This window comes from Streptomyces sp. CA-111067 (genome assembly GCF_050956065.1).
GTDB lineage: Bacteria > Actinomycetota > Actinomycetes > Streptomycetales > Streptomycetaceae > Actinacidiphila.
Map to the genome: position 1 here is coordinate 111,650 of NZ_CP192103.1, position 57,671 is coordinate 169,320.

34 protein-coding genes and 2 pseudogenes (2 of these 36 running past the window's edge) are annotated in these 57,671 nt (G+C 73.7%); 24 read left to right on the forward strand and 12 right to left on the reverse strand.

The window, feature by feature from the left end; translation table 11 throughout:
* A protein-coding gene (locus tag ACQPW6_RS00540) for a hypothetical protein (RefSeq protein WP_433887482.1) crosses the window boundary here: on the forward strand, positions 1-118 show its 3' portion. The gene continues 146 nt to the left of window position 1, outside the view; 118 of the gene's 264 nt are visible here — the last part of the coding sequence; its start codon lies off the left edge, out of view; its stop codon occupies positions 116-118.
* 24 nt (positions 119-142) lie between these two features.
* Positions 143-808, forward strand: coding sequence for an MOSC domain-containing protein (locus ACQPW6_RS00545; RefSeq protein WP_433887483.1), 666 nt, complete (start codon positions 143-145; stop codon positions 806-808).
* Between the two features lie 38 nt (positions 809-846).
* Here the strand turns inward: ACQPW6_RS00545 and ACQPW6_RS00550 are convergent, their stop codons facing one another.
* From ACQPW6_RS00550 to ACQPW6_RS00560, 3 genes are all read right to left on the reverse strand, one after another.
* Positions 847-2,574 carry an ABC transporter ATP-binding protein gene (locus ACQPW6_RS00550; RefSeq protein WP_433887484.1) on the reverse strand — a complete coding sequence of 576 codons (1,728 nt, stop codon included), beginning with the start codon at positions 2,572-2,574 and terminating at the stop codon, positions 847-849.
* Complete coding sequence (locus ACQPW6_RS00555; protein ID WP_433887485.1) at positions 2,571-4,373, reverse strand: ABC transporter ATP-binding protein; 1,803 nt, start codon at positions 4,371-4,373, stop codon at positions 2,571-2,573. Before ACQPW6_RS00555 ends, ACQPW6_RS00550 begins: the two co-directional genes overlap by 4 nt.
* 122 nt (positions 4,374-4,495) lie before the next feature.
* A complete protein-coding gene (locus tag ACQPW6_RS00560; RefSeq protein ID WP_433887486.1) occupies positions 4,496-6,124 on the reverse strand; it encodes a (2,3-dihydroxybenzoyl)adenylate synthase in 1,629 nt (542 codons plus the stop codon).
* A 173-nt stretch (positions 6,125-6,297) separates the two neighbouring features.
* On the opposite strand from ACQPW6_RS00560, the pseudogene ACQPW6_RS00565 reads away from it, so the two are divergent.
* The 4 genes and pseudogenes from ACQPW6_RS00565 to ACQPW6_RS00580 form a co-directional block, all read left to right on the forward strand.
* Positions 6,298-6,507 (forward strand): annotated as a pseudogene (locus ACQPW6_RS00565) (MbtH family protein); the annotation flags it as partial.
* Between the two features lie 137 nt (positions 6,508-6,644).
* The gene (locus ACQPW6_RS00570; protein WP_433887487.1) at positions 6,645-10,649 is read left to right on the forward strand and encodes an amino acid adenylation domain-containing protein; all 4,005 of its coding nucleotides are present in this window, start codon (positions 6,645-6,647) and stop codon (positions 10,647-10,649) included.
* A gap of 88 nt (positions 10,650-10,737) precedes the next feature.
* The gene (locus ACQPW6_RS00575; RefSeq protein WP_433887488.1) at positions 10,738-20,931 is read left to right on the forward strand and encodes an amino acid adenylation domain-containing protein; all 10,194 of its coding nucleotides are present in this window, start codon (positions 10,738-10,740) and stop codon (positions 20,929-20,931) included.
* The gene (locus tag ACQPW6_RS00580) at positions 20,928-24,431 is read left to right on the forward strand and encodes an amino acid adenylation domain-containing protein (protein WP_433887489.1); all 3,504 of its coding nucleotides are present in this window, start codon (positions 20,928-20,930) and stop codon (positions 24,429-24,431) included. The genes ACQPW6_RS00575 and ACQPW6_RS00580 overlap by 4 nt, the downstream gene beginning before the upstream one ends.
* 89 nt (positions 24,432-24,520) lie before the next feature.
* On the opposite strand, the gene ACQPW6_RS00585 is transcribed toward ACQPW6_RS00580, so the two are convergent.
* Both ACQPW6_RS00585 and ACQPW6_RS00590 read right to left on the reverse strand, forming a co-directional pair.
* Complete coding sequence (locus ACQPW6_RS00585; RefSeq protein ID WP_433887490.1) at positions 24,521-25,885, reverse strand: salicylate synthase; 1,365 nt, start codon at positions 25,883-25,885, stop codon at positions 24,521-24,523.
* 57 nt (positions 25,886-25,942) lie between these two features.
* Positions 25,943-26,968, reverse strand: a complete 1,026-nt coding sequence (locus ACQPW6_RS00590; RefSeq protein WP_433887491.1) for an ABC transporter substrate-binding protein — start codon at positions 26,966-26,968, stop codon at positions 25,943-25,945.
* 215 nt (positions 26,969-27,183) lie between these two features.
* Between ACQPW6_RS00590 and ACQPW6_RS00595 the strand changes: the two genes are divergently transcribed.
* The 11 genes from ACQPW6_RS00595 to ACQPW6_RS00645 all read left to right on the forward strand — a co-directional run bounded on the left by ACQPW6_RS00595 (position 27,184) and on the right by ACQPW6_RS00645 (position 39,609).
* The gene (locus ACQPW6_RS00595) at positions 27,184-28,605 is read left to right on the forward strand and encodes a hypothetical protein (protein WP_433887492.1); all 1,422 of its coding nucleotides are present in this window, start codon (positions 27,184-27,186) and stop codon (positions 28,603-28,605) included.
* Positions 28,606-28,652: 47 nt separating this feature from the next.
* The gene (locus tag ACQPW6_RS00600; RefSeq protein WP_433887493.1) at positions 28,653-29,489 is read left to right on the forward strand and encodes a YqcI/YcgG family protein; all 837 of its coding nucleotides are present in this window, start codon (positions 28,653-28,655) and stop codon (positions 29,487-29,489) included.
* Between the two features lie 228 nt (positions 29,490-29,717).
* The gene (locus ACQPW6_RS00605; RefSeq protein ID WP_433887494.1) at positions 29,718-30,773 is read left to right on the forward strand and encodes an iron chelate uptake ABC transporter family permease subunit; all 1,056 of its coding nucleotides are present in this window, start codon (positions 29,718-29,720) and stop codon (positions 30,771-30,773) included.
* The gene (locus ACQPW6_RS00610; RefSeq protein WP_433887495.1) at positions 30,770-31,852 is read left to right on the forward strand and encodes a FecCD family ABC transporter permease; all 1,083 of its coding nucleotides are present in this window, start codon (positions 30,770-30,772) and stop codon (positions 31,850-31,852) included. The genes ACQPW6_RS00605 and ACQPW6_RS00610 overlap by 4 nt, the downstream gene beginning before the upstream one ends.
* A complete protein-coding gene (locus ACQPW6_RS00615; protein WP_433887496.1) occupies positions 31,849-32,733 on the forward strand; it encodes an ABC transporter ATP-binding protein in 885 nt (294 codons plus the stop codon). The genes ACQPW6_RS00610 and ACQPW6_RS00615 overlap by 4 nt, the downstream gene beginning before the upstream one ends.
* On the forward strand, positions 32,730-34,523 hold the full coding sequence (locus ACQPW6_RS00620) for an ABC transporter ATP-binding protein (protein ID WP_433887497.1): 1,794 nt from the start codon (positions 32,730-32,732) through the stop codon (positions 34,521-34,523). Before ACQPW6_RS00615 ends, ACQPW6_RS00620 begins: the two co-directional genes overlap by 4 nt.
* Positions 34,520-36,289, forward strand: coding sequence for an ABC transporter ATP-binding protein (locus ACQPW6_RS00625; protein ID WP_433887498.1), 1,770 nt, complete (start codon positions 34,520-34,522; stop codon positions 36,287-36,289). Before ACQPW6_RS00620 ends, ACQPW6_RS00625 begins: the two co-directional genes overlap by 4 nt.
* Before the next feature lie 52 nt (positions 36,290-36,341).
* Positions 36,342-36,962 (forward strand): L-threonylcarbamoyladenylate synthase, encoded by a 621-nt coding sequence (locus ACQPW6_RS00630; RefSeq protein ID WP_433887499.1) that lies wholly within the window; start codon positions 36,342-36,344, stop codon positions 36,960-36,962.
* A gap of 146 nt (positions 36,963-37,108) precedes the next feature.
* Positions 37,109-37,681, forward strand: coding sequence for a hypothetical protein (locus ACQPW6_RS00635; RefSeq protein ID WP_433887500.1), 573 nt, complete (start codon positions 37,109-37,111; stop codon positions 37,679-37,681).
* A 122-nt stretch (positions 37,682-37,803) separates the two neighbouring features.
* Positions 37,804-38,379 (forward strand): HD domain-containing protein, encoded by a 576-nt coding sequence (locus ACQPW6_RS00640; RefSeq protein WP_433887501.1) that lies wholly within the window; start codon positions 37,804-37,806, stop codon positions 38,377-38,379.
* Between the two features lie 327 nt (positions 38,380-38,706).
* Positions 38,707-39,609 carry a TIGR03619 family F420-dependent LLM class oxidoreductase gene (locus ACQPW6_RS00645; protein WP_433887502.1) on the forward strand — a complete coding sequence of 301 codons (903 nt, stop codon included), beginning with the start codon at positions 38,707-38,709 and terminating at the stop codon, positions 39,607-39,609.
* A gap of 9 nt (positions 39,610-39,618) precedes the next feature.
* Here ACQPW6_RS00645 and ACQPW6_RS00650 read toward each other — a convergent pair whose 3' ends face one another.
* Positions 39,619-40,299 (reverse strand): TetR family transcriptional regulator, encoded by a 681-nt coding sequence (locus ACQPW6_RS00650; protein ID WP_433887503.1) that lies wholly within the window; start codon positions 40,297-40,299, stop codon positions 39,619-39,621.
* Positions 40,300-40,439: 140 nt separating this feature from the next.
* Here ACQPW6_RS00650 and ACQPW6_RS00655 point away from each other — a divergent pair, with 140 nt between their 5' ends.
* The 3 genes from ACQPW6_RS00655 to ACQPW6_RS00665 are packed head-to-tail and all read left to right on the forward strand — an operon-like array spanning position 40,440 to position 43,304.
* Positions 40,440-41,531, forward strand: a complete 1,092-nt coding sequence (locus ACQPW6_RS00655; RefSeq protein WP_433887504.1) for an ABC transporter permease — start codon at positions 40,440-40,442, stop codon at positions 41,529-41,531.
* Positions 41,528-42,427, forward strand: a complete 900-nt coding sequence (locus ACQPW6_RS00660) for an ABC transporter ATP-binding protein (RefSeq protein WP_433887505.1) — start codon at positions 41,528-41,530, stop codon at positions 42,425-42,427. The genes ACQPW6_RS00655 and ACQPW6_RS00660 overlap by 4 nt, the downstream gene beginning before the upstream one ends.
* Position 42,428: 1 nt before the next feature.
* Complete coding sequence (locus tag ACQPW6_RS00665; RefSeq protein ID WP_433887506.1) at positions 42,429-43,304, forward strand: ABC transporter ATP-binding protein; 876 nt, start codon at positions 42,429-42,431, stop codon at positions 43,302-43,304.
* A 100-nt stretch (positions 43,305-43,404) separates the two neighbouring features.
* On the opposite strand, the gene ACQPW6_RS00670 is transcribed toward ACQPW6_RS00665, so the two are convergent.
* Positions 43,405-43,779, reverse strand: coding sequence for a hypothetical protein (locus tag ACQPW6_RS00670; protein ID WP_433894380.1), 375 nt, complete (start codon positions 43,777-43,779; stop codon positions 43,405-43,407).
* A 45-nt stretch (positions 43,780-43,824) separates the two neighbouring features.
* Positions 43,825-44,544: pseudogene (locus tag ACQPW6_RS00675) on the reverse strand (TetR/AcrR family transcriptional regulator); the annotation flags it as partial.
* Between the two features lie 90 nt (positions 44,545-44,634).
* Here ACQPW6_RS00675 and ACQPW6_RS00680 point away from each other — a divergent pair.
* A complete protein-coding gene (locus tag ACQPW6_RS00680; RefSeq protein ID WP_433887507.1) occupies positions 44,635-45,495 on the forward strand; it encodes an SDR family oxidoreductase in 861 nt (286 codons plus the stop codon).
* A 10-nt stretch (positions 45,496-45,505) separates the two neighbouring features.
* Here the strand turns inward: ACQPW6_RS00680 and ACQPW6_RS00685 are convergent, their stop codons facing one another.
* From ACQPW6_RS00685 to ACQPW6_RS00695, 3 genes are all read right to left on the reverse strand, one after another.
* The gene (locus ACQPW6_RS00685; protein WP_433887508.1) at positions 45,506-46,252 is read right to left on the reverse strand and encodes a phosphotransferase; all 747 of its coding nucleotides are present in this window, start codon (positions 46,250-46,252) and stop codon (positions 45,506-45,508) included.
* Between the two features lie 151 nt (positions 46,253-46,403).
* Positions 46,404-47,321 (reverse strand): cobalamin-binding protein, encoded by a 918-nt coding sequence (locus tag ACQPW6_RS00690; RefSeq protein WP_433887509.1) that lies wholly within the window; start codon positions 47,319-47,321, stop codon positions 46,404-46,406.
* A gap of 59 nt (positions 47,322-47,380) precedes the next feature.
* Positions 47,381-48,679, reverse strand: a complete 1,299-nt coding sequence (locus ACQPW6_RS00695) for an ArsB/NhaD family transporter (protein ID WP_433887510.1) — start codon at positions 48,677-48,679, stop codon at positions 47,381-47,383.
* Between the two features lie 223 nt (positions 48,680-48,902).
* Between ACQPW6_RS00695 and ACQPW6_RS00700 the strand changes: the two genes are divergently transcribed.
* Both ACQPW6_RS00700 and ACQPW6_RS00705 read left to right on the forward strand, forming a co-directional pair.
* Entirely contained in the window at positions 48,903-49,613 is a 711-nt protein-coding gene (locus ACQPW6_RS00700; RefSeq protein ID WP_433887511.1) for an N-acyl homoserine lactonase family protein, read from the forward strand.
* A gap of 293 nt (positions 49,614-49,906) precedes the next feature.
* Complete coding sequence (locus ACQPW6_RS00705; protein WP_433887512.1) at positions 49,907-51,799, forward strand: glycogen debranching N-terminal domain-containing protein; 1,893 nt, start codon at positions 49,907-49,909, stop codon at positions 51,797-51,799.
* Between the two features lie 48 nt (positions 51,800-51,847).
* Here the strand turns inward: ACQPW6_RS00705 and ACQPW6_RS00710 are convergent, their stop codons facing one another.
* Positions 51,848-56,011 (reverse strand): beta-galactosidase, encoded by a 4,164-nt coding sequence (locus ACQPW6_RS00710; protein ID WP_433887513.1) that lies wholly within the window; start codon positions 56,009-56,011, stop codon positions 51,848-51,850.
* A gap of 349 nt (positions 56,012-56,360) precedes the next feature.
* Between ACQPW6_RS00710 and ACQPW6_RS00715 the strand changes: the two genes are divergently transcribed.
* On the forward strand, positions 56,361-57,671 hold the 5' portion of the coding sequence (locus ACQPW6_RS00715; RefSeq protein ID WP_433887514.1) for a phosphocholine-specific phospholipase C. It continues 633 nt past the right edge of the window; only the first 1,311 of its 1,944 coding nucleotides appear in the window; its start codon is at positions 56,361-56,363; its stop codon lies off the right edge, out of view.

Below are 57,671 nucleotides of genomic sequence, written 5' to 3' on the forward strand. Positions count from 1 at the left end.
CAGCACCGTGCGCCTCGGGCGTCCAGGAGCCTTCGATGCTCACGCGTTCTTCTTCAACCCGCTGGCGATAGCCCTCGCCGCGCCGAGCCGCTGGGTGGGCGACCGCCTGCGCCGATGAGGTCGGCGCGCTAGCGTTCGGCGGGTGGAGGTTCTGAGTGTGAACGTCGGTGCGGAGCGCGCGGTTGCCTACACGGGGGCGCCGTCCGGGGTCACCGGTATCGACAAGCGGCCGGTGGCGACGGCCGTGCGGGTGGCGGCCCCGGGCGTGGCGGGGGCCGGCGGCGTGGCCGGGGACGCCGTGTGTGATCTGCGCTTCCACGGTGGGGACGACCGGGCGGTCTACGCGTTCGCGCGCGAGGACCTCGACGGCTGGGAACGGGAGCTGGGCCGGCCGCTGGCCAACGGGGTGTTCGGCGAGAACCTCACCACCGCGGGCGTGGACCTCGCGGGTGCCCTGGTCGGGGAGCGGTGGCGGGTCGGGGAGACAGTCGTGCTCGAGGTGACCGGGGGCCGCATCCCGTGCCGTACGTTCGCCGGCTGGCTGGGCGAGACCGGCTGGGTGCGCCGCTTCACCCAGGCCGCGTCGCCCGGCGCGATGCTGCGGGTGATCGAACCGGGCGACATCCGCGCCGGCGACCGGGTCGCGTACGTGCGCAGGCCCGACCACGACGTCACCGTCTCGCGGCTGTTCCGGGCCGTCACCACGCAGCGGGAGCTGCTGCCCGGCGTGCTGGAAGCCGCCGAGTGGATGGAGCGCGAGCAGCTGGAGATCGCCCGGAGCTACTGCGCGAAGCACGACGTCCGCTGACGCGGCCCCATCCGGCTCGGGCGCGGGAAGCCCGCGGCCTAACGGTTCGTCAGCCGCCAGCCGCTGGACCGTTCCCGCGCGTGCCACAGCCGCGCGTAAGGGCCGTCCGCCGCCAGCAGCTCGGCGTGCCGGCCGTGCTCCACGACCCGTCCCCCGTCCAGTACGGCGATGTCGTCGGCGTCGGCGATCGTCGAGAGCCGGTGGGCGATGACCAGCAGGGTGCGCCCTTTGCCCAGTTCGGCGAGCGCCTCGTGGACCGCGGCCTCGTTCTCCACGTCGAGCGCCGAGGTCGCCTCGTCGAGGAGCACGATCGGGGTGTCCTTGAGCAGTGCCCGCGCGATGGCGATCCGCTGCCGCTCGCCGCCCGACAGGAGCCGGCCGCCCTCGCCGACCCGGCTGTGCCAGCCGTCGGGCAGCCGCCGCACGATCGTGTCGACGCGCGCCCGGCCGGCCGCGTCCCGGACCTCGGCCTCGGTGGCGTCGGGCCGGCCGACCCGGATGTTCTCCTCGATCGTGCCGTCGAGGAGGTGGACGTCCTGGAAGACCAGGGCGATGTGGGCGAGCAGTTCGGCGGTCGGCAGCTCGCGCACGTCGGCGCCGCCGACCCGGACGCTGCCGGCGTCGGCGTCGAAGAACCGCGCCACCAGCTTGGTCACGGTGGTCTTGCCGGCGCCCGAGGCGCCGACCAGTGCCGTGGTGCTGCCTGCCGGGACGGTCAGATCGAGGCCGTCGAGTACGGGGTGTTCGGGGTCGTAGCCGAAGCGCACGCCCCGCAGCTCGATCGAGGCGTCCTTCACCGCGCGCGGCGACTCCGGTTCTGGGAGGGGCGGCGTCGAGAGCAGCGCGTCGATCCGGCCGATCGCCGCCCGGACGGCGCGCAGCGAGCTCGCCGCGGCGGCCGTGTCGCCGATGGGGCGCAGGAAGTGGACGCCGACCACGAGGATCGCGATCATCCGGGCCGGGCCCACCTCGTCGTGGGTGACGAGCAGCACGCTGACGACCAGGACGGCGGTGAAGGCCAGCTGGATGGCGAGTTGGCCCAGGTGCAGTCCCGGCAGCGCGCTGACGACACCCCGGCGTGCCGCGCGGCGCTGCGTCTCCAGGGCCTCGGCCAGCATCCGCCGGCCGCCCTGTTCACGTCCGTTGGCGCGCAGCACCGGCTGCGCTCCGGCGAACTCCACCAGCCGCTCGCCGGCTTCGGCCGTCGCCGCGTCCTGCTCCGCCTCGGAGCGGTCGCCGAGCCGGCGGGCCAGGGCGAAGACGAGCAGGACGGGCGGCACGGTCACCAGCGCCGCCAGCCCGACCCGCCAGTCGGCGCAGAGCAGGAAGACGACGATGGTGGTGGGCACGAGGACCGCCCCCAGGAGCCGCTGCGCGAGGGACGGGGCGGCGGCCACGGTGCGCACCCCCGCGCCGAGCAGCCGCTCGACGGAGCCGGTGCGCGCCTGGTCGAACCAGCCGAGCGGCAGCGTGACGAGGTGGGCGCCGATGCGGTCGTACAGGGCGCGGCGCCACAGCGACGACAGGCGCAGCGCGCGCAGGCCCATCAGGTAGCCGGCGATCCAGCCGGCCACCACCGTGCCGCCCAGCGGTATCAGCCAGAGCGCGGCGGTCGAGGTGCGGTGCTCGATCAGGGCCGTCAGGAACGGCACCAGGAGTCCGAAGGCGGCGCCCTCGCTGACCGAGTAGACCGTCGTGGCGGCGAGGTAGCCGAACAGGGCGCGCCGGTGGCCGTTGCCGACGATCCGCAGCAGTTGGGTGATCACCGCGTGCCTCCGCCCTGCGCGGCCCACAGCCGCGCGTAGAGGCCGCCGGCCGCGAGGAGTTCGCCGTGCCGGCCGCGTTCGACGATCCGGCCCTCGTCGAGCACCAGGATCTGGTCGGCGGCGGCGATCGTGTGCAGCCGGTGCGCGATCACCAGCAGCGTCCGGCCGCCGGCGAGCCGGGCCAGCGCGTCCTGCACGGCGTTCTCCGACTCGGGGTCGGCGGACGAGGTGGCCTCGTCGAGTACCAGGATCGGCGTGTCGGCCATGAGGGTGCGCGCGATGCTGACGCGCTGCCCCTCGCCGCCGGACAGCCGGGCGTCCTCGCCGATCACCGTGTCGTAGCCGCGCGGCAGGGCGCTGATCCGCTCGTCGATCGACGCGTCGCGTGCGGCGGCGCGGATCCGCTCCAGCGGCGCGCCGGGATCGGGCAGCGCGATGTTGCCGCGTACCGAGTCGCGCAGCAGCGTGACGTCCTGGAACAGGAAGCCGACGTGCCGGTAGAGGTCGGTGCGGTCCAGGTCGCGGATGTCGACGCCGCCGAGGGTGATCGCTCCGTCGGTGGCGGCGAAGAACCGGGCGACGAGCAGCCCCAGGGTGCTCTTGCCCGCGCCGGACGGGCCGACCAGGGCCGTCACGGTGCCGGGTTCGAGCCGGGCGGAGATCTCGTGCAGCACCTGCCGGTCGGGGGTGTAGCCGAAGCCGACGCGGTGCAGTTCGAGCGGCAGCGCGGCGGTGCCTTCGGCGGGCGCCGGCAGGGATCGCGGTGCGGCCGGGGCGGGTTCGGCGGGCTCGCGCAGGAGGCCGGCCACGCCGGCCGCGGCGCGGTGGGCGCGGCGCCGCTGGTCGCGGGCCGAGTACAGCGGGGTGATCAGCTCGAACAGGCCGGGCGCGAGGAGGGCGTACGCCACGATGTCGAGGGGCGACGTCCAGCCCGCCTCGACGAAGGCGAGCCCGAGCCCCGCGACGAGCAGCAGGATCGTCGTCGGTGACACGCTGGCCCTGGTGAGGCTGCGCTGCCGGACGAAGATCCGCTGCTCCTCGTCCTCGGCGTCGGCGTGCGCGGCAGCGGCGGCGGTGAACCGGCGGGGCGGCGCGGAGCCGAACGCCTTGCTCACGGCGATGCCGCGGACGAGTTCGATGGCGGCGGCCGACAGTTCGGCGTTGGCCTGCGCCTTGCGACGGGCAGGCTCGGACGACCGGTTCGCCATCCGCATCCGGACGCTCTGCGCGGCGAGGATCGCGGCGAACACCGGGAGCGCGAGCTGCCAGTTCGTCCACAGCAGGTAGCCGCCGATGACCACGGGCCCGGTGACGGCCGCGGCTGTCTCGGGTCCGGCGTGTGCCACGGCGTGGTGCAGCGCGGACACGTCGTCCTGGACGGTGGTCTTCACCCGCGCCGAGACGCCGCCGCTGAACCAGCCGAGCGGCAGCACCATGAGGTGGTCGGCGAGCGAGCGGCGCAGCCTTCCGGCGAGTTCGGCGTCGGCGACGTGGCTGAGCAGGCCGGAGGCGACGTGCGCGAGGAGCCTGGCGGCCAGCAGCCCGACGGCGATCCAGGTCATCGTCCACACGCCGGAGCGGTTGCCCGCCAGGAGCCGGCGGCCGATCTCGACGACGGCGACAACGGGGGCCAGCGACAGGGCGGTTGCCGCGGCTTCGAGGGTGGCGGCCGCGGTGACCCGGCCGAGGACCGGGCGGCGCAGCACGCTGAGGTCGGCGGGTGCGGCGACCGGCTGGGGCGTGCGGCGCGGTCTCCACCGGGACGCCCGACGGGGCGGGGCTTGCGTCGGTCGGTCCATCGTCCTCGTCTGTCGTCGCCGGGGGCGGGCGGTGCGGGCCTGGGCTGCGCGGGTGCGGGCGGTGGTGCGTGTCTGGACGGTTGCGGGTCCCGGCCGTGGCGCCGGTCGGGATGCCAGGGGGCTCAGTCCGCGGGCGCGGCGTAGCGTGCCGCCAGCGCCTTCTTGTCGACCTTGCCGATGGCCGTGAGTGGCAGGGTGTCGAGGAGTTCGAGCCGGTCGGGGGTGAGCAGGGTGCCGGCGCCGCGCTCGCGCAGGAACCGCTTGAGGGCGCGCAGGGTCGGCGGGGCGCCGTCCGGTACGACGCAGACGCAGACGCGCTCGCCGAGGGCCTCGTCCGGCACGCCGATGACCGCGACCTGCCGCACTCCGGTGTGCGCGGCCACGTGCTCCTCCAGTTCCGCGGCCGCGATCTTCTCGCCGCCGCGGTTGATCTGGTCCTTGATCCGCCCGGTCACCGTCAGGTGCCCGTCCGGGCCGCGCCGCACCAGGTCGCCGGAGCGGAAGAACCCGTCCGGGGTGAACGAGGCGGCGTTGCGCTCCGGCTCACGGTAGTAGCCGTTGATCGTGTACGGGCCGCGGGTGAGCAGTTCGCCCTGCTCGCCCGGCCCGACGGGCAGGCCGGCGGCATCGACGACGCGGACCTCGTCGTCCGGGGACAGCGGGCGCCCCTGGGTGGTCAGCACCAGTTCCTCGGGATCGTCGAGCCGTGTGTAGTTCAGCAGGCCCTCGGCCATGCCGAAGACCTGCTGGAGCGCGCAGCCGAGCCCGGTGCGTATCCGGGCGGCGTGCTGGGGCGTCAGTACGGCGCCGCCGACCTGGAGCAGCCGCAGGCTGTCGAGCCGGTGCCGGCCGGTGGCGGCCTCGTCCAGCCAGAGCGGGACCATCGACGGCACGGTGGCGGTGACGGTGACGCCTTCCGCCGCGATCAGCGCGAGGCAGTCCTCGGGGCTCGGGGTGGGTGCCAGTACGGCGGTGCCGCCGACCGCGACGGTGCCGAGCAGGCCCGGGCAGGCGAGCGGGAAGTTGTGCGTGACGGGCAGCGCGGCGAGGTAGACGTCGGCGGCGGTCAGGCCGGTGACGGCGGCGCTGGCCCGCGCGTTGTAGTGGTAGTCGTCGTGGGTCCGCGGTATCAGCTTGGGACGGCCGGTGGTGCCGCCGGAGAGCAGGAGCAGCGCGACGCCGCCGGGGTCGGGTTCGTGCGGGGTGGCGGGTTCGTGCGGGGTGGCGGGGGCGGACAGAGCGAGGTCGGCGAGGGACACCGCGGAGCCGTCCCCGTCGTCCACCGTGATGAGGTGCCGGACGCCGGGGCGCCGTCGGCGCAGGTCTTCCGCCAGTTCGCGGTAGTCGAAGCCCGCCGTGCGTCCAGGGCTGACGTAGCCGGCCGCCTCCGACAGCTCGGCGAGCGCGTCGAGTTCGGCGATCCGGTGGCCGGGCGGTATGAGCACCGGGATCACTCCGGCCCTGAAGGCCGCGAAGCACAGCGGGACGAACTCGACGCGGTTGTCGAGCTGCACCAGCAGCCGGTCCCCGGGTTCCAGGCCGAGCTGGGTGAGCCCGCCGGCCAGCCGGTCGGCCCACGCGTCGAGCTCGGCGTAGTCGACGCGCCGGTCGCCGGCGACGAGCGCGGTGTGCCCGGGGCTGTCGGCCGCGCGTTCGCGCAGCAGCGTGCCCAGTGGACGGCCGAGCCAGTGGCCCGCGGAACGGTAGCGCCGCGCTCGGTCCGGTGGCCACGGCGTGAAGCCGTCCGTCATCCGACTCTCCCTCGACTGGTCATGCGTGGACGCCCCCGTGACGGCCGGTCAGAGCCGGATCCGCCGGGTCGTGGGCACCCTTGCCGTGGCCGCGAAAATAAGCTTAGCCTTACCTAACCGCTGCTGATGGTAACGCACCATCGGCTCCGTCGCCGAGTGAGGAGCCCACCGCGATGCCGGAGAACCCCTTCGACGATCCGGACGCCATGTTCGTCGTACTCGTCAACGAGGAGGGCCAGCACTCGCTGTGGCCGACGTTCACCGGCGTACCCGGTGGGTGGACGGTCAGTCACGGCCCAGACGTCCGGGAAGCCTGCCTCGACCATGTGCGGGCGAACTGGCGGGACATGCGGCCGCGCAGCCTCGCCGAGCGCATGGACGGCGAGGCCGCCGGGCGCATGGACGGCGAGGCCGCCGAGCGCATGGGCGGCGAGGGCGCCGGGCGCGTGGACGGCGGTGCCGCATCGCCCTCGGGCGACCAGCCGGGCCGGGAAGCGGCAGCCGGCACCGGGGCCGGCCGATGACGGCAACGAGCACGGGCACCGGAACCGTCTCGGGCGTCCTGCCGCTCTCCCCGCTCCAGGCCGGGCTGTTCTTCCACGCGTCGCACGACGTGGGCGACGTCTACCGCTACCAGCTCGCGCTGGACATCGAAGGACCGCTCGACACCGCGCTGCTGCGCCGGTGCGCCGACACCCTGCTCGTCCGGCACCAGGCGCTGCGCACCGCGTTCGTCGCCGAGGAGACCGACGAGGCCGTCGGCGTCGTGCTCGGCGGGCTGGCCATGCCGTGGCGGGAGCTGGACCTGTCGGCGCTGCCCGCCGCGGAGCAGCCCGAGGAACTGCGGCTGCACGCGGTCGCCGAGCGGGCGCTGCCCTTCGCCCTGGACCGGCCGCCGCTGCTGCGCGTGTCGCTGATCGGGCTCGGCGCGGGGCGCCACCGGCTGCTGCTGACCGCGCATCACCTCGTTCTCGACGGCTGGTCGGTGCCGGTGATGGTTCGCGACCTCTGCGCGCTCTACGCGGCCGGCGGCGCGGCCGAGGCGCTGCCCGCGGCCCGCCCGTTCCGCGACTACCTGGGCTGGCTGGCCGGGCAGGACGAGCAGGGCGGCCGCCGCGCGTGGCGTGACGCGCTCGCCGGGCTGGAGGACGCGTCCCTGCTGCTGCCCGGGACCGCCGTCGCCGACGCGCCGGCCGAACCGGGGCGGGTGCCCGTGCCGTGCCCGGACGAGCTGTCCCGGGGGCTGACCGAGCTGGCCCGCAGCCGGGGCGTCACCGTCAACACAGTGGTGCAGGTGCTGTGGGCGCTGCTGCTCAACACGCTCACCGGCCGGGACGACGTGGTCTTCGGCACGGTCGTCACCGGGCGGCCGCCCGAACTGGCCGGCGTCGGCGGGATGGTGGGGCTGTTCGCCAACACCGTGCCGGTACGGGTGCGGCTGCTGCCCGGCGAACCGCTCGACGTCCTGCTCAGCCGCGTCCACCGGGAGCAGGCCGTGCTGCTCGACGCGCCGCACGTCGGCCTCGGCGAGATCCAGCGCGACGCGGGGATCGCCCCGCTGTTCGACACGCTGGTCGCCTACGAGAGCTATCCCGCCGGTGCGGCCGCCGAACTCCTCGCCGGGACAGGGCTGACGGTCTCCCCCGGTACGGCCTGGGACGCCACGCATTACCCGCTCGTGCTCGTCGTCATACCCGGCGAGCGGCTGACGATCACCGTCAAATACCAGCCGCAGGCGCTGTCACGGGAGCGCGCCGAGGAGATCGCGGAGCGGCTGACGCACCTGGCGCGCGAGGTGGTCGCCGCTCCCGGCCGTCCGGTTGCCGCGCTCGACCCGCTGACCGCGGCAGAGCACGAGGCGCTGGACCGCGGGAACGACACGGACGCGCCCGTCTCCCCGGCCACCGTCGTCGATCTCATCGAGGCCGCCGCGGCCCGCGACCCCGAGGCGGTGGCGGTACGTTTCGCGGGGCGCTCGCTCACCTACGGCGAGCTGGACGCCCGGGCCGACCGGCTCGCGTGGCGACTGCGCGAGCTGGGTGTGGACGGTGAGCGGCGCGTCGGCGTGTGGCTCGACCGCTCCCCCGAACTCGTCGTGACGCTACTCGCGGTACTCAAGGCCGGTGGCGCCTTCGTGCCGCTGGAGACCGGCTGGCCGCGGGCGCGGGTGGACGCGATCCTGGCCGACGCCGAGGTCCGTGTCGTCCGCGCGCCGGCCGGCACCGACGTGCCGGACGGGGTGACGCTGGTTGCGGCGGAGCCGTCCGGGGCGCCCGACCGGGTGGGGCCGCCGCCGCGCCGGCTGGACGGAGACGGCGCCGCCTACGTCATCTACACCTCGGGTTCGACCGGGGCGCCCAAGGGAGCCGTCATCCGGCACCGGTCGATCGCCAACCGGCTGCTGTGGCAGGGCGGCCTGCTCGGCTACGGGCCGGGCGACGCGGCGCTGTTCAAGGCCCCGCTCGGCTTCGACATCTCGATCAACGAGATCCTGCTGCCGCTGGTCACCGGCGCGCGCCTGGTGATCGCCGGGCCCGGCGACGAACGGGACATCGAGGCGCTGCTGTCGCTGATGGCCGAGGAGCGGGTCAGCTTCTGCTACGTCGTGTCCTCGATGCTCGCGGCCATGCTGGAGCTGCCCGGCTTCGCGGCGGCGGCCGGTCCTGCGCTGCGCCATGTGTGGTGCGGCGGGGAGCCGTTGACGCCGGAGCTGTTCGCCCGGTTCCGCGCCGCGACCGGCGCCACGATGTACCACGGGTACGGGCCGGCCGAGACGACGGTCGGCGTCACGCACGAGATCCACCGGCCGGGCGCGGGCCGCGAGGGGCCGACCATCGGGCGGCCCAACCCCAACACCGTCGTCCACCTGCTCGACCCCTTCCTGCGGCCCGTGCCGCCCGGCGTCATCGGCGAGCTGTACGTCGGCGGGCTGCTGCTCGGCCGCGGCTACGTCGGCGATCCGGCGCGGACGGCGGAGCGGTTCGTCGCCGATCCGTTCGCCGCCGACGGCTCCCGGCTCTACCGCACCGGTGATCTCGCGGCGCGGCTGCCGGACGGGCGGCTGCGCTTCGCCGGACGGGCCGACAACCAGGTCAAGATCCGCGGTATGCGGGTCGCGCCGGAGGAGGTCGAGTCCGCGCTCGGCGAGCACCCGGCGGTCTGCCAGGCCGCGGTGGTCGCGCCGCGTGACGCGCGGGGGGACCGGCGGCTGGTCGCGTTCTGCGTGCCGCGCGATCCGGAGGCGGCGGGCGAGACGACGGGCGAAGCCACGGGCGAGAGGGTGGGCGAGGCGTCCACCGATACGGCCGGTGGGGGCGGCGCGCTGGCCGACGACCTGCGGGCGTGGGCGCGCACCCGCCTCGCCGAACACCTGGTGCCCGCCGGGATCGTGATCACCTCGCGGCTGCCGACGCTGCCGTCGGGAAAGGTGGACCGCCGGGCCCTGGCGGACGCGGTGCCCGCGCCGCGCGCCGCCGCGCAACAGCCCCGAACTCCCACGCAGGAGCGGCTGCTCGGGCTGTTCCGCGAAACCCTCGACCGTCCGGACGCCGGTGTGACGGACGACTTCTTCGTGCTAGGCGGCCACTCGCTGCTGGCCACCCGGCTGGTGGTGGCAACCCGCGCCGCCCTCGGCACGCCGCTGGCGGTGCGGGCGCTGTTCGACCACCCGACGGTCGCCGAACTCGCCGCCCACATCGACTCGGGCGACGCCGCCGAGCCGGCCAGGATCGCCGACGGCGTGCTGCTGCCACTGCGCGCGTCCGGCGCTCGGCCCGCGCTCTTCTGCGTACACCCGGTCACCGGCCTGGCCTGGCCCTATGCGGGCCTGCTGCGGCATGTGCAGGACCGTCCGGTCTACGGGCTCCAGGCCGAGAGCCTGGCCGGTGCCTCCGACCTGCCCGCCGATCTCGACGAGATGGCGGCCCGGTACGTCGCCGAGATCCGCGCCCGCCAGCCGTCCGGGCCCTACCACCTGCTCGGCTGGTCGCTCGGCGGCAGCGTCGCGCACCTGATGGCCTGCCAGTTGCTGGACGCCGGACAGGAGGTCGGCAGTCTGACGGTGCTCGACGCCATGCCGGCGCACCGGCTCGACGGGGTCGGCGCCGGTCGCGTTCCCGCGGAGAACCTGGCCAGGCTGCTGGCCGTCAACGGCTATCCGGTCGCCCCGGACCGCGAGATGACGGCACGCCAGGCGTCGGCGCTCGTCGCGGAGCGGGGCGGGCCGCTGGCCGGGTTCGAGGCCGGCGAACTGTGGTCGATCGCGTCGAGCTGGGACCACTCGGCGGGGCTGCGCCGCCTGGAGCCCGCGCCGGTCTACCGGGGCGACCTGCTGCTGATCGAGGCGACCCGGGAGGCCAGACCGCGCGAGCACGCGCCGGCCGCGGTCTGGCGCCCGCACATCGCGGGCCGGGTGCGGACCTGCCCGGTCGCCTCGACGCACTGGCAGCTGACCCGCCCCGAGCCGCTGGCGGTGATCGGCGCGGAGCTGCGCGTCGAACTGCGCCGTGCGGACGCGGGCCGCTGACCTGACAGAACCCGCCAGGCATCCGGTGGCGCGCGCCGCGCGCCGCCGGTGCCCGTGCGCCGCGAGAGGCGGACGGGACACGATCCACGTGAACCCCCAGGAGGGTGAGTCCGGAGTGGACAACGACGAGACGGCCGAGCTCCGGCGGGCACTGCTGCGCCGCCGGCTGGCGGCAGGCGGCCTCGGCCGCCGCCAGGACCGGCACCAGGCACCGGGGGCCGGCGGCGGGCCCGCTCCGCTCAGCGCGGGGCAGCGGCACATGTGGCTGGCGCAGCGCCTCGATCCGACCGGCGCGGCCTACAACGTCTGCCTGGCCGTCACGCTCTCCGGCAAGCTGGACGTACCCGCGCTGCGGCACGCCCTGTGGGCGCTGGTCGTCCGGCACGACCAGCTGCGTACCCGGTACGTCACGGGCGCCGACGAGCTGCCGCGGCAGATCGCCGACCCGCCGCCGGAGCCGGCCGCGCTGCCGCTGCCCGTGACCGACCTGCGGGAGCGGCCCGCGGCGCGGCTGGACGCGGCCCTCGCCCGGCTAGCCGGCCACCGCTTCGACCTGACACGTGACTGGCCGATGCTCACGGCGCTGTGGCGTACCGGCGACGACGAGCACGTGCTCGGCCTGGTGGTGCATCACATCGCGTGGGACGGCGGGAGTTGGCCGGTCATCGCGGCGGAGATCGGTGCCGGGTACGCGGCGGCGGGCCGCACCGACCGTGCCGTGGAGCCTTTGGTGCCGCGGTACGCCGAGGTCGCGGCCGGTCAGGGCCCTCGGGCGTCCGCCGATCTCGACCACTGGGCGGGCCGGCTCGCCGGGCTGCCCGGGCCGCTGCGGCTGCCGGCCGACCGGCCGGGGGACACAGGCGGCCGGCGCCGGTCGGTCGTGCTCCCGGCGGCCGAGACCGGCGCGCTGGTCGAGTTCGCCGCGGGGCGGCGGGTCACGCCGTTCACCCTGCTGCTCGCGGGAGTCGGCGTCCTGCTGCACCGGCACGGCGCCGGCACCGACCTGCCGATCGGCTCGGCCGGCATGAACCGGGACACCGCCGCCGCGCAGGCGCTGGTCGGCAACTTCGGCAACACGCTGGTGCTGCGGCTCGACCTGGCCGGCGATCCGGACTTCGACGAGGTGCTGCGCCGCGCGGACGAGGTGCGCGCGGAGGCGTTCGCGCACCAGGACGCGCCCTACGACCAGGTCGTGGCCCGGCTGCGGCAGACGGAGGGCGCGGCGGCGAACCATCGCGGCGACCTCTTCAACGTCATGCTGCTCTTCCTCACGCAGGATCTGACCGGCCCCAGGCTGCCCGGCCTGCGCGGCGGGTGGCGCACCGTGTACAACGGCACCGCGCAGTTCGACCTGTCCTTCGAGGCGTTCCTGATCGACGGCGAGCTGGAGATCGAGGCGACCTGCGCCGCAGGGCTCTTCTCCGAGGCGCGGATCGACGCGCTGCTCGACGAGCTGCGGGGGCTACTGCGGCAGGCGACGGCCGCCCCGCGAACTCCCGTGTCCCGGCTGTCGGTCGCGGCGCTGCCGACCGGCGCGGAAGCGGAACGGGCGATGACGGCCGCTTCGACCGGCCGGACCGCGCCGGAGGTGGAGGGGCTGGTCCGGGCGACGATGGCGGAGCTGCTCGAGCAGCCGGCCGACGCGATCGACCGCGGCGGCGACTTCTTCGCGCTCGGCGGCAACTCGCTGCTGGCAACCCGGCTGGTCGCGCGCCTGCGCGCCGCGCTCGGCGCGAACATCTCACTGCGGGACGTCCACACCCTGCGCACCCCGGCCGCCCTCGCCGACGCCCTCGGCCCGCGCGGCACGGCACCGGACTGGCGAACGGTCACCCCGTCGGCTGCCTCCCCCGACGGCGATCCGCTCTCGGCCGGGCAGCAGGCGCTGTGGTTCCTCCGGGCGGGCAGCGGGCCGTCGGCCGATTACAACGTGGCGCTGGGCCGCCGGCTGTCCGGCGCGCTCGATCCGGTGGCTTTGCGCGCGGCGCTGGCGGACGTGATCGGTCGGCACGAGCTGCTGCGGGGAATCTTCGAGGAGCGGGAGGGCGTCGTACGGCACCAGGTGCTGACGGTGGCCGAGGCGCTGGGGCGCGGGGCCGATCTGCGCGTGCGGAGTCTTTCGGGCGGTCTGGCGGACGGCCCGGCGGACGGCCGGGTGCACGTCGCGGGAGCCGGTCCGGCGGACGGCCCAGCGCTCGCCTCGGCAGCCAGCCCGGCGGACCCCTCGGCGCACGACGCTGCCGACGGCCCGGCAGGAAGTTCGGCGGGCGGCACTGTGCACGTCCCAGCAGGAAGCCCGGCGGACGGCCTCGCAGGCGATCCTGCGGAACACGCGGCGCCCGGCCCGGCACGTGGTCCGGAGGACGGCCCGGTGTATGGCGTGGCAGGAGGCCCGGCGGCCCGCGCGGCAAGCGATCTGACGGAAGGCCCAGCGCTCGGCTCGGCAGGCGGTCCGACGGATGGCCCGGCGCACGGACCGGCGGGCGACGGCCTGGATGCCGTAATCGAGGCCGAGTTGGGGTATGTCTTTCGGCTGGAGGACGAGCCCGCGCTGCGTGCCACGCTGTTCGCGCGCGGTGACGGCGGCTACGTGCTGCTGCTGGTGCTGCACCACCTGGTGTTCGACGAGTGGTCGGAGTCGGTGCTCTGCGCCGACCTCGCGCTCGCCTATCGGGCGCGGGCCGCCGGGCGGGCGCCCGTCTTCACCGGCCCGCCGGTGCGCTACGCCGACTACGCGCGCTGGCAGCGGCACGCTCTGACGGCGGTGGCGGACGGCGCGGAGATGGCGCGGCAGCGTGCGTTCTGGCGGGAGGCGCTGCGTGATCTGCCGGACGAGATCGCGCTGCCCGCCGACCGGGCCCGGCCGACGGAGCCCGACCAGGCCGGCGAGGCGGTGGCCGTGCCGCTGCCCAGGACCGTGGCGACCGCGCTGCGCGCCCTGGCGGGCCAGCTCGGCGTCGGGCCGTTCGCCGTGTGGCACGCGCTGGTCGCCCTGCTGCTCTCGCGCAACGGCGCCGGTACCGACGTGCCGCTCGGCACCCCCGTCTCGGGGCGCGGCAGCGCCGAACTGGCCGGTGTGATCGGCCTGTTCGTCAATACCGTGGTGCTGCGTGCCGACCTGTCGGGCGAGCCGACGTTCGCCGAGCTGACCCGCCGGCTGGCCGAGGCCGACCTCAGCGCGTTCGACCACCAGGACCTGCCCTTCGAGCGGGTCGTCGAACTCCTCGCCCCGGCCCGCGTGCTCGGCCGCAACCCGCTCTTCCAGACCATGCTGCTCTACAACGACAGGCCGCCGGCCGCGCTGCGGCTGCCCGGCGTCACCGATGAGCCGCTGCCCACCCGGCTGGACGTCGCCAAGTTCGACCTCAGCTTCACCGTCGCCGACGCCGAATCGGCCGACGGGCCGCAGGTGGTGATCCGCTACAGCACCGCGCGGTTCGACCGTGCGACCGCCGAGCGGCTGGGCCGCGAGCTGGGCCGGCTGGCGCAGGAGGCGGCGGCCGACCCCGATCGCGGCCTGTCGCGCATCGAGCACCAGCCCGAGGCGGACCGCCGCCGACTGGTCGAGGAGTGGAACGCCACCGCCGAGCCGGTCAGCGCCGCGAGCCTGCCCGAACTGTTCGCCGCTCAGGCCGCCGCCACCCCGGACGCGGTCGCGGTCGTGTACGGGAAGGAGAAGCTGAGCTACGCCCAACTCGACCTACGAACGAGGCGGTTGGCGGCCGCCCTGACGGCGCGAGGGATCGGACCTGAGGCCCGCGTCGGCGTCCATCTGGAACGTTCGGCCGAGATGGTGGTGGCGCTGCTCGCCGTGCTGCGGGCAGGCGGGGCCTTCGTACCGCTGGAACCGGCCTGGCCGTGGCAGCGGATCGCCGAGGTGGTGCGGACGTCGGCGCCGGCGCTGGTGATCTCCCAGGATCCCCGCGCCTTCGCCGAGCTCGGTGTCGCGGCCGTCCCCTCGACGGAGGGCGCCGAGTCGGAGGACGCGGGACTCCCCCGGCTGCACCCGGACAACCTCGCGTACGTCATGTACACCTCGGGGTCGACCGGCACGCCCAAGGGCGCGATGATCCGGCACGGCGCGATAGCCAACCGGCTGCTGTGGCAGCGCCGGCTGCTCGACTTCGGCCCCGGCGACGCTGCGCTGTTCAAGGCGCCGCTCGGCTTCGACATCTCGGTCAACGAGATCTTCCTGCCGCTGGTCACCGGCGCGACGCTGGTGGTGTGCCCGCCGGGCGACGAGCACGACGCCGAGGCGCTGGCCGGGCTGATCGCCGCGCGCCGCGTCACCTTCGCCTACCTCACGTCCTCGTTGCTCGACGTCATGCTCGGCACCGAGCGCGCGGCGGGGCTGGGCTGCCTGCGGCACGTCTGGTGCGGCGGTGAGGTGCTGACGCCCGCGCTCTTCGCCCGGTTCCGCGCCGCCCTGGATGCCACGCTCTACCACGGCTACGGCCCGGCCGAAGCGACCATCGGGGTGAGCCACGAGATCTACCGGCCGGGGCTGGAGCGCGGCGCCGTCACCATCGGCCGCGCCAATCCGAACACGGTGATCCACCTGCTGGACGCCCAACTGCGCCCGGTACCGGTCGGGTTGCCGGGCGAGATCTACCTCGGCGGCCTCCCGCTGGCACGCGGCTACGTCGGCGAACCCGGCCGTACCGCCGAGCGGTTCGTCGCCGATCCGTTCGCCGCCGACGGCTCGCGCCTCTACCGCACCGGCGACCTGGGCCGCAGGCTCGTGGACGGCACGCTGGAGTTCCTCGGCAGGATCGACAACCAGGTCAAGATCCGCGGGATGCGGGTCGAACCGGAGGAGGTCGAGGCCGCGCTGTCCGGGCATCCCGGGGTGCGGCGCGCCGCGGTGGTCGCGCGTACCGAGGGCGGGACGACCAGGCTCGCCGCCTACCACGTGGCAGGCACCGTGCCCGTGGAGGAGGACGTGCTGCGCGACTGGCTCGCTGAGCGGCTGCCCGCCCACCTGGTGCCCGCGTCGATCACCGCGCTGGAGAGCCTGCCGCTGCTGCCCTCCGGCAAGGTCGACCGTGCCGCGCTGCCCGCGCCCACGCGCGGCGGCACGGTCTCCCGTCCGCCGCGCGACGCGCGCGAGTCACTGCTGAGCGACTTGCTCGCGCGGCTGCTCGGGCTGGACGCGGTCGGCGTGGAGGAGGACTTCTTCCGGCTCGGCGGCGACAGCATTTTGTCGATCCAGCTGGTGTCGGCGGCCCGCGCGGCCGGGCTGCGGCTGACGGTGCGTGACGTGTTCGCCGCGCCGACCGTCGCCGGTCTCGCCGCGCGCGCGGAAGCGGCGCCGGAGGCGGCCTCACCCGGCGCCGTGCCCGAGGAGAAGGGCGCGGATCTTCCGCTGTCGCCGTTGCAGCAGGGCCTGCTCTACCACGCGCTGTCCGGCGATGGCGGCGAGGCGTACATCGCTCAGCTCACGCTGCGGCTCGGCGGCGAACTGGACGCGACGGTGCTGCGTGCGGCCGTCGACAGCCTGCCGCGCCGGCACGAGAGCCTGCGGGCGTCCTTCGTCGACGGGCCGGACGGCGCGCCGGTGCAGCGGCTGGCCGCGGAGGTGGCCGTGCCGTGGCGGGAGGAGGACCTGAGCAGCCTGACGCCCACGGAGCGAGAGGAGCGCTGGGCGGACCTGGTCGAACGGCAGCGCGCCGAGCCGTTCGACACCCGCCGCGCGCCGTTGCTGCGCGCGGTCCTCGCACGGTGCGGTCCGCTGGAGCACCGGCTGCTCCTCACCAACCACCACCTGCTGTTCGACGGCTGGTCGCTGCCGCTGCTGGTGAACGATCTGCTCGCGGGTTACGCCGGTGACCGGCTGCCGCCGCCGGCCGGGCAGTTCTCGGCGCATCTGCGCCGGCTGGCGGGCCTGGACGCGGAGGCCGCCGCTGCCGCCTGGCGGCGCGCGCTGGACGGGCTGCCGGGGCCGACGCGGCTCGCGGGCGAACCGGATCCGGCGCCGTACCAGATCGCCGCCGAGCACCGGCTGCCGCTGGGCCCCGAACTGACCGGCCGGCTGGACGCGTTGGCGCGCGAGCGGGGTGTCACCCTGGGCACGCTGCTGTCCGCCGCCTGGGGCGTCCTGCTCGGCCTGCTGACCGGCGGACCGGACGCGGTGTTCGGCATCACGGTGTCCGGCCGGCCGCCCGAACTGCCTGGCGCCGAGGGGACGGTGGGGCTGTTCATCAACACCGTGCCGGTACGGGTGCGCGCCCAGCCCGGTCTGTCGTTCGCCGAACTGCTCGGGCGGCTGCGGGCGGAGCAGTCTGAACTGCTCGACCACCAGCACCTCGGGCTGGCCGAGATCCAGCGGCAGGCCGGCGGCGCCGAACTCTTCGACACACTGCTGGTGTTCGAGAACTACCCGGCCGACCGGTCCGCCCTGGCCGCGACCGCGCGGCGCGGCGGCCTCGACCTGCTGGGCGTCGACTCGTCGGACGACACCCACTACCCGCTGACCGTGCTGGTCGAGCCGGGCGCCGACCTGACCGTACGACTGCGGCACCGGGGCGCCGCGCTGGGCCGCGACCGGGTCGAGGCGATCGGCGAGCGGCTGCGCGCACTGCTCGGACGGGTCGCGGACCGTCCCGACGCGCCGCTGGCGACGCTCGACCCGCTGCTGCCCGGTGAGTTGCCCGGCACCCGCTCCGGAACGCCCGCGTATCAGGAGGACGTACTCGACGCGATCGACCGGGTCACGGCACGGGCACCGCACGCGACGGCGATCAGTGCTGGTGGCGTGCGGTACGACTACGCCTGGCTGGCCGCCCGCTCGCGGCAGCTGGCGGAGATCCTCGCCGCGCGGGGCGCCGGCCCCGAGCGGCTGGTCGGGATCGCGCTGCCACGCGGGGCGGATCTCGTCGCCGCCGTGCAGGCGGTGCTGCGGTGTAATGCGGCCTTCATGCCGCTCGATCCGGGCCGACCGCCGGCCCAGTTGGGCCGGATGCTTGCCCGGGCGCGGCCGGTGCTGGTGCTGACGACACGGGAGGCGGCGGCCGGACTGCCGCACGGGGACGTGGAGTTGCTGTTCCTGGACGAACTGCCTTACGACGAGCGGGCATTTGAGCAGGCCCCCGCAGGGGTCCGTTCCGCAGTGTTGCCGGGACAGGCCGCCTACGTCCTGAACACCTCCGGCTCGACCGGCGAACCCAAGGGCGCGGTGCTGACCCGGCAGGGGCTCGGCAACCGGCTGGCCTGGATGGCCGACGCGTACGGCATCGGTCCTGCGGACGTGCTGCTGCACAAGACGCCGATCGGCTTCGACGTGTCCGTGTGGGAGCTGCTGCTGCCCTTCACGGTCGGCGCCGCGCTGGTCGTCGCGGAGCCCGGCGGGCACCAGGACCCCGGCTATCTGGGCGAGTTGATCCGCGCGGAGGGTGTGACGACCGTTCACTTCGTCCCGTCGATGCTGCGGGCGTATCTCGACGACGGCGACCCGGCCGGTGCTCCCCCACTGCGCCGGGTGCTGTGCAGCGGCGAGGCGCTGCCGACGGATCTGGCGGCGCGGGCCGCCGCGCTGCTCGGGGCCGAGGTGCACAACCTCTACGGCCCGACCGAGGCGACCATCGACGTCACCGCGGCACCGTACGAGCCCGTGCCGGCCGGTGCGAAGGCCGCGGCGACGGTGCCCATCGGGCGTCCGGTCGCCGGGACCACCGTCCACGTCCTGGACAGCTCGCTGCGGCCCGCGCCGCCCGGTGTGCCGGGCGAGCTGTACCTCGGCGGGGTGCAACTGGCCCGCGGCTACCTGGACGAGCCCGGTCTGACGGCGGCCCACTTCGTCGCCGACCCCTTCGCCGCCGACGGCTCACGGCTCTACCGCACCGGCGACATCGTGCGAACGCTGCCGGGCGGCGCGCTGGAATACCTGGGGCGCGGCGACGACCAGGTCAAGATTCGCGGCGTCCGCGTCGAACCCGCCGAGGCGGAGGCCGCGCTCGCCGCGCTGCCGGAGGTCGGCTCGGCGGCGGTACTGCCGCGGGACGACGGGCCGAACGGCACCTGGCTGGTCGGATACGTGGTCCCGGCGGCGGATACCGGCGCGAGTGCTCCGGACCCGGCCGCGTTGCGCGAGGCGCTCAGCCAGGTGCTTCCGGGGCCGTCGGTGCCCGGCTCCATCGTCGTACTGGACGCGCTGCCGCTGACGTCATCGGGCAAGGTGGACCGGCGCGCGCTGCCGGCTCCGACGCGGGTGCCGGCATCGGCCGGCCGGTCACCTCGCGGGCATCGTGAGACGGTGCTGTGCCGGTTGTTCGCCGAGGTGCTCGGCCTGCCCTCGGCCGGTCCCGACGACAACTTCTTCGCGCTCGGCGGCGACAGCATCATGTCGCTGCGGCTGGTCACCCTGGCCCGAGCCGCAGGGCTGCGCTGCACACCCCGCCAGGTCTTCGAGGCGCCAACTCCCGCTGCGCTGGCCCTCGTAGCCGATGCCCTGCCGGCGCGGGCTCCGGAGGTGAGCGCCACCCCGGCCACCGGCCCGATTCCGCTGACCCCGATCATGCGCCGGCTGCTCGACCGCGGCGGCCCCGTAGCGGGCTTCGCCCAGTCGGTGATCGTACGAACACCGGCGGGGGCGAGGCCCGAATGGCTGACCGGCGCACTGCACGCCCTCGTTCGCACGCACGACATGCTCCGGGCCCGACTGGAGCCGGACCCCGAGGTGACGGACGGCGCGCCGCTGCGCCTGCGGGTCGAGCCGGTGAGCGACGACGGCCAACTGCCGCGCCGTACAAGCGGGTTGCCCGAGTCTGTGGTCCAGCCCGCGGACGACGGCACCCGATCGCCGCGCGGCAGCGCCGGGGCAGCCGGGACGACGGCAGTGGCCCGGCACGCGGACGACAACACCGACGCCGGCAGCCAACTGCCCGACCGCGCACCTCAAGTAACCGCAGCCGACACCCGGCGGATCGCCAACGGCACCGATGCCGATGGCCAACTACCGCCTGGCGTAAACGGGGAAGCAGCGGCCGAACCCCCGCCCGAGGGCAACGACACAGACGGCCAACTGCTCCGCTGCGTCACCGGGATACCCGATCCCGAAGCCGAGGTCCGGCGCGAGGCGGCGCTGCTCGATCCGTACTCGGGACGGATGCTGCGGGCCGTCTGGTGTGACGGTGGAGCAGGGCGGCAAGGGCGGTTGCTGCTCGTGGCGCATCACCTCGTCGTTGACGGGGTGTCCTGGCGGGTGCTTCTGGAGGATCTGGCCGTCGCGTACGAGGACGTGCGCGCGGGGCGGACGGTACGGCTTGACGCCGTCGGCACGTCGTTTCGGGCCTGGGCGCTGGGCGCCGCCGGGTCCGTCGCGAATCCGGCCGGCCGGCTCGCCGTGTGGCGCAAGGTACTGGCCGGGGCGGCGCCGCGGCTCGCCGGGAGGCCGCTCTCGGCCGAGCGCGATGTGCTCGGCGCCACTCGCAAGGCCGTGACCCGTCTGCCGGCCGATCTGACCCGGGAGGCGCTGCTCGTCGCCGGTTCCGGCGGGCCGGGCGCGCGACTCGACACGCAGCGCCTGCTGCTGGCCGCACTGGCCGCGGCGCTGGCCCGTACCGGGATCGAGCCGGAGCCTCTCGTCCGGCTCGAAGGGCACGGTCGCGAGGAGCAGGTGATGCCGGGCGCCGACCTCACCCGTACGGTCGGCTGGTTCACCACGGCCTTCCCCGTCCGGCTCGACACCTGCGGCCTCGACCTGGAGGACGTCTTCGCCGGTGGTCCGGCGGCCGGTGAACTCCTCCGCCGCGTCGGCGAGACGGTCGGCGGGCTGCCCGATCACGGCCTCGATTACGGACTGTTGCGCTACGCGGGCGGCGAGAGCACCGCCGCACTCGCCGAACTGCCGGAACCGCTGATCGGCTTCAACTACCTGGGCCGGTTCACCGGCGGCGACGAGGACTGGTCGCTCGACTCCTCGGCAGGGCCGCTCGGCGGCGCAGGCGATCCGGCCATGCCGGTGGCCCACGTGCTCGACGTCAACGCCGCCGTGGACGCCGAACTCGGCACGGCCCGGCTGCGCGTGTCGTGGACCTATCTGCCCGAACTGCTGCCCGCGCCGGACGTCGAGCGGCTCGCCGACTGCTGGGCCGAGGCGGTACGCGGACTGCTCGCGCACATCCGGCAGGCCGCGGTGGCCCCCGACGAGCCCGCGCCACCGCCGCCGGACCTCGACCTGGTCGCCGTGTCCGACGACCAACTGGCCCGCCTCCAGCGGCGGTTCGCGGCCCCGGCCCCGTCCGCCACCCCACCCGCGACACATGATTCGGAGCCCGCGACATGAGCGAAGCCGGCACCGTCGAGGCCCTGCTCGACGAGGTGCGCGTCCTGCTGACCGACGACGGCGAGGTCCCGGCCCCGTCCGACAACCTCTTCGAGTGGGGGCTCGACTCGATCGGCCTGATGCGGCTCGCCGCGCGCTGGCGCGGGGCCGGTGTCGCCGTGTCCTTCGGCGAGCTCGCGTCCCGGCCCACCCTGGCCGGCTGGCACGACCTGATGCTGGCCGCCGACCCATCGGACGGCGTGCCGTCCGCCGGGCCGGACCCCGGCCGAGAGAGCGCCGGAGACACGGAGGACGCCGAATTCCCGCTCGCCCCGCTCCAGCACGCCTACTGGATCGGCCGCGAGCCGGGCCAGCGTCTCGGCGGCGTCGCGGCCCACCTCTACACCGAGTTCGACGGCTCCGGCGTCTCCCCCGACCGGCTCGCCCGAGCCGTCGAGGAACTGGTCGAACGGCACGCGATGCTGCGGGTCCAGGTCACCGGTGACGGCCGGCAGCGCCTACTGCCCGAGCGCCCGTTCCCGCCGGTGACCGTGACGGACCTCCGGGAGGCGACGGGAGAGGAGGCCGCACGCGAGCTGGAACGGCTGCGGCAGACCCGTTCGCACCAGGCGCTGCCCATCGAGGACGGGCGGGTCTTCGACATCGGAGTCGTCCTGCTGCCGGGCGGACGCACCCGGGTCGCCGTGGACGTGGACATGGTGGCGGCCGACGCCCGCAGTTACCGGCTGCTGCTCGCCGAGCTGGCCCGCTGCTACGTGACCGGTGCCGCGCTGCCCGCGGCGCCTCACTACGGCTACCGGCACTACCTGCGCGACCGGGCCGCCGCCTCGGCGCCGGCCGTCGAGGCCGCCGAGGACTGGTGGCGGCAGCGGCTCGACACACTGCCCGGCGCGCCGGAGCTGCCGACCGACCCGCACGCCACCCGTGTCGAGCGCGTCGGCCGCCGGGCCCGTCAGCTCGGCGCGCGGGAGCGCGACCTGCTGGCCGCCCGGGCCCGCGCGCACGGCGTCACGCTCGCGATGGCCTTCGCCACCGCCTACGCCGAGGTGGTCGGCGCGTGGAGCACGGAGCCCGCGTTCCTGCTCAACGTGCCGGTGTTCGACCGGGAGCCGCTGGACGCGGCGGTGCCGGGGCTGGTCGGGGACTTCACCTCGTCGATCCTGCTGAGCGCCGACGTGTCACGTCCCGAGCCGTTCGCCGAGCGCGCTCGGCGGCTCCAGGCGCAGGCGCACGAGCGCGCCCGGCACACCGCGTTCTCCGGTGTGCACCTGCTGCGCGAGCTGGGCCGCGCGACCGGCTCCCCCGTCGTCGCACCCGTCGTCTTCACCAGCGCGCTCGGCCTGGGTGAGCTGTTCGCGCCCGAGGTGACGGACGCCTTCGGCGAGCCGGTGTGGATGATCTCCCAGGGGCCGCAGGTCGTGCTCGACGCCCAGGTCACAGAGGTGCGCGGCGGGGTCCTGGTGAACTGGGACGTCCGCGAGAACCTGCTGCTGCCCGGCGTGGCCGACGCGATGTTCGCCGCCTTCACCGGGCTGCTGGCCGAGCTGACCGAGAACCCCGCGGCCTGGACGCGTCCCGTCACGGACCTGTTGCCGTCAGAGCAGTTCGGCGCCCGCGGACGTCCCGAGACCGTCGAAAGGGAGGCGGTCAAAGGGCTGCTGCACGGCGGCTTCTTCGCTCACGCCTGGAGTACGCCGGACGCGCCCGCGCTGCTGTGGGGGGCCGACGGGGTGTGGAGCTACGCCGAGTTGGCGGACCGCGCGCTGCGGGTGGCGGGCGCGGTGCGGGCCGCGGGCGCCTCGCCCGGCGACACCGTCGCGGTGAGCCTGCCCAAGGGGCCCGATCAGATCGCGGCCGTGCTGGGCGCGCTGGCCGCGGGGTGCACGTATCTGCCGATCGGCACCGACCAGCCGGACGCCCGGCTGCACCGGATCATGGAGCTGTCCGGCTGCCGGGTCATCGTCACCGACCGGGCGTCCGCCGCCGCGAACGGGGCCACGGCGATCGGCGCCCGTACCGCGCTCGCCCATCCGGAGCCGCTGTCCCGCCCCTGGTCCGGTGGGGACGGCGGCATCCCGCCCGCCTACGTCCTGTTCACCTCGGGCTCGACCGGCGAGCCCAAGGGCGTCGAGATCGACCACCGCGCCGCGCTCAACACGCTCGCCGACCTGACCGCCCGGTACGGCATCGGCGCCGCCGACCGCACGCTCGGCGTGTCGGCGATGGAGTTCGACCTGTCGGTGTTCGACGTCTTCGCGCCGCTGTCCGTGGGCGGCGCCGTCGTGGTGGTCGCTGAGGCGGAGCGGCCTGACGCGCGGGCCTGGGCGGCACTCGTGCGACGGCACCGGGTCACCGTGCTCAACTGCGTGCCGGTGCTGCTCGACATGCTGCTGGTCGCCGCCGAGGGCAGCGGGCCCGCCGAGCCGGGTGACGGGATCGGCGACACGCTGCGGCTGGTGCTGCTCGGCGGTGACTGGGTCGGTGTCGACCTGCCGGGGCGGCTGGCCGCGCGGGTGCCCGGGTGCCGGTTCGTCGGGCTCGGCGGCACCACCGAGACGGCCATCCACTCGACGTTCTACGAGGTGACCGATCCGGCCGCGCTGCCTGCTGCCTGGCGGGCGGTGCCGTACGGCGCTCCACTCGACGGTGTGGCCTGCCGGGTCGTGGACCGGCAGGGCCGGGACCGGCCCGAGTGGGTGGCCGGTGAGCTGTGGATCGGCGGCGCGGGGGTGGCCCGCGGCTACCGGGGCGATCCGGTGCGCACGGCCGACCGGTTCGTGGAGTACGCGGGCCTGCGCTGGTACCGCACCTGTGACATGGCGCGCTATCTGCCGGGCGGGGTGCTGGAGTTCCTCGGCCGGGCCGACCAGCAGGTCAAACTGCGCGGCTACCGGGTCGAGTTGGGCGAGGTGGAGGCGGCGCTCGCCGCGCAGCCCGGGGTCCGGCGCGCGGTCGTGTCGTGCTCGGCCCGGCGGGGCGGCTCGCTGCGTGCGATGGCCGAGGCGGATCCCGGTCTCGACGAGGCCGCGCTGCGCGCCGGTGTCGAGCGGCTGCTGCCCGACTACATGGTGCCCGAACGGGTGGTCGTGCGCGGCGCGTTGCCGCTGAACCGCAACGGCAAGCCGGACCGGGCCGCCGTCGAGGCCGCGCTGTGGGAGGCGGCAGAGCCCGCCGGTCGCGTGGAACCGGACACTGCGCTGGAGACGCTGCTGCTGATGGTCTGGCGGGAGGAGTTGCGCGCGCCCGACCTCGGTGTGGAAGACGAGTTCCTGGGCAGCGGCGGCGACTCGGTGCTCGCCACCCGGATCGTGGCCAGGCTGCGCGATCTGACCCAGAGCGACGGGGTGCGCGTGCAGGCCGTGCTCGACTCCCGTACCGCCGCCGGGATGGCGCGGGCGCTGCTCTCAACTGACCCGGCCTGGGAGGAGATCGCACAACTCGCCCTGGAGATCGCCGCCTTGTCCCCGGAGGAGCTGGCCGACGCGCTCGCCGCGGAGTGAACACGACCGTGGTCCCGCACCCAACAGGTTGCGGGACCACGGACGTTCGGCGGACGCGCGACGGATCAGCCGTCAGCGGCGGGCGGCCCTCAGTCCTCGGCGGGCCGGACGAGATACCGCGCCACGCTGTCGAGCTTCTCGCAGGTCTCGGTGAACTCCCGCTCGGGCCGCGACCCGCTCACCACCCCCGCGCCGGCCCGCAGCCACACCCGGTCACCGACCCCGAAGGCCGTGCGCAGCACGAGCGCGGCGTCGAGCGCCCCCGCGTGGTCGATGCTGAACACCGCCCCGGCGTAGAGGCCGCGCGGGCTCGGCTCGTGGTCGCGGATCATCCGGTACGCGGCCTGCTTCGGCACCCCGGACGCGGTCACCGCGGGGAAGAGCGCGCCGAAGGCCCGCCAGGTGCGGGCCTGCGCCGCGCCGGCGCCCTCGGCCTCCGGCAGCAGCCCCGTCACGGTGGACCCGAGGTGCTGCACGCTGCCGCGTTCCTTGACCGCCATGAACTCCGACACCGCTGTGCTGCCCGGCCGGCAGATCCGGCTGAGCTCCTCGTGCGCGAGCTTGACGGACACCGCGTGCTCGAAGATCTCCTTGGCGTCCGTGGTCAGGTCGTGGCGCAGCCGCTCGTCGTCCCCGGCGTCCCCGGTGCGTGCGCGGGTGCCGGCCAGCGGCTGGGTGCGTACGGTGCCGTCGGCGTCGATCTCCGCGACGGTCTCGGGACTGAAGCCGAACACGCGCAGTTCTGGCGTGTCGATGACGAAGGACCGCGCCGGTGTGTTGTGCCGCCGACCGACCAGGTAGCTGCCGGTGAAGTCCACCGGGCCCGGCACCGGAACCTCGCGGGAGAGCACCACCTTCTGCAGATCGCCCGCCGTGATGGCCCGCAGGCAGTCGGCGACCGCGGCGAGATAGCGCTCGTCGCGGGTGTGGACGGGCACGGGCACGCGGGCGCACTCCGGCTCGGCCGGCTTGTGAGGTGCTGCCAGGAGTGCCGCGACGAGGGCGAGTTCGCCGGGGTCCGCGGCGGTGATCAGAGCCTCGCCGGACCGGAACCGTACCTCGATCCTCGGCACGATGACCCGCAGCAGCGGCTCCGTGCCGGTGGTCGCGGTCCCGGCCAGGGCGTAGGCGAGTTCGAAGGCGGCCCAGCCGTAGCCGGTCCAGCCGGCCAGCGGCAGCTCCGCGAGCAGCGCGGCCAGCGCGCCGAGCGGGTCGCCGTCGGGCTCGACGCGGCGTTCGCCGGCCGGGCCGCGCGAGATGACGGCCCGGCCGGTCGCCGTCACCTCGGCGGCCACGCCGATCGCGACCCGGACCTCCGACTGGTTCTCGTAGAGCACCTGCGTCTTGTCGAGTCCGTGCCGCAGCAGGCCGGCGGCGTGGGCGACCGGATCGCCCGGCAGTGGAACGGTGCGGTGCGGCGGTTTCGCGACGGTGATCGTTGCGTCCGTTTTCATCAGCCTCTCGATCCCTGTTCTGGCTCAGCCGTGGAGGGGCGGGCAGGTGACGTGCTGTCAGGACTTCGCGACCGCGGTGGCCAGCTTGGGCACGGTGGCGTCAAGGCCGAAGGGGATGCTGAGCACCGAGGGGAAAGCGAGCGCGATGGCGGTGGGGAAGTCCAGCGGTATGTAGGAGCCGCGCTCGACCGCCTTCAGCCGCTTGAACAGCGGGTTCGCCTCGAGCTTCTTCTGCGCGGCGGTGGTCTGGTAGGCGAGGATGAGCACGTCCGCGTCGAGCAGGTCGAGGCGTTCCATGCTGATCTCGGACCGGCCGGGCGTGGCGGAGGCGGGCAGTTGGGTGACGGCGGGCGCCAGGGTGAAGCCGAGCTGCCGGAAGAAGGTCGCGCTGGCGTCGGTGGCGCTGCTGGTGGTGAATATCTGGCCGTTGCCCTCGACGGGACCGAAGGTGAAGGTCTTGCCGGCGAACTCCGGGTGCCGCGACTTGACGGTCGCGATCTTCTGCTCGACCTCGGTGACCAGCGCGGCGGCCTTGTCCTTCTTGCCGAGCGCGGCGCCGGCCCGGGTGGCCATCTGCTGCCAGCTGTCCTCGCCGACGCCCTTGAGGTAGCCGAGAGTCGGGGCGATCTTGCCGAGGGTGGCCCAGTCCTTGGCGAGCCCGTAGTCGTCGCTGGCGAGGATGAGGTCGGGGCGCAGCCGGTCGATGGTGGTCAGCGGCAGCCCGTTGACGGTGTCGAAGCCCTTGGCCTGGGAGCTCGCCTTCTGCCAGGGAGCCAGCCCGGTGGGGAAGGTGCTGTTCCTGCCGAACCCGACCAGGTTCGCGCCGAGGGCCAGCGCCAGGTCGGTGTCGCGCAGATACCCGCAGGCCACCACGCGGGCCGGGGCGTTCGCCACCTTGGTCGGCCCGAGCTTGCCGGGGATGGTCACCGGGAAGCCCTGCTTCGGCGCGGCCGTGGCGGCGGTCTTCGCCGAGCTGTTGGAGCAGCCGGCCACCAGGGCGGTCGCCGCACCGGCCGCGGACAGCAGGAAGCCGCGGCGCGGCAGCGCCCGTCCGGGGGGCGTGGTCGGCATGGAGACGTTCACGTGTCGGGCTCCTCGTATGGCGTTCACGGATCTGGCGGGGCATCCAGGTTTCGGCGTAGTTAGATTAGCCTAACCTTACTTTCGAAGGTCAAGAGCCTGAGCCGCCCGATGCGGGGATCAACTCCTGCGCACGGAGCGGCTCTTGTTATTTAACTTAGGTTAGCCTAACCTAAGTGCGTTCGAGCTGAGCCCCCTCCCGAAAGGAAGAACCGGTCGTGAACTCTTCTTTCGCCGACCTGCCATCGCTGCTCGACAGCGACGACCCGGAGTACGCCAACGGGATCGTCAGAGCGTTCGCGGCCAACGACGCCTTCAGGGCCGCGGAGTGGGAGGAGCTGACGACCGAGGAGAACCCGTACCGGCGCCCGGTGCGGCCCGACGACCTCGCGTGGCTCGACTACTCCCGGCCGATGCCGGCCGACCGGGCGCTGCTGCTCTCAGCGCTGCTCGGCCACCGGATGCTGCGCAACGTCTACGACTCCGACCTGCTCTACCTGCCGCCGAAGGGCAACGACGCGGCCACGGCGAGCAGGCAGGCGTTCTACAGCCCGCGCAACCGCACGCTGTCCGCGCTCGCCCAACCCGTACTCGAACGGCACCTGTTCACGCTGCTCGACGAGGTGCGCACGCCGCTCGACGGCAACGGCACCGCCGACGTGGTCGCGCACGCCCGCGCCTATCTCGACCGGCGCCGCGCCGAGCCGGGCCGCGCCGGCGAGGCGGTGTCCGACACCAAGGGCCGCCGCGAGGCCGCCTCGTTCCTGATGGTGCAGCTGAGCGCCTTCGTGCCGGCGGCGCACGCCGCCATCGGACGCGCGGCCGTCGGCGAGTACGGCCTCGCGCATCCGGGCCTGCGCGGACTGCTGCTGGACGCCTATCGCAGCTGGGACGGCGACGCCGAGGACTACCGGGCGATGCTCGCCTCAGCCGGCCTCACCACCGGCGCGGCCGCCTACTGGCAGCTCTACCTGGGCAGTTCGCTGGCCCGCGGCAACCATCTGCTCCACCTGGCGCGCAGCCACGAGAACGCGTTCGCCTTCCTGGGCGCCTGGACCCAGTTCGAGATCGACCGCGCCGTCACCGCGCCGCACTACGCCGCCGCGTTCGAGGACGGGCTCGGCGCCCGCCCCGCCTACCTCGACGGGATCCCCGACCTGACCGGCGACTGGCTGGAGCAGCGCGTCGTGGAACTGCTCGGTCCGCTGGTCGAGCGGTTCGGCACCGGGGTCGTCGGCGAGTTCCACCGCGGCTTCGCCGACGCCGCCTGGCTGGCCGACCTGTGGAACCGCGACCTCGGCGAGCAGGTCACCTGGGCCGACCGCATCGAGGAGTACCAGGACAAGGCGGTGCGGATCGACCGCAAGATCACCGAGGAGAACATCACCGTCGACCTCGACACGTTCGTGGAGACCTGCGACGAGACCTCGACCACCCATGTGCACGACGACCACCGCCTGGTGATGGTCGAGTCCGGCCGGATGCACTTCTGGAACAACGTGACGCACAAGATCACGCTGGAGGAGGGCGAGAAGCTGCTCATCCCCCTCTCCCGGCTGCACGGCTCGACCGTGCTGTCCGGATCGTGCACCTACCACCAGCCGATCATCCCCGAGGAGATGTTCCGCGAGTTCGACTGAGCGCCAGGTCATGCCGCCTGCCATCCCCCACGACAACGGAGTTGATGGTGTCATCAGCCGACGCCGCCGGTGAGAGCGAGCCGTCCCCGGCGGCGCCTCCCGCGGCCTGCCCCAAGGACCGCGCCGACCTCACGCACGCCGCGGACGACGACATACGCCGCCAGACGATCGGCTCGCTGCCCCGGTGGGGAGCCGACCGCGCCCGCGAGCTGCTCGGCACGCTCACCGCGGCCGACGACCCCTTTCCCTGCACCTTCGCCGTCGCCGCCGCCAAGCGCACGACGCTGCGCTTCGGCTTCGTCGACGACCTGGACAACGAGGCGGCCTGGAAGCTGCTGCCCGGCATCCTGTCCGGCTATCTCGGCCAGTACCAGGGGATATCCCGCGAGACCTCGCTCGTGGTGTTCTTCCGCGACGACGGTCCGCCGCGCGGGCTGGACGCCTACCACGAGCGGTTCTGGTCGATACTCCAGTACCTGCACGACGAGGACCAGTCGCCCTGGCCCGAGCAGACGCCCACCGATCCCGAGCACTTCCTGTGGGAGTTCTGCTTCGAGGGCACCGAGATCTTCGTGGTCTGCAACACCCCGGCGCACGACGCCCGCCGCAGCCGGCACAGCCCGGTGTTCGTGATCACCTTCCAACCGCGGTGGGTCTTCGAGGGGCTTGAGCAGGACACCCCGCGGGGCAGCGCGGCGCGCCGCACCATCCGGACCCGGCTGCGCCGCTTCGACGCCGCCGAGCCGGCCGCGGAGCTGGGCTCGTACGGCGATCCGGACAACCGCGAGTGGCGCCAGTACTTCCTGCCGGACGGCGACGGCGAGCCCATGACCGGCTGTCCCTTCCACGCCCGCCGGCCGTCCCGGAGCCCGAACCGGCCGTGATTGCGGCCGACTTCCCCTGTCGCCGCCCACGATAGGTTAGGTTAGCCTGAGCTAACTATCCGTTCGCGGACAGTTGACGTCGCCGCGTGCCCGCCGGCCGGGGACCGCGGCGGCGCACGGCCGACGGCGCACGGGCGGCCGCCACCACGACCGACCGCCGCCAGGACCGACCGCCGCCACGACCGGTGGCCGACCACGACACACGCAGGACGCGACGAGAGGTGACCGGTGCAGGGCACGATCAAGGCCGTGCGCGGCACGCCGGGCCGGAAGTCGTGGTCGTCGCACAGCACCGGCCGGCGTGCCGCCGGACTGGTGCTGGCCGGGCTCACGCTGCTGGTCATCGTGGTGCTCAGCCTCGCGGTCGGCACCAGGGAGATACCTCTGCACGAGGTCTTCGACGCCGTCTTCCACAACACCGACACCGACGACCAGTTGGTCGTCACCAGCCTGCGCGTGCCCCGTACGCTGATCGGCCTGTGCGTCGGCGCCTCGCTCGGCCTGGCGGGCGCCCTGATCCAGGCGCTGACCCGCAACCCGCTGGCCGACCCCGGGCTGCTGGGGGTCAACTCCGGCGCCGCGGCGGCGATCGTCATCGGCATCGCCTGGCTCGGCCTCGACTCGCCCTGGCAGTACGTCTGGCTGGGCGTGGCCGGAGCGGCCCTCGTCTCCTGCGTGGTCTACCTGCTCGGCTCGCGCGGCACCGGCAGAGCCACGCCCGCCCGGCTGGCGCTGGCCGGCATCGCGGTGACGGCGGTGCTGACAGGGCTCGTACAGGCGATCACCCTGCTGTCGCCGGCCGCGTTCGACGCGTTCAGGTTCTGGCAGGTCGGCTCGCTGGACAACCGCGGTACGGGCGTACTGCGCCAGGTGCTGCCGCTGATGGCCGCCGGGACCGTGCTCGGGCTCGCGCTGGTCCGGCCGCTCAACGCGATGGCGCTCGGTGAGGAGGCCGGCCGCGCCCTCGGCGCCCATCCGGCGCGCACCCGGCTGCTCGGCGCGCTGGCGATCACCCTGCTGTGCGGGTCGGCGACCGCGGCCGTCGGACCGATCGTCTTCGTCGGGCTCGCGGTGCCGCACATCGCGCGCGGCATCGTCGGCCCCGACCAGCGGTGGGTGCTGCCGTACTCGCTGGTGCTCGCGCCGACCGTGCTGCTCGCCGCCGACATCGTCGGCCGGGTGGTGGCGCGGCCGGGCGAACTGCAGGCCGGCATGGTGACGGCCTTCCTGGGCGCGCCGGTGCTGATCGCGCTCGTCCGGCGCGGAAAGGTGTCGTCGCTGTGAGCCCCGCGCTGCGCACGTCCACGGCCCCGGTGCGGGTGGACACCGCCTCCCGCCGCCGCGCGGTGCGGCTGTGGGGCGGGCACCTGTCCCGCCGGGTCTCGCCGCGCGCCGCGGCCGTCTGCCTGATGCTGGCGCTGGCCACCGTTGCCGCCGGGCTCGCCACACTGCTGGTGTGGGGAGGGCTGCCGTTCGGCGAGGTGCTGCGCACCCTCCAGGGCCACGGCACGGTCTCCGACGAGTTCATCGTCTACACGGTCGACAGCCCGCGCCTGCTGTGCGCGGTCATGGTCGGCCTGGCGCTGGGCGCGAGCGGCGCGATCTTCCAGAGCGTGTCCAAGAACCCGCTGGGCAGCCCGGACATCATCGGCTTCACCATGGGCTCCTCGGCGGGCGCGGTGTTCGCGATCACCGTGCTGCACGCCGGCTACGCCACGACCTCGCTCGGCGCGCTGGCCGGTGGCTTCGGCAGTGCCGTACTGGTCTACCTGCTGGCCCTGCGCCACGGGGTGCAGGGCCAGCGGCTGGTCATCGTCGGCATCGCGGTGAGCCTCATGCTCGGCTCGGTGGTCAACTACCTGCTCACCCGGTCCACTCTGCAGGGCGCGCAGGAGGCACAGGTCTGGCTCACCGGCAGCCTGTCCGGGCTCGGCTGGGACCAGCTGTATCCGGCGCTCGCCGCCGTCCCGGTGCTGCTGCTCGTCGCGTGTCTGCTCGTCGGGCGGCTCAACCTGCTCGAACTGGGCGACGACACCGCGCGGGGCCTGGGCATGGGGGTGGAACGCAGCCGGCTGGCGCTCCTGGCGCTCGGCGTCGCGCTGGTCGCGGTGGCCACGGCGACGGCGGGGCCGATCAGCTTCGTCGCGCTGACCGCGCCGCAACTGGCCCGGCGGCTGACCGGCGCCCCCGGCGCCGGCGTGTTCCCCGCGGCGCTGATGGGCGCGGTGCTGCTCGTGGTCGGCGACATCGTCGCGCAGCACGCGTTCGGGGTCGACCTGCCGGTCGGCGTCGCCACCGGCGCGCTCGGCGGGCTCTACATGGCGTGGCTGCTGGCCGGCCAGTGGCGGACGGGGCGGGCATGACACGCGCCGGCCACGACATCGGAAGGGACGGCATGGGCGAGGACACACGGCTGGCCGCGAACGGCCTGACACTGCGGTACGAGCAGGAGACCGTGCTCGACGGGCTCGACGTCTCGATACTCGCCGGGTCGTTCACGGTGATCGTCGGAGCGAACGCCTGCGGCAAGTCGACGCTGCTGCGCGGCCTGTCCCGCATGCTGCGCCCGGCCGGCGGCACCGTACTGCTGGACGGCGACGACATCCGCTCGCTGCCCGGCAAGGTGCTGGCGCGCCGCCTCGGGCTGCTGCCGCAGGGCCCGGTGGCACCGGACGGCATCACGGTCTCCGACCTGGTCTCCCGCGGCCGCTATCCGCACCAGCGGCTGCTGCGGCAGTGGTCGGCCGAGGACGAGCGGACGGTGGCGGAGGCGATGGCCGCGACCGGCGTGGACGGCCTGGCGGACCGGCCGGTCGACCGGCTCTCCGGCGGCCAGCGCCAGCGGGTCTGGCTGGCGCTGGCCCTCGCGCAGCAGTCGCCGACGCTCCTGCTGGACGAGCCGACCACCTACCTGGACATCGCGCACGCCGTCGAGGTGCTCGACCTGTGCGCCGACCTGCACGAGCAGCAGGGCCGCACCCTGGTCGCCGTCCTGCACGACCTCAACCACGCCTGCCGGTACGCCACCCACCTCATCGCGATGGCCGCCGGCCGGATCGTCGCGCAGGGCCCGCCGTCGCTGGTCGTCACCGAAGACCTCGTCCAGGAGGTGTTCGGGCTGCCGGTGCGGGTCATCGACGACCCCGAGACGGGACGGCCGCTGATCGTGCCGCGGGCCCGCGACGCCGGGTCGCGCCGGCTGCCCGCCGTGCTGCCCGCGGCCTCGCCCTCGGACGCCGCGTGACCGCCGGGAACGCCGTCGCCCCCGCGCCCCTGGCGGCCGGTGCCCCCGCGCCCGGCGGCACGGCCGCCGAGGATCCGGCCGCCGGCGGCAAACGGATAGTCCGGACGGCGATCCGCGGCCAGGCGCGGAACGTCGTACCTGCCGCGGTCTTCTCGATGATCCATCAGGGCTGCGAGGCCGCGGTGCCGGTGATGATCGGCCTGGTCGTGGACCAGGCGATCAGCAAGCACAGCGCCGCCGGGCTCGGCTGGACGCTGCTGGCACTCGCCGTGCTGTTCGCGGTGCTGACGGTCTCCATGCGGCTCGGCGGCCGGCTGGTGCGCCGGGCCACCCAGGGCGCCGCCCACGAGTTGCGGACCCGGCTGGCCCGCCGGGTGCTCGATCCGCGCGGCATCGACCTGCCCGGGCTGCGGTCCGGCGAGCTGCTGTCCACCGCCACCTCTGACACCCAGCGGGTCGGCATGGTCAACGCGGCGGTGTGGGGCGCGGCCGGCGCGGCCGGCGCGCTGATCGTGGCCGCGGTGCTGCTGCTGCGCGCCTCGCTGCTGCTCGGGCTGCTGGTCATCCTCGGGCTGATCCCTGTGTTCCTGCTGACGACGCTGATCTCCAAGCCGCTGGTGCACCGCAGCTCGGTCGAACAGGCCGCCGCCGCCCGGGCGTCGGGCGTCGCGACCGACCTGGTGCGGGGCCTGCGGGTGCTGGCCGGGATCGGCGCGGAGGCCGCGGCCGCCGCCCGCTACGCCGCGGCCAGCATGGAGTCGCGGACCGCCGCGGTGCGCTCGCTCACGCTGATCGCGGTCAGGACCGGGGTGATCACCGCGCTCAACGGCGGTTTCCTCGCGCTCGTGGCGTGGGTCGGCGGGCGGCTGACCGCGTCGGGGACGATCAGTGTCGGCGACTTCGTCGCCGCGATCGGGCTCACCCAGTTCCTCATCGGGCCGTTCGGCTTCATCGCGAACGTCGGCGCGGGCTGGGCCCGGGCCTCGGCCTCGGCGCGGCGGGTCAGCCACATACTCGACGCGCCCTACGCCGTCGGGGCGGGTACGGCGGAGGCCGCGGCGCAGAGCCCGGACGTGCCGGGTGACGGCGTGCGGCTGGACGTCACCGGGCTGCGGCGCGGCGCGCTGCGCGGACTGGACCTGAGCGCCGGGCCCGGCGAACTGCTCGGGGTCCTCATCGACGAACCGGCCGCCGCCACCGCGCTCGTCGCCTGCCTCGGCCGGGAGGCCGAGCCCGAGGCCGGGGACATCACCTGCGGCGGCGTCCCGCTGGCCGGGCTCGCCCCGACGGCCGCGCGGGCGTCCGTCCTCGTCTCGGGGCACGACGCCGCGCTGTTCAGCGGCACGGTCATCGAGAACGTCACGGCGGGTACCTCCGGCGGGGGGCGGGCCGATTCGGCCGTCGCCCGCGCGGTCGAATGCGCCGACGTCGACTCGATCGCCGCGTCGCTCCCCGAAGGGCTCGACACGCCCGTCACCGAGCGGGGCCGGTCCCTGTCCGGAGGTGAACGGCAACGGGTGCTGTTGGCCAGGGCGCTGGCCGCCGAGCCTCCGGTGCTCGTGCTGCACGACCCGACCACCGCTGTGGACACCGTGACCGAGGCGCGTATCGCCGCCGGCATCCGGACGATGCGGGCCGCACGCACCACCCTGGTCATCACCACCAGCCCGGCGCTGCTGGCCGCCGCCGACCGCGTCGTCGTCGTACGGCACGGCAGAGCCGAACTCGTCGGCACACACGCCGAGTTGCTGGAATCTGACGCGTACTACCGGACGGCGGTGCTGGGATGACCTCGACCGGAACACCCGATGCGGCGCTGCCCATCGCGGGCGCGGCGCGGGCCAGGCGCGCCGCGCTCGATCTGCTGCGGCCGCACCGGGGGCTCGCCGCCACGGCGCTGCTCACCCTGGTGGCGGGTACCGTGCTCGGCCTCGCCGTGCCGTGGCTGCTGGGGCGCATCGTCGACACCGTCACCGGTGACGGAGGCGGCACGATCGGCGGCACCGCGCTGCTGCTGCTCAGCGCGGCCGTCGGCCAGGCGGTGTTCACCAGCGCGGGCACCGGTCTGACGGCCCGGCTGGCGCAGACCGCCGCGGCGGCGCTGCGCGAACGCGTCGTGGAGCGCGCGCTGCGGCTGCCCGCGCGGCGAATCGAGACGACGGGCACCGGCGATCTGGTCTCGCGGGTCACCGGCGACGTCGAGTCGGTCAACGAGGCCGCCACCGGCGTCCTGCCGACGCTCACCGACACCGTCCTCACCCTGGCGCTCACGCTCGCCGCGCTGATCCTGCTCGACTGGCGGTTCGCGCTGGCCGGGCTGGTCGCGGTGCCGTTCCAGATCGTGGCGCTGCGCTGGTACCTGCGCGCGGTCGTGCCGTTCTCGCGGCGCGAGCGGGTCGCGGCGGGCGCGCTGGCGCAGCGGGTGCTCGACTCCGTGGACGGCGTCACCACCGTGCGCGCGTTCCGGCTCGGCGACCGGCACGCCGCACGCATCGAGGAGAGCTCGGCGACGGCGCGGGACCTGTCGATCACCATGGCCGCGTTGCAGCGCCGGTTCTTCGGGCGGCTCAACTACGGCGAACTCGCCGGGCTCTGCGCGATCCTGGCGACGGGCTTCCTGCTGGTGCGGGACGGTTCGGCGTCCGTCGGCGCCGCGACGGCCGCGGCGCTGTACTTCCACCGGCTGTTCACCCCGTTCAACACTCTGCTGGGCCTGTTCGACGACGCGCAGTACGCCGGTGCGTCGTTCGCCCGGCTGGTCGGCATCGCGGACCTGCCGCCGGCCCCGGACACCCCCGGGCCGAAGCCGCGCGACGCGTCGGTCCGGCTCACCGGGCTGCGGTACGGGTACCGGCCGGATCACGAGGTGCTGCACGGTGTCGACCTCGACGTCGAGCCGGGCCGGCATGTCGCCGTCGTCGGCACCAGCGGGGCGGGCAAGAGCACGCTGGCGATGCTCGCCGCGGGCGTCCATCTGCCGGGCGCGGGACGGGTGCTGCTCGGCGGCGTGCCGACCGACGATCTCGGCGGCCCGGCGCTGCGCCGGCACTGCGTGCTGCTCACCCAGGAGACGCACGTGTTCGCCGGGCCCCTCGCCGACGACCTGCGGCTGGTGGATCCGTCCGCCGGGGAGGCCGAACTGCTCGCCGCGCTGGACCGGGTCGGCGCCCTGGAATGGGTGCACGCGCTGCCCGAGGGCCTGAACACCCCGGTCGGGCAGGGCGGCCACCACCTGACCGGCGCGCAGACGCAGCAACTCGCCCTGGCCCGGCTGGTGCTCGCCGATCCCCCGGTCGCGGTCCTGGACGAGGCGACGGCCGAGGCGGGCAGCACGAACGCGCGCCTTCTGGAGGAGGCGGCCGGTCGGGCCCTGGCCGGCCGGACCGCCGTCATCGTCGCGCACCGGCTGACCCAGGCGGCGGGCGCCGACCACGTCGTCCTGCTCGACGCCGGACGGGTGGCGGAGTCCGGCAGCCACGCCGAGCTCCTGTCCGCGGAAGGCGAATACGCCGGCCTCTGGCACGCCTGGCAACTCCCCCGCGAACATCAAGGATGAGCGCGGGCCCGCCTCAACGTTTGGGGCCCGGCGGCGCACATAGGGTTGGGCGATGGCCCGATACTTCGACGTGCATCCAGAGAACCCCCAGGCGCGGATCATCAGCGCCGTGGCCGACAGCATCAGGTCCGGCGGCCTGATCGCGTACCCGACGGACTCCTGCTACGCCCTGGGGTGCCGGCTCGGCAACCGCGAGGGCATCGACCGGATCCGCACGATCCGCGCTCTCGACGACCGGCACCACTTCACGCTGATGTGCCAGAACTTCGCCCAGATGGGCCAGTTCGTGCAGATCGACAACAACGTGTTCCGCACGATCAAGGCGGCGACCCCCGGCAGCTACACCTTCATCCTGCCCGCGACGCGAGAGGTGCCGCGCCAGCTGCTGCACCCGAAGAAGAAGACCGTCGGCGTCCGCATCCCGGCCCACACCGCCACCCAGGCACTCCTGGCCGAACTCGGCGAACCCCTGGTCTCCAGCACCCTGCTGCTCCCCGACGAGAGCGAACCCATGACGCAGGGCTGGGAGATCAAGGAACAACTCGACCACGTGCTCGACGCCGTGATCGACTCCGGCGAATGCGGCACCGAGCCCACCACCGTGATCGACTTCTCCGACGGCGTGAGCGAGATCCTCCGCCGCGGAGCGGGCGACCCCACCCCGTTCGAGTAGCCCGCGAGGTGGCCTCGTCGGGGGAACGGCTGCGTCATCGGAGCATCGAGGTCTTCGGCGAGGCGCTCCGAGACGCCGTGATGGACGGCCCCGGGGGCGAGGCCGAACTTGTGGCGTCGTTGGACGGTCTTTCTGTCGGTCGTCGGGTGTCCGTGATCGCTGTGCTGGGCGACGCGCAGGGCTTTGCGGGTCCCGACGCGCTGCGGAAGGTTCTGACCACCGTTGGTGCGTCGAGGGACATGCGGTGCGCGGCGGTGCTCGCGCTGGCCAAGCGGTCCGGGGCGGACGCGTCGGACGTTCTGGCGCGGGCGCTGTCCGATCGCGACACGGTGCTGCGGCGCTACGCGATGGTGGGGCTCGCGGGCGCGGGGGACGACAGGGCGTGGGAGCAGGCGTTCGCATGTTTGCAGCGGATCCTGCGCCGGCCGGGGCGGGCACCGGAATCCGACCCGCGGCATCTGCCGGTGCAGTCCCAGGCAGCGGCAGCAGTCTGCTACCTCGGCCGGCATCTGGACGGGGCCGGCGGTGACCGTGCCGTCCGGCTCGTGGCCGAGCTCCGCGATCGGTGGGACCGGCTGAGCGCCGCCGAGCAGGCATGGCTCGCCGGCCTCTGGCCGCAGTGCGCGCCGGACGGCCCGGCGGCCGGTGAGGTCGCGCCACCGGAGGCCCGGCGGCTGGAGTGGTGGGTTCGTCAGCCGCTCTTCGGGCCCGTGCACTGAGGTTGTCGCCCTGCGTCGGCGGTGCCAGCTCGGCCGGATCGGGGCGGGGCGATCGTGCGGCGTTCACCTGGTGGTCGTGCGCTGGGCACCGGCTGGTGGGTGGGCGGTGTGAGGGTGCGGGCATGGGACATGACGAGACGATGACCGGCTTTGCCGAATCCGCGCTGGTCGCGCTGGGTGGGCTGTTCTCCAGTGCGGCTTCCGAGCAGTACCTCGGCGAGGAGGTCACGCAGGCGCATCACATGCTTCAGACCGCGGCGCTCGCGCGGCGGGCCGGAGCGGACGACGCGTTGGTGGCGGCGGCGCTGCTGCACGACGTCGGGCACATTCACCCCGGGCCCGGGGAGGAGCGGCACAGCGACGACGGGGCGGCGCTGCTCAGCGGGTGGTTCGGTGCCGAGGTGACCGAGCCGGTGCGGTTGCACGTGGCCGCCAAGCGCTACCTGTGCGCGGTCGAGCCGGCGTACTACGGCCTGCTGTCCGCCGAGTCGGTGCGCACGCTCGGCTACCAGGGCGGCCCGATGACCGCGGCGCAGGTGCGGGCGTACGAGGCGGAGCCCTACGGCCGGGACGCGGTCCGGGTGCGGCGCTGGGACGACGAGGCGAAGGATCCGGCGGCGCGGGTGCCGGACTTCGGGCACTACCGCGAACTGCTCGCGGGCCTGGTCCGTGAGGGTGGCTCCGCGTCGGCGTCGTAGGACCCGGACCCTCCGCTGCCCCGCTGGCCGGGGGCGCCGACGGGCCCCGCACATCAACCGGATCTGGCCGCCCGTCCACTGTCACGACGTCCCCTCCCGCTGCGAAGGATCATCTGCGCAGCCAGCCCAACGCCGGCAACCGGCCTCCGGCCGCCGCGGGTCGGGTGATTACCGCGTCCGCGGGGGCAGGAGTGGCGCAGAGGGAGCCTCCGTCGTTCCGGTGCCGCGGTCGGCGACGGCCGGTCGGTGGCCGGCGGTCGGGTGCCGCCGGGGATCCGGCGCACCGAGGCCGGGCGGCGGGGGCCGAGAGCTGTATCGGAGGGTGTCGTGAAGGTCGGATTCGCACTACCGCAGTTCCACCAGCAGGCTTTCGAGGTCGCGCGGGTGGCGGAGTTCGCCCGCGGGATCGAGGCAGCCGGCGGGGCCAGCCTGTGGGTCGGTGACAGAAACCTCGCCGCGGTACACCCGAAGGTCGGCTACGGCGGCCAAGGGACGACCATTCCGGCCGAGTTGAACCCCGCGGCTGACCCGTTCGTCGTGCTGGGGGTCGCCGCGAGCGCCACCGAGCACGTCTTGCTCGGCACGCACGTCCTGGTGGCCCCGCTCTACCCGCCGGTCCAACTGGCCAGGTCGCTGACGACCATCGACCTGATCAGCGCGGGTCGGCTGCTCGCGGGCTTCGGCGTGGGCTGGTCGCCGGAGGAGTACGAGGCCGCCGGCCTGGACTTCGCCACCCGAGGCGCCCGGATGGACGAACTCCTGCGCGCGCTCGAAGCCATATGGACGACGGACCCGGCCGCGTACGACGGCGACCTGGTGTCGGTTCCTCCGCACCACGCGCCGCTCAAGCCGGCCCGCCGCCCCCGACCGCCCCTCTACCTGGGAGGCCAGGCCGAACGTGCGCTGCGACGGGTCGCCCAACACGGCGACGGATGGCTGCCGTTCTGTGTGGTGCCGAGCTGGATCGACCTCGACGAACTCGAACGGCAGCGGGCGTTCGTGGACGAGGCGGCGCGCAAGGCGGACCGTGACCCGGACGCCATCGACAGCGTCCTGAGGGTCAACATCGACGCGGGCACGTCCTCGGAGCAGGTGGTGACCGCCCTCGGGAGGATTCGGGAGCGTACCGGCATCAGGCACGTGATGATCGACACGATGTATTCCGACGCGAGCGTCGACCAGTCGCTCGAGCGGGCTTCGGAGATCCTCGACGGCGTGCGGAAGGGCTGACGGCGCGGATCAGAGGATGCCCGTCCCGGGGCCGCGGTTCCCGGGACGGGTCGCGGGGAGCGGCCCGGTCAGGTAGTGCTGGATGACGGGCGACACGCAGGCGACCAGGAAGTCCGTGTCGGCTTCGGCCAGGGGCGCGACGGACAGGATGTGGCGGCCGATGGCCAGGCCCACCAGTTGGGTGGCGGCCAGCGACATGCGCAGGTCGGGACGGTCATGGCCGAGGTCGTCCATGATCGGGCCGAGTATCCGGGTGGTCAGGAACCGGCCCAGGGCGTCCGCGGCCTCCTGGTCGGAGAAGACCGAGCGGAACATCGCCGCGATGGGGGCGCGCGAGGCCGGCAGCCGCCACAGGCCGAGGTAGAAGCGGACGAGGCGTTCGGCCAGGCCGCGCGGGTCGCCTTGCAGGATCTGGGTGATCTGGTCGCGCATCTGCAAGGGCAGTTGCAGGGCCGCGGCGAACAGTTCGTGCTTGGAGCCGAAGTAGTGGATGACCAGTGCCGGGTTGACGTCGGCGGCCAGCGCGACGGCGCGCACGGTGGTGGAGCCGTAGGTCCCCTGGGCGAACAACTCCCGGGCGACGTCCAGGATCCGGTCGCGGGTGGCGGTGTCGCCGGCCCGCGCTCCGGCCGGGCGGCCGGGGCCTCGTCCGGGCCGCGGCGGCTGCTGCACCTGGGCGGAGTCGTTCACCCGGCGAGCGTAACTTAATTAAACGCTCGTTGTATTGATGCTCGCCCCGCCCTAACCTGACCGCGCCCGGGACCCTGCGCCCGGCGGCGGCTGATCGGCAAGCACCTGGACCGGGTGCGTGGGACAAGGCGGTGGGCCCGATGTGGGCGATGATCCTCAAGGAGTTCCTGGAGCTGCGGCGCGACCGCCGCACGATGGCGATGATCATCGCGCTGCCGCTGCTGCTGCTGGTGGTCTTCGGCTACGCGGCCAACTTCAGCGTCACCGACGTGCCCACCCGCGTCTACGGACCGCAGGCACAGGCCGTCTCGGCCAAGCTGAAGGCCCCCTTCCACGTCAAGAAGGTCGACCCCCGGGGCACCGAGCAGCAGGCGCGTGACGCGCTGCGCTCCCAGGACGCGGGCGCGGTGGTCGTGACCGGCCCGAAGGGCACCACGCCGACCGGCAGCACCCCGACCGCCAGCACTCCCTCGACCGTGCTGATCGACGGGTCGAACCTCTTCTCGGCGCAGGCCGCCGGCTCCGCCGCGCGGGCCAGCGGCGGCGTCCTCCGACCCGAGGTGCTGTTCAACCCGCACCTGAAGACCTCGTGGGTGATGGTGCCCGCCCTGGTCGGCATGATCATGGCCTTCATCGGCACGATCATCACCGCGATCGGCCTGGTGCGGGAGCGTCAGGCCGGCACCCTCGAACAACTGGCGGTGATGCCGTTCAAGGCCTCGGATGTCATCGCGGGCAAGATCGCCCCGTACTTCGTGCTGGCGGCCTTCGACATGGTGCTCGTGACGGTGCTGGGCTGCCTGCTGTTCGGGGTGCCCTTCGCCGGCAACGCCGCCGTGCTGGCGCTGGGAGCCGCGCTGTTCCTGTTCACCGTGCTGGGGATCGGGGTGCTGATCTCCTCGGTCTCGCAGAACCAGGGCCAGGCCATGCAGATGGCGCTGCTGACGCTGATGCCGCAGATCCTGCTCTCCGGGATGATCTTCCCGCTGGCGGCGATGGCCGCCGGGGTGCGGTGGATCGGCTACATCTTCCCGCTGACGTACTTCAACATGATCTCCAACGGCGTCATGCTCCGCGACGCCCCGCTGGACTCCCTGGCGCTGCCGCTGGGCGTGCTGGCCGGGATGGGGATCCTGGTGTTCACCGCCGCGATCCTGCGCTTCCGCCGCGACCTGGCCCCCGCCGCGCCCAAGGCCGCGCGCAGGCCCGTCGCCGTCGGGAGCGCCCGATGACCGTCCCCGACGAGCCCGGCCCGCACGGCGCGACCGTCGCCGGCGCCACCGACCATGCCTCCGCACCCGGGGAACGGGACTGGGGCGCGTTCGAGGTCACCGTCGCGTTCGGCGGCACCACCGCCCTGGACGACGTCACGCTGCCCGCGGTCAGGGGACAGGTCGCCGCCGTCGTCGGCGGTGACGGCGCGGGCAAGACCACCCTGTTGCGCACCCTGATCGGCCGCATCCGGCCGCAGTCGGGGCGGGTCAGCGCGCCGCCGACCCCGTACTGCGGCTTCATGCCCACCGGCGCCTCGGGGGTGTGGACGGACCTGACCGTCACCGAGAACATCGCCTTCGTCGCCGCCGCCCACCACCTGGGCGGCGGCGAACTGGTTCGGCGCCGCGAGGAACTGCTCCAGGCGGCCGGCCTGGAGCGCGCCGCCGACCGGCTGGCCGGGAACCTGTCCGGGGGCATGCGGCAGAAGCTCGCGTTCTGCCTGGCCATCCTGCACAAACCCCGCCTGCTGGTCCTGGACGAGCCCAGCACCGGCGTGGACCCGGTCAGCCGGGTCGACCTGTGGCGGCTGATCTCCCGCACTGCCGCCGAGGGGGCCTCGGTGGTCATGGCCACCACCTACCTCGACGAGGCCGAACGCGCCTCCACCTGCCTGGTCCTGGACCGCGGCCGGGTGCTGGCCGGCGGCGCCCCCGCCGACGTCCTGGCGCACGTCCCCGGCACCGTCACCTCCGGCGACGCGCCCGCCGGCCCGCGGGAGCTGTCCTGGCGGCGCGGGCGGCGGACCCGCTCCTGGCACCCCGGCCCCGCCCGGCCCGGCGAGCAGCCGGTCACACCCGACATGGAGGACGCCGTCATCGCCTTCACCCTCGCCGACCAGCACCGGGAGCACTGACATGGCCGACCAGGACGTGCTGACCCGTGCCGACCGGGTCACCAAGCGCTACGGCTCCCTCGCGGCCGTGGACACGGTCACAATGGACGTCGCCGCCGGCGAGATCGTCGGGCTGCTCGGGGCCAACGGAGCGGGCAAGACCACTCTGATCCGGCTCCTGCTCGGGCTGACCGTCCCCACCGAGGGCGCGGTGACCGCGTTCGGCCGCACCCCCGACCGCAGCACCCGGCAGCGGCTGGGCTACGTCCCCCAGGGGCTGGGCCTGTGGCAGACGCTGACCGTCGCCGAGAACGTCTCCTTCGCCTGCGCCGCCTTCCAGGCCGAGCCGCCCACCCTCGAACCGGGCCTGGCCGCGGTCGAGCACCGCCTGGTCTCCGAGATCGGGCTGGGCCTGCAACGCCAGCTCGCCTTCACCATCGCCCTGGCCCACCACCCCGAACTCCTCGTGCTCGACGAACCCACCTCCGGCGTCGACCCGCTCGCCCGCGCCCGGCTGTGGGACGCCGTCCACGACCAGGCCGACCACGGCACCGGCGTCCTGGTCACCACGCACTACATGCAGGAAGCCCAGCAGTGCGACCGCCTCATCCTGATGTCGCACGGCAAGGCCGTCGCCGCCGGAACCGAGAAGGAGATCATCGGCGACACCACCGCCTGCGAGGTCGACACCCCGCGCTGGGCCGACACCTTCGCCGCCCTCGACAGCGCCGGCCTGCCCGTCACCCTCACCGGCCGCCGCGTACGCCTCGCCGACACCACCCCCGACACCGTCACCCACGCGCTCGCCGCCGCCGGCGTCCCCGGCGACGTGCACCAGGTGGCCGCCACCCTGGAGGAGAAGATGACCGTCATCGACCGGGCGACCAGCCCGGCCTGACCCCTCAAGGGGTGCCTGCCGCTGGGTGTGGGGCGGGCCGAGATCACCGCGGGACGGTCGGGCGGCCGGCGACCCGGGTTGCCGAGGCGGCAGCGGGCGGTCAGGCGGCAGGGTCGACTTCGGGGTGCGTGAACCGCACGGGCTTGCCCAGCGACCGGGCGTAGGCGATTTCGGCCCGGGTGCTGTCCCCGATGTAGTCGCCGACGACGAGCACCTCGTCGGCGAGCCGGATCTTCGCCCGGTGCAGAGCGTCGAGTCGAACCTTCAGCGTCTCGAACTCGACCGGATCGGAACGGAGTTCGTGCGGCGACTTCATGTCACAGCCCGGTTTGACGACGATCCTCCCGGCTTTGGTCTCCCGCAGATCGGCCTCGTTCATCTCGGCCATGAAGCGGGTGGAGCCGCAGATCGCGACGATGTGCGGGAGGCCCGACAGCTTCTTCGCGTCGGCGAGTTCCTCCTCGGGGGTGAGCAGTTGCGGGTGTGAGACCGGTTCCTCCTCGGGCCGGCGCGTCTCGGAGGGCACGGCGCCGTCCGCCGCGAGTCGGGTCAGCCATTCGCGCAGCAGTCGCTGCTCGGCCTCGCTGAGGACGTCGGCGTCGTCGGGGAGGGCGGCGCGCAGCGCGCGGGCCGCCGGGACGGGGCCGGACTCCGCGGCGGAGAGCGTCGGTTCGGCGCGGGTGACGGCGGCGACCATGGACTCGCGCAGGATGGTCAGCAGCGCCGGGTTGCGGCGCTCCGCGGGGGTGGAGTGCCAGGTGATGACGGCGCCCTGGCCGGTGGCCTGGATGAGCTGGGCGGCCAGCTCCTCGTCGACCCGCAGCCAGCCCCCGGCCGCCAGCCGCCGCACCCGGCCGTGCAGGATCTCCAGGCCCGCGCGGTGCGCCGCGTCCGGGCCGCGGCCGGTGGCCCGGTTCATCACCGCGAACAGCTCCGGGCGCGAGACCCCGAACTCCACCACCAGGTCCCAGCCGCGGCGCAGCTCCTCCACCGGGTCGTCGGGGGCGGGGTCGAGCTGCGCGCGCTTGCTGTCGAGGAACTGCGCGTAGCCGTGCTCGGCGACCGCTTCGAGCAGCCCCTCCTTGTCGCCGAAGAGGCGGTAGATCGCGGGCGGCTGCATTCCGGCCGCGGCGGCGACCGCGCGGGTGCTCACCGCGTCCGGGCCGCCGTTCTCCAGCAGCTCGACGGCCGCCGCGACGATCCGGCGGCGCGAGCTGTCGGTGGTGTCGCGAAGAGGCATGGAACCAACGATATCGGAGACTTGCTTCCACCGTTAGTTTCAGTGTTACCGTTGAAGCGATTCCACTGGAAACAACGTAGGGAGAACCCCGTGATCATCGTGACCGGAGCCACCGGAAAGCTCGGCCACCGCGTTGTCGAACGCCTCCTGGACCGCGTCCCCGCCGACCGCGTCGGTGTCAGCGTCCGCGACCCCCGCAAGGCCCAGGACCTCGCCGACCGCGGCGTCCGCGTCCGGCAGGGCAGCTTCGACGACCCCGCCTCGCTCGTGCACTCCTTCGAGGGCGCGGAGCAACTGCTCCTGATCTCCCTCGACCGCACGGGCACGGAGTGCGTCGACGGCCACCGCGCCGCCATCGACGCCGCCGTGAAGGCCGGTGTCGGCCGGATCCTCTACACCAGCCAGATGGGCGCCGCCCACGACGCCCTCTTCCAGGCGTGCCGCGACCACGCCCAGACCGAGGACCTGCTGCGCGCCACCGGCCTGCCCTGGACGGCGCTGCGCAACGGCTTCTACGCGTCCAGCGCCCTGCAGTTCCTGGAGTCCGCCCGCCACACCGGCGACATCGCGCTCCCCGCCGACGGCCCCGTCGCCTGGACCGGCCACGACGACCTCGCCGAGGCCACCGCGGCGATCCTCGCCGACGAGGGCCGCTTCGAGGGACCCACCCCGCCGCTCACCGGCCCGGCAGCCCTCGACTTCGACGCCCTCGCCGAGATCGCCACCCGCTCCACCGGCCGCCCCTTCACCCGCACCGTCCTCCCCGACGCCACCTTCCGCGACCAAGCCCTCGCGCACGGCGCCCCGGCTCCGATCGCCGACCTGATGCTGAGCATCTTCGCGGCGGCCCGAAACGGCGAGTTCACCGCCGTCGACCCGACCCTGGCCGAACTGACCGGCACAGCACCCGCCACCTTCGCGACCCTGCTGGAGCAGGCCTGGTCCGAATAGCCCGGTCGGGTCACATCCGGGACTTCAGTACGTCGACCTCGCAGCCGGGCGCGGACGGGTCGAAGCCGTGTTCTACCAGCCAGCGGACTCCCAGCAGGCTTCGCAGCGACCACCACGCGCGGATCACGTCGAGGTCCACGTCGGTGCCGTAGCCGGTGAGGAGGTCGTCGAGGTGGGCCGGGTGGCCGAGGGTCAACGTGGCGAGGTCGAACAGGGGGTCGCCGCGGCCCGCCTCGGACCAGTCGATGATGCCGGTGACCTCGGCGCCGTCCACGAAGACGTGGTCGATCTGCAGGTCGCCGTGTGTGAAGGCCGGGGTCCACGGGCGGATCGCGGCCTCGGCGACCTGGCGGTTGCGGGTGACCAGGTCGGCGGGCAGGACGCCGTTCGCCACCAGCAGCTCGCACTCCCGGTCGAGTTCCGCCGCCAACTCGTCGGGGCTCCGGCGCCGCCTGCCGTGCCAGGGCGGCAACGGCGCCTCGTGCAACCGCCGGACGGCGGCGCCCGCCGCGGCCCACGCGGCCGGTGACGCGGTCGACGGCTCACCGAGCCGGCCGAGCGCCCTCCCCCGGACGGCGGCGATCGCGAGCACCGGCGGCTTGCGCCACAGCACCTCCGGGGTCGGGACGGGCACCAGGGCCATCGCCTCGACCTCGACGTCGATCCGCGCCTGATAGGTGTCCACCTTCAAGAACACGTCGCCGACGCGCAGGGTCGCGCGCTCGGAATGGGCGACGACGACTTGGAGCTCATCCATGGGCGACGAGTATCCCGGGGACGATCGCGGGTGTCGTCGGGATTACGGCCGGTGATGACGCGGCTGGGGCGGCGCCCCTCCCTGCGCGCCGGAGGCGCTGCCGCCAGGACGGGGGCGACGCATGACGCAGTCCGGGATTTCGCGGGCGGGCCTACGTCAGCCTGCGGGCCTCCCGATCCGTGACCGGCTCCGCCGGCTCGATGCCGTGCAGCACGTGGGCCAGGATCTCGGCGCCGCGCACCACCCGGGGCCCCGGCCGGTTGTAGTAGGCGGGCCCGTCCAGCACCCACACCTCACCATGGCGGACGGCCGGCAGCTCGCCCCACAGCGGATGCCCGGTCAGCAGGTCCGCCTCCGCCACGGTGCGTTCGGGCGGGAAGCCGCACGGCAGCAGGACGACGACCTCCGGCGCGGCCTGGTGCAGCGCGGCCCATTCCACCGGCGCGGTGTGCTCCCCCGCCGCTGCGAGCAGCGGCTCGCCGCCGGCGCAGCGGATCTGCTCGGGCACCCAGTGCCCGGCAGGCCACAGCGGATCCAGCCACTCCACCGCCGCGACCCGCGGGCGCGGCCGGCCGGCCACCCGCGACCGCAGATCCGCCAACCGCTGCTCCATCGCGCCCACTTGGCGGGCCGCGGTCCCGCCGACGCCCAGGACGTCACCGACCCGCCGCACGCAGGCCAGCACGTCGGGCAGCGTCCGGGGCTCCAGGCTGATCACCCTCGGGCCCGAGCCGTCCCGTACCCGTACCGACTCCGCCACCGTCCCGTACGACACGGCGCAGACCTGGCACAGGTCCTGCGTCAGCACCACGTCCGGCTTCAGCTCCGCCAGCAGCTCGGCGTCCAGGGTGTACAGGGACGAGCCCTGGTGCGCGGCGCCGCCCACCGCCTCGGAGATCTCCCGGCTGGTCAGCGCGTCGGGATCGAACTCCGCACTCGTGACCACCGGCACCGGCCCGACCACCTCCGGCGGCCAGTCGCACTCGTGCGTGCGGCCGACCAACTGCCCGCCCAGCCCGAGTTCGACGACGATGTCGGTTGCCGCGGGCAACAGCGAGACGATGCGCATCCCCGAACGATAGTGCCGGCGCAGAGGGCGGCGCCGGGGTCGGGCCGGCCGCGGGCCTGTCAGGCGAAGGCGAAGTAGCGCAGGTAGAGGTAGCCGGCGCTGACGGCGAGGGTCGCGGCGGTGACGACAAGGCCGTAGCGGGTGAACTGCCAGAAGCTGATGGGCTGTCGGGCGCGCTCGGCGATGCCCAGGACGACGACGTTGGCCGACGCGCCGATCGCGGTGGCGTTGCCGCCGAGGTCCGCGCCCGCCGCCAGCGCCCACCACATGACGTGGTCCTGGTCGCCGCCCAGGTGGTGGACGAGGTCCGCGGTGACCGGGGCCATGGTGGCGACGTAGGGGATGTTGTCCACGACACCGGACAGCACGCCGGAGGCGCCGAGCATCAGCATCGAGCCGCCCAGTTCCCGGTCGCCGACGGCGCCGGCGAGGGCGTCGGACACCTGGCCGATGACGCCGGTCTCGATGAGGCCGCCGATCATCACGAACAGTCCGGCGAAGAACGCGAGGGTGGGCCACTCCACCTCGACCAGCACCTCGCCGGTCTCCACGGTGGAGATCAGCACCAGCAGGCCGGCGCCGAGCAGGGCGACGATACTGGGGGCGAAGTGCAGCACGGGGTGCAGCACGAATCCGGCGATGACCAGCGCCAGCACGACCAGGCCCTGGACCAGCATCCGCGGGTCGCGGATGGCCTCGCGCTCGTCCAGGGCCATCACCTCCGCGGCCCGGCCGGGGTCGTGGTCGAACGCGGACCGGAACATGACGCGGGCCAGGCCGATCAGGACGAGTACCAGGACCGCGGCCAGCGGCGCGAGGTGGACCAGGAAGTCGTTGAAGTTCAGGCCCGCGCGGCTGCCGATGATGATGTTCGGCGGATCACCGACCAGCGTCGCTATCCCGCCGATGTTGGAGGCGAACACCTCCACGATCAGAAACGGGGCGACCGGCAGCGCCAGCCGCTCGCACACCAGCAGCGTGACCGGCGCGACCAGCAGCACCGTGGTGACGTTGTCCAGCAGCGCCGACGCCGTCGCGGTGATGACGATGAGCATCACCATCACCCGGAACGGCCGGGCACGGGCCTTCTTGACCGACCAGATCGCCAGGTACTCGAACAGCCCGGTCCGCTTCAGGACGCCGACGATCATCATCATGCCCATGAGCAGGAAGATGACGTTCCAGTCGATGCCGGAGTCCACCGAGTAGAACGCGGAGGTGTCGTCGGTCGCGCCGATCAGCAGCATCAGGCCGGCCCCGCCCAGGGCGGCGGCGACCCGGTGCACCCGCTCACTGATGATCAGCGCGTAGGTCCCGGCGAAGACGGCCACCGCGGCCCAGCTGTGCCAGCCGTTCATACCGCCCCGAAGGCGACGATGAGCACCATCAGGAAGGCCACCGATCCGCGAAGAGAGTTCTCTCGTATTCGCCGACCAGACTTCCCGGCACACCTGAGTTCAACTTACACGATCAATACGCAATATTGACGGCCCCGCGGAAGGCCGCGGCTCCGCGACGGGCTCGGCAGTCGGCGGTCCGCAGTCGCACGGCGAGCCGCGGTACTACTGGCAGGCTGGGCCCATGGTGAAGAACATGCCGGTGCGCCGGCTCGATCTGGGGTACTTCGTCCGGCCCGCGTCGGAGACCGGCGGCCCGCGGCCGCGGGTGGAACCGGTGCTCGCCTACCTGGTGGAACACGATCGCGGCCTGATCCTCTTCGACACCGGCGTCGGCGGCGCGGACCCCGAGACCGAGGCCCACTACCGTCCCCGGCGCCGCGACCTGAGGAACGCCCTGTCCGCGGTCGGGGTCGCACTGGACGACATCGCCCTCGTCGCGAACTGCCACCTCCACTTCGACCACTGCGGCGGGAACCCCCTCCTGGGCGGAAGGCCCATCCTGGTCCAGAACGTCGAGCTGGCCACGGCCCGCGGCGGCGACTACACCTTCGACGAACTGATCGACTTCCCCGCCGCGTCCTACGAGGAACTCGCCGGTGAGACCGAGGTCTGGCCAGGGGTCTGGATCGTGCCGACACCGGGCCACACCCGGGGGCATCAGTCGCTGGTCGTCCGGCAGGCCGACGGCACGGTGGTACTCGCCGGTCAAGCGCATGACTCCGCCTCGCACTTCGCGTCCGACCAGCTGGCCCGCCAAGCGGCACTCGACGGCGTGGAGCAGCCGCTTCCCGCCTACCAGCCCTGGCTGGAGCGGCTCGCCGAGTTCGACCCGCGACGGGTTCTCTTCGCCCATGACTGCTCGGTGTGGGAGCCGTCGCAGAGCACGTTCTAGGAGGAATCCAGGACGGTTGAAGGACCCGGGTCCCCACCGTCGGCGCGCGGATGGTCGGCCGTGCGCGGCGCGGTCCCCGTCGCGGAGACCGTGCGCGGCGCGGTCACCGTCGCGGAGCCGGACAAGAAGCTCGAACCTGGCTGGCGGACCTCCGCCGACCGCAACCGGAACGGCGGGTCGCCCAACCGCGCCATGGCCGTGCCGCAGGACCCCGCCGGCATGAGAGCCACCGGGGACAGGGTGTACTGGCGACTGCACGTTGCCGTCCTTACGACGACCCCGAGGTGTCCGCGATGAGCCATTCCCGTCAGCCGTCCCTGCACCAGCTGGTCTCGGTGGCCCACGCTCCGTCGGTCGCGGTGAGCGAGGGTGACGGGCAGATGCCGGCCGGCGGGCTGACCGGCTTCTACAGCTGCGACCGGCGGGTGCTGTCCCGGTTCGAGATCGAGGTCGCCGAAGCGTCGGCCACCGCCGTGGGGCACCGCCGCGACGGGGCCGGCGCACGGGTGTTCAGCAGCCAACTGCGGCTCGCCGGCGACGAGGCGGCGGACATGTCGCTCGCCCTGGAGCGTCACCGCAGGGTCGAGGGGAGCGGCCTCACCGAGACCGTCAGGCTGCACAACTACGGGTCAGAGCCCGTCGCGGTGCGTCTCGTGGTCAGGGCGGCCACCGACCTCGCGCCCATGCACGAGGTGCGGGGCGGCGGCGGCCGGCCGCCGGTCTCGCCGAAGCCGATCCCGACGGGCTGCTGCTGGGCGGGCGAGCAGGGCGACTACGCGGAGCTGAGCGTCGGCACCCTCGCGCAGCGGAGGATCGAGCCTGACGCGGCGGCGCTGGAGGTCCTGGTGTCCGCGCCGGCCGGCGGCTCCGGCACCGCCGTGCTGGCCGTGCGGTACCGGCGGGGAACCGTCCCCGCGCCGGGGCAGGTCTTCGAGCCCGCGCAGCCGCTGGCGTGGAAGGCCGGTCCCGAGACGCCGGATCCGCGGATCGGCCGGCTGCGCGAGCAGTCCGTGGCGGACCTGGCGGAGCTGCTGCTGGCCGATCCCCTCGATCCGCGCGACCGGTTTCTCGCGGCCGGCAGCCCCTGGTACTTCACGCTGTTCGGGCGGGACGCGCTGTGGTCGGCCCGGCTGCTGCTGCCCGTCCAGGACCAGCTGGCACTCGGCACGCTGCGCACTCTGGCCAGGCGCCAGGGCGCCTCGGACGTGCCCGAGGCGGAGGAGGCGCCGGGCAAGATCCTGCACGAGGCCCGCCGGGAGACCCTGCGGCTGCCTGGCATGACGCTGCCCCCGCTCTACTACGGCACCATCGACGCCACCGCCCTGTGGGTCCAGCTGCTGTCCGAGAGCCGCCGGGCCGGGATGTCCGACCCGGATTTCGACGGGCTCGTGCCGGCGCTCAAGGCCGCCGCGGGCTGGCTGGTCGAGCGTGCCGACGCCGACGGCGACGGATTCATCGAGTACCGGCGGTCCGGCCCCGGCGGTCTGGTCAACCAGGGGTGGAAGGACTCCGCTGAGGGGATCCGCTGGTCGGACGGGAGGATCGCGCGGGCGCCCCTGGCCCTGTGCGAGGTCCAGGGCTACGGCTACGCGGCGGCGACCGCGGCGGCCGACCTGCTGGAAGCGGCCGGCGAGCCGGGCGCGGAACGGCTCCGCGAGTGGGCCGCGGACCTGCGGGTACGCTTCCGCCGGCGGTTCTGGATCGAGGACGCTTCCGGGCCCTACCCGGCCGTCGCGCTGGACGCGGACAAACGCCCGGTGGACGGGGCCGCGTCCAACATGGCGCACCTGCTGGGCACCGGCCTGCTCGACCCCGGGGAGAGCGCGGCCGTCGCGGAGCGGCTGCTGCGGCCCGACCTCGACTGCGGTTACGGGCTGCGCACCCTGTCCTCGGCGAGCCGCGCCTTCAACCCGCTGTCGTACCACTGCGGGAGCGTGTGGCCGCACGACACCGCCATCGCCGTGCGGGGCCTGGCCGCGGAGGGTTTCCACGGACAGGCCGCCGCACTGGCCGAGGGCGTACTCGCCGCCGCGGAGCACTTCGACTACTGCCTGCCGGAGCTCTACACCGGCGTCGACGCCAGGACGGGGCGCCCGCCGTTCCCCTACCCGACCGCCTGCCGCCCCCAGGCGTGGTCGGCGGCCGCGGGCGTCGTGATCGCCGACTACCTGGCCGCCGGGCACTGACCCGGCTCCGCCGGCATCAGGACCGTCACCTCCGGCGGCCGCCGGCCGTCACCCCGACGTGCAGGTCAGGATCGGGTCGGCCCAGTCGCCGTGGTCGTTGCCGTTGCCGTCGCCTCCGTCGCCCACGTTGAGGTCGACGACCTGGCCGCCGGTGACCGGCACGTCGAGCGCGACCGGCTGCGAACTGCCGCGCAGCACCGGCGTGGCGGCCAGGACCTTGCCGTCGAGCAGGACGGAGAAGGTGACCGAGCCCGGGTCGCCGTTGTCGACGCCAACCGTGGCGGTGAAGCGGTCGCACCTCCCGCCGAGGTAGACCTGTACGTCGCTCAGCGAGTTGGTGCCGAGGCCCTTGGCGTAGGTGGTCCCGCCGAGCTTCAGCGGAGTGCCGTCGTCAGGTGCGGTCCCGCCGACGCTCTGGTCGCGCTCGACCGGGCCCCAGCCGTTGGTCGCGGACAGCAGCTCCAGGTCGCTGACCTGGTTCTCGCCGGCCGGTGGCGGCGCGGGGACCGATCCGACGATCCGCTCGTCACGCGCGGTCGCGGTGGACCCGCGCTGGGTCAGGCGGGCCTTCACGTCGAGGACGTTGACCTTGGTGAGGGTCCCCGGCGCGGTGACGGTCCAGCTGAACAGCGCGGATGAGCCGCCGCGGATCCGGTCGACGGCGGGCGGGCTCGACCGCCGGCTCACCGTCCATCCGGCCGGGACGGCGAGCGCGGCGGTCACGTTCGTCGCGGTCGGCTTGCCGGCGGGCACGCTGACCGCGGCGGTCGCGGTGAACGTCTGGCCCGCGGTGACCGACCCCGGCACCTGGAGGCCGACCTCGGACGCCGGGGCGGCCGGCATGGCGTAGCGCGCCTTGTCGTACCCGGGGCTCCGGTTCTGGGCGACGGTCAGCGAGGAGGCGTAGCTGCCGTAGTTCGTGAGCGCCACCTTGCCGAGCCCGCCGGTGCTCCCGTCGAGGTTCCACACCGCGATGGAGATGGTGTTCTTGCCGTGCGGGTCGAGTACGCCGTCGGGGATCGGGAAACTGTGCTGCGGGCCGAGGTAGTTGACGTAGTTGCCCATGTCCCAGCCGTTGACGTAGATCTCCGCCCGGTACTTGCGCGCCGGGTCGTCGCTGATGGTGAGGCCGACCGAGGTGTCCTGGCCCTTGGGGAGGGCGAGCTTGACGTCGGTGTCGTACCAGGACACGCCGGGCGTGGTGTCCTCGGCCGGCAGGGTGACCGGCTGCCATCCCCTGGTCGGGTAGCCGGGCAGCATGTATCCGGCGCGCTCGCCGTACAGACCGCCGGTGTTCAGCGGGCCGCGCACGGTGTCCACGGGCTGCTCGCCGCCGCGGACTCCCTGCAGCCGCCAGGTGATCGTGTCGAGCGGGGCGCCGGCCAGCGAGGCGGCGGTCAGCCCGCGGGCCGCCTTGCTGCCGTTGGAGGCGTTGTAGTCCTCCTCGTGGCCCATGTTCACGGTGAGCACCGAGACGACGTTGTCGCCGGTCGCCTTCAGCGCGCCCGCCGGGAAGGTGTACGTCTTCTGGCCGTCGGCGGTGGAGCTGCCGAGGAAGGTGCCGTTGAGCCAGACCGACGAAGCCGCGGCGCCGCCGCCGCTCTGCGCGGACAGGGTGATGCCGGTCTCCTTGCCGGTGGCGGTGAACCGGCCGCGGTACCAGGTGCTTCCGGTGTGGAAGCCGTAGTCGTCGGCGAACAGCACCGGCAGCGTGCCGGGGGTGGTGATGCTGTTCGACGTGGTCTTGTCGGCCACCTGCCAGCCGGTGTCGTCGAAGCCCGGCTGCGACTCGGGCGACTCCTGGGTGTGCTTCCAGCCGGTCAGCGCGGGGAGCGTGACGGGTGCGGCGGTCGGCACGGTGCCGGTGCGGCTGCCGCTGCCGGTGGCGCGGGTGTGGACGGTCTTCCCGTTCCAGGCGAGGGAGCCCGCGGCGCTGAAGACCTCGATGGCGCCGTCGGTGCCGGTGTCGCCGGTCAGCTCGAGCGTCGAGCCGGACGTGGTGGCGCCGCGCAGCAGGTGGGTGCCGCGGACGAGGACCGGGCCGCGGTCGGTGTCCTGCCGCCAGAAGGTCTTGGCGGTGGCGGTGTCGGCGAGCAGCAGGAGCAGCGGGTGGGTGCCGCCGTCGATCTGCACCCGGGTCAGGCCGGTGTGGCTGTAGTTGAGCCGCAGGTCACCGGTTTCCGGGTCCCAGGTGGAGGTGACGGCGCCGCCGGTGGCGGTGACCTTTGGCTGCTTGGCGTAGTGCAGGACGGTCTCGCCGTCGGAGCCGTGGTCGCCGTAGAGCACCGCGATGTCACGTCCGCCGATGGTGGCGTCGGTCATGATCTCGGAGGTGGAGTACTGGAGTTGGTTTCCGCCGAGGTCGTAGTCGGCGACGATGATTTTGCTCTGCCGGCCGTTCAGCCCGATCGAGGTGCCGGGCTGCTGCGGGACGGTGTAGACGGGGGCGGTGGAGCCGGCTCCGGTGGTCACGTCGATCGCGTCGATGGTGACGAACTGCCCGGTGGCCGCGCTGTTCCCGCTGCCGGTGGCGACGATCTTCAAGGTGTGGGGGCCGGCGGGGAGTCCGCTCGCCTGGTAGGCCACGTACTGGTTCTGCTTGTTCGCGGCGTACAGGTCCACGGTCTTGACCTTGGTGCCGTCCAGGTAGACGTCCGCGGTGCCGTGGTTGCCGTCGAGGTTGCTGATCCACTTCACGCCGGTGCCGGTGAAGCCGACGGAGGCGCTGTCGCCCGCGGTGTCGGAGAACGACTCGGTGTGCTGGTAGTCGCCGCCGGTGTAGTTCTGCTCCGCGCCGACGTGCGACCAGGTGCCGGTGTACGTGACGGCCGGGTCGGGGTCGTCATAGGTGTACCCGGGGTGCGCGCCGAGGTCGATCGTCAGATGGCCGCTGTCGGTGCTGGTCGCGGTGGAGTCGGCGTGCCGCAGTACGTGGAACTGGGTCCCGGTGTCGGGATTGCGGCGCGCGGTGTCGACGATCTCGGGGTTGTCGGTGGGGGTGGCGGGCAGTGCGTCGGTCTTGGTGAGCGGCGCGACGGCCTGGGTGAAGTAGCCGATCAGCTTGTCCTGGTCGTACTTGGGGTCGAGCTGCCGGGTCTCCCGGATCGCGGCGCCGTAGTCGTACGAGGTGTAGTTCTGCGGCTCGCCCAGCCAGCCCCAGTTGGTGCCGCCGTAGGTCATGTAGAAGCTCTGCGAGGTCGCGCCGACGGCGATGTTCTGCTTGTAGAAGACGTCGGCGAACTGGTCGTTGATGAGCTGCGCGCACTTGTCGTAGCCGGGGCCGCCCCACGGGTCGAAGGCGCCGCCCTGGAACTCGGCGGTCTCCAGCGGCTTTCCGGCCGGATGGTCGTAGCTGATGTCGGGGACGCCGTTCCACTGCGTGGGGTTGCTGCAGTTGAAGCCCTGCGGGTAGGAGTCGGCGCCGTCGACGTCGAGGGCGGCGTCACCGGAGTTGAAGGTGCCGTTGTTGTTGCCGACCAGCGGGACGGTGATGTGGTCGGCGGTGGCCTTGTCCTCCAGGTGCTTCATGTAGGTGCGGCCTGCGGCGCTGCCGTCGTAGAACTCGTTCTCGACCTGGTACTCGATCACCGAGCCTGTGCCGTCGGTGAGTTGGTGCCGGGCGATGATCCGGTCGATCTGGGTCTGCCATTCGTCGCTGTACTTCAGATAGGCGGGGTCGCTGCTGCGGGTGTTGCCCGCCTTGGTGGACAGCCAGCCGGGGAAGCCGCCGCCGTCGACCTCGGCGTTGATGTACGGGCCGGGGCGGGCGATCACGTAGATGCCGAGCTGGTCGGCCATGTCGAGCAGCTTGTCCACGTCGCGTACGCCGGTGAAGTCGTAAACGCCCGGCGCGGGCGAGTGGTAGCCCCAGTCGAAGTAGAGCGAGACGGCGTTGAAGCCCGCGGCCTTCATCTTCTGCAGGGTGTCGAACCACAGGTCCTGGCTCGGCAGCCGGTAGTAGTGGAACTCGCCCGACCACAGGTAGGTGCGCTTCCCGTCGATCAGGTACGAGTAGCCGTCGTAGCTGACCGTGTGGGTTTTGTGGGCTGTGCCGGCCGGGTGCGCGGCACTGGCCGGCGCGGCGGCCGGCGTCCGCTCCGGCCGGTCGGCCGCAGCACTCAGGCCGGCGTCGAGCCCGCCCAGCAGAGCGACGGTGGCCCCGAGGGCCACCCAGCGCCGGAGTATCCGTCCGCGTCTGCGCCGAACAGCCATTCCTACCTCCACACCGCTTGCGGGGCGATCGCCGGCCTCAACAGCTGCTCATGAACTGACAGAAGCGAACACTCGATGTGCAGTTTTCGTCCATGGGGGGGCTGTTGACGTCCGGAAGTGTTGCATTGGGCGATCAACGGCGCAACCATCCGCGCAAAGATGAGCAGGATCTCCCCCGCGAACTCGGGCCGGGCCTCGCCGCCTTCACGCCCCCTCGATGTCGCGGAATGATAACGGGTCTAGTCCGAAATTGCGGCGGGGTTCACCGACCGTTGCGCGGTGCGTCGGTGCTCGGCCACTCCTGGGAGGGAGCGTTGCCGGGACTCCGCCCCCTCATCAAGGAGAAGCAGTGACCCCCCTGACCCGCCGCAGGTTCCTCGGCGCCGCCGCCGGTACGTCGCTCGCCGCCGCCGGTGCGCTGCCGCTGCCCATCCAGCAGGCGATGGCCGCCGCGCCGTCGGCCGGCACCATCGACGACGTCGAGCACGTCGTGATCTTCATGCAGGAGAACCGCTCGTTCGACCACTACTTCGGCACGCTCAAGGGTGTGCGCGGCTTCGCCGACCGCTCCCGGCTGCGCTTCCCGGGCGGCTCCGACGTGCTGCGGCAGACCAGTTCAGGACCGTCCGGCGGCAGCCTCGTCCTGCCGTGGCACCTGGACACCGCCAAGACCGACGCCCAGCGGGTCCGCGACCTCGACCACGGCTGGTCGGGTACGCACAACGCCTGGAACAACGGGCTGTACAACAACTGGGTGCCGGCCAAGAGCGCCTACGCGATGGGCTACTACCAGCGCGCCGACATCCCGTTCCAGTACGCGCTGGCCGAGTCGTTCACGGTCTGCGACCAGTACTTCTGCTCGGTGCAGGGGCCGACCAACCCCAACCGGCTCTACCAGTGGACCGGCATGATCGACCCGGGCGGCAAGAACGGCGGCCCGGTGACCGACAACTCCGAGAAGGGGTACACCTGGACGACGTACGCCGAGCGGCTCCAGGCGGCCGGCATCTCGTGGCGGGTGTACCAGCAGCAGGACAACTACGACGACAACCCGCTCGCGTGGTTCACCAACTTCAAGAAGGCGTCGAGCACTTCGCCGCTGTACGTCAACGGCATGCAGCGCCGCACCGCGGGCGCCTTCGCTGCCGACGTGGCCGCGGGCACGCTGCCGTCGGTGAGCTGGATCGTCGCACCGGCCAGCCAGAGCGAGCACCCGGACTACCCGCCCGCCTACGGCGCCGACTACACCGCGAAGTACGTGCTGAACGCGCTGGCCGCCAACCCGGCGGTGTGGGCGAAGACGGTGGTCTTCCTCAACTTCGACGAGAACGACGGCTTCTACGACCACGTGGCGCCGCCGGTGCCGCCGGCCGGCACGGCCGACGAGTTCATCAGCGGGGCGCCGATCGGGCTCGGCCCGCGGGTGCCGATGTTCGTCATCTCCCCCTGGAGCCGCGGTGGTTACGTCAACTCCCAGGTGGCCGACCACACGTCGCCGCTGCGGTTCCTGGAGAACTGGACCGGTGTGAAGGAGACGAACATCTCCGCGTGGCGGCGGACGGTCTGCGGCGACCTGATGTCGACCTTCGACTTCGGCACCAAGAACACCGCGTTCCCCTCGCTGCCCGACACCACGGCGCTGGTGGCCGCGTGCGACGCG

Excerpts from the sequence above, each read along its gene's own strand:
- ACQPW6_RS00555 (WP_433887485.1), bottom strand. The coding sequence starts at position 4,373 with ATGGACCGACCGACGCAAGCCCCGCCCCGTCGGGCGTCCCGGTGGAGA.
- ACQPW6_RS00560 (WP_433887486.1), bottom strand. The coding sequence starts at position 6,124 with ATGACGGACGGCTTCACGCCGTGGCCACCGGACCGAGCGCGGCGCTAC.
- ACQPW6_RS00570 (WP_433887487.1), top strand. The coding sequence starts at position 6,645 with ATGACGGCAACGAGCACGGGCACCGGAACCGTCTCGGGCGTCCTGCCG.
- ACQPW6_RS00580 (WP_433887489.1), top strand. The coding sequence starts at position 20,928 with ATGAGCGAAGCCGGCACCGTCGAGGCCCTGCTCGACGAGGTGCGCGTC.
- ACQPW6_RS00585 (WP_433887490.1), bottom strand. The coding sequence starts at position 25,885 with ATGAAAACGGACGCAACGATCACCGTCGCGAAACCGCCGCACCGCACC.
- ACQPW6_RS00615 (WP_433887496.1), top strand. The coding sequence starts at position 31,849 with ATGACACGCGCCGGCCACGACATCGGAAGGGACGGCATGGGCGAGGAC.
- ACQPW6_RS00625 (WP_433887498.1), top strand. The coding sequence starts at position 34,520 with ATGACCTCGACCGGAACACCCGATGCGGCGCTGCCCATCGCGGGCGCG.
- ACQPW6_RS00630 (WP_433887499.1), top strand. The coding sequence starts at position 36,342 with ATGGCCCGATACTTCGACGTGCATCCAGAGAACCCCCAGGCGCGGATC.
- ACQPW6_RS00640 (WP_433887501.1), top strand. The coding sequence starts at position 37,804 with ATGGGACATGACGAGACGATGACCGGCTTTGCCGAATCCGCGCTGGTC.
- ACQPW6_RS00655 (WP_433887504.1), top strand. The coding sequence starts at position 40,440 with ATGTGGGCGATGATCCTCAAGGAGTTCCTGGAGCTGCGGCGCGACCGC.
- ACQPW6_RS00660 (WP_433887505.1), top strand. The coding sequence starts at position 41,528 with ATGACCGTCCCCGACGAGCCCGGCCCGCACGGCGCGACCGTCGCCGGC.
- ACQPW6_RS00665 (WP_433887506.1), top strand. The coding sequence starts at position 42,429 with ATGGCCGACCAGGACGTGCTGACCCGTGCCGACCGGGTCACCAAGCGC.
- ACQPW6_RS00685 (WP_433887508.1), bottom strand. The coding sequence starts at position 46,252 with ATGGATGAGCTCCAAGTCGTCGTCGCCCATTCCGAGCGCGCGACCCTG.
- ACQPW6_RS00690 (WP_433887509.1), bottom strand. The coding sequence starts at position 47,321 with ATGCGCATCGTCTCGCTGTTGCCCGCGGCAACCGACATCGTCGTCGAA.
- ACQPW6_RS00695 (WP_433887510.1), bottom strand. The coding sequence starts at position 48,679 with ATGAACGGCTGGCACAGCTGGGCCGCGGTGGCCGTCTTCGCCGGGACC.
- ACQPW6_RS00700 (WP_433887511.1), top strand. The coding sequence starts at position 48,903 with ATGGTGAAGAACATGCCGGTGCGCCGGCTCGATCTGGGGTACTTCGTC.
- ACQPW6_RS00705 (WP_433887512.1), top strand. The coding sequence starts at position 49,907 with ATGAGCCATTCCCGTCAGCCGTCCCTGCACCAGCTGGTCTCGGTGGCC.
- ACQPW6_RS00710 (WP_433887513.1), bottom strand. The coding sequence starts at position 56,011 with ATGGCTGTTCGGCGCAGACGCGGACGGATACTCCGGCGCTGGGTGGCC.